49 protein-coding genes and 1 pseudogene (2 of these 50 only partly in view) are annotated in these 57,671 nt (G+C 62.4%); 17 read left to right on the forward strand and 33 right to left on the reverse strand.

All coding sequences use genetic code 11. The annotated features are described in order from the left end of the window. Both VXM67_RS14305 and alkB read left to right on the forward strand, forming a co-directional pair. Positions 1 to 1,055 carry the 3' portion of a curlin-associated protein gene (locus VXM67_RS14305; protein ID WP_023380643.1) on the forward strand. It extends 391 nt beyond the left edge of the window, so only the last 1,055 of its 1,446 coding nucleotides appear in the window; the start codon falls outside the window, past its left edge; it ends in the stop codon at positions 1,053 to 1,055. A gap of 168 nt (positions 1,056 to 1,223) precedes the next feature. After that, complete coding sequence (gene alkB, locus VXM67_RS14310; protein WP_027906924.1) at positions 1,224 to 1,868, forward strand: DNA oxidative demethylase AlkB; 645 nt, start codon at positions 1,224 to 1,226, stop codon at positions 1,866 to 1,868. 161 nt (positions 1,869 to 2,029) lie between these two features. Here the strand turns inward: alkB and VXM67_RS14315 are convergent, their stop codons facing one another. The 19 genes from VXM67_RS14315 to mnxG form a co-directional block, all read right to left on the reverse strand. Then, the gene (locus tag VXM67_RS14315) at positions 2,030 to 2,881 is read right to left on the reverse strand and encodes a CsgG/HfaB family protein (RefSeq protein ID WP_023380645.1); all 852 of its coding nucleotides are present in this window, start codon (positions 2,879 to 2,881) and stop codon (positions 2,030 to 2,032) included. Positions 2,882 to 2,916: 35 nt separating this feature from the next. Beyond that, entirely contained in the window at positions 2,917 to 3,330 is a 414-nt protein-coding gene (locus VXM67_RS14320; RefSeq protein WP_023380646.1) for a curli assembly protein CsgF, read from the reverse strand. After that, the gene (csgE, locus tag VXM67_RS14325) at positions 3,327 to 3,719 is read right to left on the reverse strand and encodes a curli production assembly/transport protein CsgE (RefSeq protein WP_023380647.1); all 393 of its coding nucleotides are present in this window, start codon (positions 3,717 to 3,719) and stop codon (positions 3,327 to 3,329) included. Before csgE ends, VXM67_RS14320 begins: the two co-directional genes overlap by 4 nt. Next, complete coding sequence (locus VXM67_RS14330) at positions 3,716 to 4,243, reverse strand: type II secretion system protein (protein WP_027906923.1); 528 nt, start codon at positions 4,241 to 4,243, stop codon at positions 3,716 to 3,718. The genes csgE and VXM67_RS14330 overlap by 4 nt, the downstream gene beginning before the upstream one ends. Continuing rightward, positions 4,218 to 4,592, reverse strand: a complete 375-nt coding sequence (locus VXM67_RS14335) for a type II secretion system protein (protein WP_023380649.1) — start codon at positions 4,590 to 4,592, stop codon at positions 4,218 to 4,220. Before VXM67_RS14335 ends, VXM67_RS14330 begins: the two co-directional genes overlap by 26 nt. A gap of 5 nt (positions 4,593 to 4,597) precedes the next feature. Beyond that, a complete protein-coding gene (locus VXM67_RS14340) occupies positions 4,598 to 5,071 on the reverse strand; it encodes a type II secretion system protein (RefSeq protein ID WP_023380650.1) in 474 nt (157 codons plus the stop codon). Next, complete coding sequence (locus tag VXM67_RS14345; RefSeq protein WP_023380651.1) at positions 5,068 to 6,942, reverse strand: secretin N-terminal domain-containing protein; 1,875 nt, start codon at positions 6,940 to 6,942, stop codon at positions 5,068 to 5,070. The genes VXM67_RS14340 and VXM67_RS14345 overlap by 4 nt, the downstream gene beginning before the upstream one ends. Further along, on the reverse strand, positions 6,939 to 7,439 hold the full coding sequence (locus tag VXM67_RS14350) for a hypothetical protein (RefSeq protein WP_023380652.1): 501 nt from the start codon (positions 7,437 to 7,439) through the stop codon (positions 6,939 to 6,941). Before VXM67_RS14350 ends, VXM67_RS14345 begins: the two co-directional genes overlap by 4 nt. Then, positions 7,439 to 7,990: a type 4a pilus biogenesis protein PilO gene (pilO, locus tag VXM67_RS14355; protein WP_027906922.1), complete on the reverse strand. Its 552-nt coding sequence runs from the start codon at positions 7,988 to 7,990 to the stop codon at positions 7,439 to 7,441. The genes VXM67_RS14350 and pilO overlap by 1 nt, the downstream gene beginning before the upstream one ends. Beyond that, entirely contained in the window at positions 7,977 to 8,519 is a 543-nt protein-coding gene (locus VXM67_RS14360) for a PilN domain-containing protein (RefSeq protein WP_023380654.1), read from the reverse strand. The genes pilO and VXM67_RS14360 overlap by 14 nt, the downstream gene beginning before the upstream one ends. A gap of 1 nt (position 8,520) precedes the next feature. Next, positions 8,521 to 9,300, reverse strand: a complete 780-nt coding sequence (locus tag VXM67_RS14365; RefSeq protein WP_367237101.1) for a hypothetical protein — start codon at positions 9,298 to 9,300, stop codon at positions 8,521 to 8,523. Further along, entirely contained in the window at positions 9,284 to 11,059 is a 1,776-nt protein-coding gene (locus VXM67_RS14370) for a GspE/PulE family protein (protein ID WP_027906921.1), read from the reverse strand. Before VXM67_RS14370 ends, VXM67_RS14365 begins: the two co-directional genes overlap by 17 nt. 60 nt (positions 11,060 to 11,119) lie before the next feature. After that, positions 11,120 to 11,656 (reverse strand): response regulator, encoded by a 537-nt coding sequence (locus VXM67_RS14375; protein WP_027906920.1) that lies wholly within the window; start codon positions 11,654 to 11,656, stop codon positions 11,120 to 11,122. Between the two features lie 237 nt (positions 11,657 to 11,893). Next, positions 11,894 to 12,535, reverse strand: coding sequence for a SurA N-terminal domain-containing protein (locus VXM67_RS14380; protein ID WP_023380658.1), 642 nt, complete (start codon positions 12,533 to 12,535; stop codon positions 11,894 to 11,896). Positions 12,536 to 12,547: 12 nt separating this feature from the next. Next, entirely contained in the window at positions 12,548 to 14,065 is a 1,518-nt protein-coding gene (locus VXM67_RS14385) for an ABC transporter substrate-binding protein (RefSeq protein WP_186598880.1), read from the reverse strand. A 149-nt stretch (positions 14,066 to 14,214) separates the two neighbouring features. After that, complete coding sequence (locus VXM67_RS14390; RefSeq protein ID WP_023380660.1) at positions 14,215 to 14,880, reverse strand: SCO family protein; 666 nt, start codon at positions 14,878 to 14,880, stop codon at positions 14,215 to 14,217. After that, entirely contained in the window at positions 14,877 to 15,542 is a 666-nt protein-coding gene (locus VXM67_RS14395; RefSeq protein WP_023380661.1) for an SCO family protein, read from the reverse strand. The genes VXM67_RS14390 and VXM67_RS14395 overlap by 4 nt, the downstream gene beginning before the upstream one ends. Continuing rightward, positions 15,539 to 17,515, reverse strand: coding sequence for a cytochrome D1 domain-containing protein (locus VXM67_RS14400; RefSeq protein ID WP_367237102.1), 1,977 nt, complete (start codon positions 17,513 to 17,515; stop codon positions 15,539 to 15,541). Before VXM67_RS14400 ends, VXM67_RS14395 begins: the two co-directional genes overlap by 4 nt. A 16-nt stretch (positions 17,516 to 17,531) precedes the next feature. Continuing rightward, the gene (gene mnxG / locus VXM67_RS14405; protein WP_367237103.1) at positions 17,532 to 23,387 is read right to left on the reverse strand and encodes a manganese-oxidizing multicopper oxidase MnxG; all 5,856 of its coding nucleotides are present in this window, start codon (positions 23,385 to 23,387) and stop codon (positions 17,532 to 17,534) included. 322 nt (positions 23,388 to 23,709) lie between these two features. Here mnxG and VXM67_RS14410 point away from each other — a divergent pair, with 322 nt between their 5' ends. Then, complete coding sequence (locus VXM67_RS14410) at positions 23,710 to 24,573, forward strand: GGDEF domain-containing protein (protein ID WP_104881739.1); 864 nt, start codon at positions 23,710 to 23,712, stop codon at positions 24,571 to 24,573. A 106-nt stretch (positions 24,574 to 24,679) separates the two neighbouring features. Next, on the forward strand, positions 24,680 to 25,015 hold the full coding sequence (locus VXM67_RS14415; protein ID WP_023380665.1) for a hypothetical protein: 336 nt from the start codon (positions 24,680 to 24,682) through the stop codon (positions 25,013 to 25,015). 57 nt (positions 25,016 to 25,072) lie between these two features. Here VXM67_RS14415 and VXM67_RS14420 read toward each other — a convergent pair whose 3' ends face one another. Together VXM67_RS14420 and VXM67_RS14425 are read right to left on the reverse strand one after the other, a co-directional pair. After that, positions 25,073 to 27,880, reverse strand: a complete 2,808-nt coding sequence (locus VXM67_RS14420) for an amino acid adenylation domain-containing protein (RefSeq protein WP_315694025.1) — start codon at positions 27,878 to 27,880, stop codon at positions 25,073 to 25,075. Between the two features lie 198 nt (positions 27,881 to 28,078). Further along, entirely contained in the window at positions 28,079 to 28,270 is a 192-nt protein-coding gene (locus VXM67_RS14425; RefSeq protein WP_023380667.1) for a DUF1289 domain-containing protein, read from the reverse strand. A gap of 443 nt (positions 28,271 to 28,713) precedes the next feature. Between VXM67_RS14425 and VXM67_RS14430 the strand changes: the two are divergent. Then, a pseudogene (locus VXM67_RS14430) lies at positions 28,714 to 29,085 on the forward strand (transposase); the annotation flags it as partial. A 1,008-nt stretch (positions 29,086 to 30,093) separates the two neighbouring features. Here VXM67_RS14430 and VXM67_RS14435 read toward each other — a convergent pair. From VXM67_RS14435 to VXM67_RS14450, 4 genes are all read right to left on the reverse strand, one after another. After that, a complete protein-coding gene (locus tag VXM67_RS14435; protein WP_023380670.1) occupies positions 30,094 to 30,342 on the reverse strand; it encodes a hypothetical protein in 249 nt (82 codons plus the stop codon). Between the two features lie 397 nt (positions 30,343 to 30,739). Beyond that, on the reverse strand, positions 30,740 to 31,168 hold the full coding sequence (locus VXM67_RS14440) for an NTF2 fold immunity protein (protein WP_027907865.1): 429 nt from the start codon (positions 31,166 to 31,168) through the stop codon (positions 30,740 to 30,742). Positions 31,169 to 31,183: 15 nt separating this feature from the next. Further along, positions 31,184 to 35,929, reverse strand: coding sequence for an RHS repeat-associated core domain-containing protein (locus VXM67_RS14445; protein WP_367237104.1), 4,746 nt, complete (start codon positions 35,927 to 35,929; stop codon positions 31,184 to 31,186). Positions 35,930 to 36,158: 229 nt separating this feature from the next. Next, entirely contained in the window at positions 36,159 to 36,665 is a 507-nt protein-coding gene (locus VXM67_RS14450) for an isochorismatase family protein (RefSeq protein WP_081669690.1), read from the reverse strand. Between the two features lie 167 nt (positions 36,666 to 36,832). On the opposite strand from VXM67_RS14450, the gene VXM67_RS14455 reads away from it, so the two are divergent. From VXM67_RS14455 to VXM67_RS14475, 5 genes are all read left to right on the forward strand, one after another. Then, positions 36,833 to 37,222 (forward strand): hypothetical protein, encoded by a 390-nt coding sequence (locus VXM67_RS14455; RefSeq protein ID WP_027907385.1) that lies wholly within the window; start codon positions 36,833 to 36,835, stop codon positions 37,220 to 37,222. A gap of 102 nt (positions 37,223 to 37,324) precedes the next feature. Continuing rightward, entirely contained in the window at positions 37,325 to 37,663 is a 339-nt protein-coding gene (locus tag VXM67_RS14460; protein ID WP_023380674.1) for a hypothetical protein, read from the forward strand. A gap of 200 nt (positions 37,664 to 37,863) precedes the next feature. After that, entirely contained in the window at positions 37,864 to 39,105 is a 1,242-nt protein-coding gene (locus tag VXM67_RS14465) for an MFS transporter (RefSeq protein ID WP_027907384.1), read from the forward strand. Between the two features lie 359 nt (positions 39,106 to 39,464). Further along, positions 39,465 to 40,085 carry a LysE family translocator gene (locus tag VXM67_RS14470; RefSeq protein WP_027907383.1) on the forward strand — a complete coding sequence of 207 codons (621 nt, stop codon included), beginning with the start codon at positions 39,465 to 39,467 and terminating at the stop codon, positions 40,083 to 40,085. A 165-nt stretch (positions 40,086 to 40,250) separates the two neighbouring features. Beyond that, the gene (locus VXM67_RS14475; RefSeq protein ID WP_023380677.1) at positions 40,251 to 40,904 is read left to right on the forward strand and encodes a tetratricopeptide repeat protein; all 654 of its coding nucleotides are present in this window, start codon (positions 40,251 to 40,253) and stop codon (positions 40,902 to 40,904) included. A gap of 3 nt (positions 40,905 to 40,907) precedes the next feature. On the opposite strand, the gene VXM67_RS14480 is transcribed toward VXM67_RS14475, so the two are convergent. Next, a complete protein-coding gene (locus VXM67_RS14480) occupies positions 40,908 to 41,678 on the reverse strand; it encodes an IclR family transcriptional regulator C-terminal domain-containing protein (RefSeq protein ID WP_023380678.1) in 771 nt (256 codons plus the stop codon). 221 nt (positions 41,679 to 41,899) lie between these two features. On the opposite strand from VXM67_RS14480, the gene VXM67_RS14485 reads away from it, so the two are divergent. The 5 genes from VXM67_RS14485 (at position 41,900) to VXM67_RS14505 (ending at position 48,040) form a co-directional block, all read left to right on the forward strand. Then, positions 41,900 to 42,709, forward strand: coding sequence for a shikimate dehydrogenase (locus VXM67_RS14485; protein WP_027907382.1), 810 nt, complete (start codon positions 41,900 to 41,902; stop codon positions 42,707 to 42,709). 4 nt (positions 42,710 to 42,713) lie between these two features. Then, on the forward strand, positions 42,714 to 44,447 hold the full coding sequence (locus VXM67_RS14490; RefSeq protein ID WP_027907381.1) for an FAD-dependent oxidoreductase: 1,734 nt from the start codon (positions 42,714 to 42,716) through the stop codon (positions 44,445 to 44,447). Next, positions 44,432 to 44,752, forward strand: a complete 321-nt coding sequence (locus tag VXM67_RS14495; RefSeq protein ID WP_023380681.1) for an NIPSNAP family protein — start codon at positions 44,432 to 44,434, stop codon at positions 44,750 to 44,752. Before VXM67_RS14490 ends, VXM67_RS14495 begins: the two co-directional genes overlap by 16 nt. Positions 44,753 to 44,871: 119 nt before the next feature. Next, positions 44,872 to 46,584: an FAD-dependent oxidoreductase gene (locus VXM67_RS14500; RefSeq protein WP_367237709.1), complete on the forward strand. Its 1,713-nt coding sequence runs from the start codon at positions 44,872 to 44,874 to the stop codon at positions 46,582 to 46,584. Positions 46,585 to 46,714: 130 nt separating this feature from the next. Continuing rightward, positions 46,715 to 48,040 carry an MFS transporter gene (locus VXM67_RS14505; protein ID WP_277686206.1) on the forward strand — a complete coding sequence of 442 codons (1,326 nt, stop codon included), beginning with the start codon at positions 46,715 to 46,717 and terminating at the stop codon, positions 48,038 to 48,040. A gap of 89 nt (positions 48,041 to 48,129) precedes the next feature. Here the strand turns inward: VXM67_RS14505 and VXM67_RS14510 are convergent, their stop codons facing one another. The 3 genes from VXM67_RS14510 to VXM67_RS14520 all read right to left on the reverse strand — a co-directional run bounded on the left by VXM67_RS14510 (position 48,130) and on the right by VXM67_RS14520 (position 51,002). Continuing rightward, positions 48,130 to 48,945: a sugar phosphate isomerase/epimerase gene (locus VXM67_RS14510; RefSeq protein WP_104883868.1), complete on the reverse strand. Its 816-nt coding sequence runs from the start codon at positions 48,943 to 48,945 to the stop codon at positions 48,130 to 48,132. A gap of 80 nt (positions 48,946 to 49,025) precedes the next feature. After that, on the reverse strand, positions 49,026 to 50,075 hold the full coding sequence (locus tag VXM67_RS14515) for a Gfo/Idh/MocA family protein (RefSeq protein WP_027907377.1): 1,050 nt from the start codon (positions 50,073 to 50,075) through the stop codon (positions 49,026 to 49,028). Positions 50,076 to 50,222: 147 nt separating this feature from the next. Beyond that, the gene (locus VXM67_RS14520) at positions 50,223 to 51,002 is read right to left on the reverse strand and encodes an IclR family transcriptional regulator (RefSeq protein ID WP_023380688.1); all 780 of its coding nucleotides are present in this window, start codon (positions 51,000 to 51,002) and stop codon (positions 50,223 to 50,225) included. 188 nt (positions 51,003 to 51,190) lie between these two features. Here VXM67_RS14520 and VXM67_RS14525 point away from each other — a divergent pair, with 188 nt between their 5' ends. Then, positions 51,191 to 52,903 carry an FAD-dependent oxidoreductase gene (locus tag VXM67_RS14525; protein ID WP_027907376.1) on the forward strand — a complete coding sequence of 571 codons (1,713 nt, stop codon included), beginning with the start codon at positions 51,191 to 51,193 and terminating at the stop codon, positions 52,901 to 52,903. A gap of 33 nt (positions 52,904 to 52,936) precedes the next feature. Here the strand turns inward: VXM67_RS14525 and VXM67_RS14530 are convergent, their stop codons facing one another. From VXM67_RS14530 to VXM67_RS14545, 4 genes are all read right to left on the reverse strand, one after another. Then, positions 52,937 to 53,686 (reverse strand): hypothetical protein, encoded by a 750-nt coding sequence (locus VXM67_RS14530; protein ID WP_049818773.1) that lies wholly within the window; start codon positions 53,684 to 53,686, stop codon positions 52,937 to 52,939. Positions 53,687 to 53,761: 75 nt separating this feature from the next. Beyond that, entirely contained in the window at positions 53,762 to 55,402 is a 1,641-nt protein-coding gene (locus VXM67_RS14535; protein ID WP_027907374.1) for a DUF5666 domain-containing protein, read from the reverse strand. Next, complete coding sequence (locus VXM67_RS14540) at positions 55,399 to 56,241, reverse strand: DUF6502 family protein (RefSeq protein ID WP_027907373.1); 843 nt, start codon at positions 56,239 to 56,241, stop codon at positions 55,399 to 55,401. The genes VXM67_RS14535 and VXM67_RS14540 overlap by 4 nt, the downstream gene beginning before the upstream one ends. A gap of 198 nt (positions 56,242 to 56,439) precedes the next feature. After that, complete coding sequence (locus VXM67_RS14545) at positions 56,440 to 57,105, reverse strand: hypothetical protein (RefSeq protein WP_238346430.1); 666 nt, start codon at positions 57,103 to 57,105, stop codon at positions 56,440 to 56,442. A gap of 287 nt (positions 57,106 to 57,392) precedes the next feature. Between VXM67_RS14545 and VXM67_RS14550 the strand changes: the two genes are divergently transcribed. After that, positions 57,393 to 57,671, forward strand: the 5' portion of a protein-coding gene (locus VXM67_RS14550; RefSeq protein ID WP_023380695.1) for a YMGG-like glycine zipper-containing protein. The gene runs 192 nt beyond the window's last position; the window shows 279 of its 471 coding nt (coding positions 1–279); its start codon is at positions 57,393 to 57,395; its stop codon lies beyond the right edge, outside the window.

Here is a 57,671-nt window from a genome sequence, read left to right on the forward strand (position 1 = left end):
GGCAGGACATGCAGATGGGCAGCCAGGCCATCACCGGACAGACCGGCCAGCGCAACGAAGCGTTCGTCGAGCAAATGTTCGGTGGCACCAACAACAAGAGCGTGATAACCCAGGACGGTGCCGACAACTATGCGGCCGCCGAGCACCTGAACTACCTCGACGGCAACGTCCAGATCTATCAGGAAGGCAAGGAGAACTGGGCCTACGGCGACCAGCGCGACGGCACCGGTGGTGCCATTGGCATCAACCAGTATGGCACTGGCAACTCCGTGGAAGTCTGGCAAGACAACCAGATCGGCAGCCAGGCCAACGTCAGTCAGAGCGGCCAGCTCAACGAAGGCTATATCGACCAGAGTTTCGGCGAGGGCAACGTGGCCAACCTGTATCAGAACGGCAAGGGCAACGCCAGTTGGTCGGATCAGTTCGAGACCACCAACACCGTCGCCACCATTTCCCAGACAGGTAACAACAACCTGCACTTCACCTACCAGGAAGGCGACAGCCACAGCCTGAGCGTGACCACCAACGGTAACGGCAACAAGATCCAGGCGAGCAACTGGAAAGGCGACAAGCTCGGCGGCCAGTTCGGTGCCCGCCAACGCGCCGAGATCAACCAGAACGGCAATGGCAACACCGTCAATCTCACCCAGAACGACTCGGACAACCTGGCCCGCCTGAACCAGAAAGGCACCAACAACTCGATGACGACCGACCAGGCCGACACGTACAACGAGTTGTACTTCGAGCAAAACGGTACTGACAACGTATTGATCGCGTCCCAACGCGGCACCGACAACTATGCCTACGGCGAGACCAAGGGCAACACCAACACCATCACCCTCGACCAGTCGGGTACCGGCAACCAGAGCTACACCTATCAACTGTATGGGAGCGGCAACGAAGCCACCATCAAACAGACCGACACCTACAACGTGGCCTACGTGACCCAGGGTGGTCAGAACAACAAGGCCTTCGTCGACCAGAGTGGCGCTAACCAGAACGCCACCATCAGCCAGTTGGGCAGCGGCAACACGGCTACCGTGAACCAACACTGACCCCTTCCCCCTTTGAACCGCGGTGCTTCCTCTCCCTGGTGCCGCGGTTCCTTTTTTGCAAGCCACCCACACAGCGCCCCCCCAAATGTGGGAGCGCGTTTACCCGCGAATGGTCCAGCCGCACCAGCAGCGTTAGAATGACCACTCCCAACCGCCGATACCAGCGTAATGATCCAGTCCGATCTCGACCTGTTCGGTCCCCAGCCGCAACGCCTGGCCGTCCACACCGTGCTGCTGCCCGGCTTCGCCTTGGCCGAGATGGAGTCTCTGCTCGACGCCTTGCGCCCAGTGCTGCGTGCCGCACCCTTCAGGCACATGCAGACCCCAGGTGGCCAGCACATGGCGGTGGCCCTGACCAATTGCGGGGCGCTGGGTTGGGTCAGTGATGCGAAGGGGTACCGTTATACCCCGACCGATCCGCAAAGTGGCGAACCCTGGCCGGACCTGCCCCAGGTGTTACTAGGCCTCGCCCGGCGCGCAGCCGAGGTCGCGGGGTTCGAAGGTTTCGTACCGGATGCGTGCCTGGTCAACCACTATTTGCCCGGCACCCGGCTGAGCTTGCACCAGGACAAGAATGAACGGGATTTCAGCCAACCGATCGTGTCTATTTCACTGGGATTGCCCGCGGTGTTTCTGTTGGGCGGCTTGCTGCGCTCGGATCGGACCCAACGGGTACCACTGAGCCATGGCGATGTGATGGTCTGGGGTGGGGAGGACCGGCTGCGGTTTCACGGGGTGATGCCGGTCAAGCCCGGGGTTCATCCGCGAATGGGCGAGCGGCGGATCAACTTGACGTTGCGCAAGGCGGGTTGACGCCGCTGGTCGAACCCCGCTTTGGCAGACCTGTGGAAGGATTGGCACTGCTGGATGAAGCGGCACACACCCGGCTCGGTGCCAGGGTCAGCGTCATCCCTGTGGGTGCGGCCTTGGGCCGCTCCACAGCTGCAGTGCACGGCACTCGCCTGCATGCCGGCTCACTGCTGCTGATACTGGCTCAGGTACTTGTCCACCTCAGCCTTGCCATTGCCGGCCTCCCCCGCCACCTGCCACAAGCGCCGCTCGATCCCTTGCGCCAGCAGGTGCCCCACCGCCGCTTCGATCGCCGACAACACGCACAACTGCGCCGGTTCGTTGGTGGTGTACCCCACCTCTGCCTCGAGCAGCTTCTTGAATTCGATGAACTTGAACACTCCAGCATTGCGCCCGACCGAATAGATCGTCTTGCTGGTCATCACATTGGCCAACACTTGCCCGGTACGCACATCCACCGCCCGCAGGTTGACGGTCACCTGGTCGACCCGGTACTCGCGGGAGATGTCGATGCCCAGGTAGCGCGCGCCCTCGCCGCCGCTGCGCACGTTGGTGTCGTAGGCGATGATGCCGCCTTCGAGCATCAGGTTGGCAGCCTGCAGCGGTGGCAGCTCACCCTGGATGTTCTCGGGCACGTCCGCCTTTTTCTGCGAGGCGCGAATGATCTTGCGCTCGGTCAGCAAGTTCTGCAGGCCTTCACGCTCCAGCACCACGAACCAACCACTGGCATTCAGGGCATCCATCAGCATGCTGGCGGCTCCCTGGGTCACGCTGGTGGAGAACGAACTGGCCGGGGTTGGCTTGTACTGGCCCGTCTGGTCACGGAAGCCGTATACCACAGCCATCAGCCGTCCTTTGGGGCGCGGCATGTTGATCAGATCGTAGTAGGTCGAGGCCCTGGGCGTCAGGGTCGGGGTCTCGGAGTCCTGTTCGGCCGGCATCGGCTCGCGCAGGCTGCAACCTTGCAAGCCTTGCAGGGCGGCGAGAATCAGCAGTGTGCTCAGAAATCGTTTCATGATGCGCTCTCCCCAAAATCGAAAACCTGTCCCTCTCAGGGGTTCAGGCCGCTGACCTCGATGATCGACGTCTCTCCCGTGGCGCGGTCGGTGACCTTGATGCTCAGGGCACCCGAGTCGTCGATCACGTCGATCAGGAAGGAATCGGTGGACATGCTCCCGGTCTTGCCGTTGCTGATGTTGTCCAGCAGTTGCGACAACATCCGCGACTCCAACTGGTTGCTGAAGCGTTCCAGGGCCGAGGTACCGCCGAAGGCTTTGCTACGGTCCTTGAGGTCCGGGTCTTCGTAGTCGTTCTGGGCCTGGGCATTGTTCAACAGCCAGGTGCCGTTGAGCGGGTTGCCGCCGAACGCGGGGTTGACCGGGGTGTACACCAGCTCCGTGGCCTGGCTGGCCAAGGCACAGGCCGCCAGGCACATGGCGACGCAACGGGGAACATGGGTGTTCATAGCTCATCCCTCTCCAGATCAGTGGTGTCCTGCAGCAGGCGTTGCAACTTGCGTTGGATGATCTGCTGCTTGACCAGGTCGGCGGCCGCGACGGCCTCTTCTTTGAGTTGGGTGGTATTGGGTGGCAGAAAACGCCGGTACAGCACCTCCCGTTCGTACTCCACCGTGACCAGGCTGCCCCACCGGGCATCCGGGCGTTCGCGCACCACCAGGTTGAAATCCAGGCGGCTGGTAGCGCGCAGCCGGTCGGTGAAGTCGTTGTAGAAGTTGTGGCCGATGTGCGAGATGGTGTTATCGACGATGAACCCCATCATCTCGTCCTCACCACCGGCCTGAGCCAGCGGGCCTGCCAGCAGCAGACTCAGGTACACGGCTGCCAGGCGGGTCATGGCGCTTCTCCCCCACCGGCGTGGGTACGGCTGCCGCCAGCGCTTTCACCGAAGGACTGTTCGGCGACGAACTGCCAGTCGCTGTAATGTTCCAGCCCTTCGAAGGCTGACCATTGGCTGTCGAAGCCCGAGCGCTTGAAGGGGGTCGCATCCGAACGACTGAACACACCGGTGATGCGCCCATCGATCGAGCGCAGCAGGCCCCAGTCGGCGGTGCCGGTCACTGGGTCGGGGTACAGCTTGCGGATGTGCCGCTTGGCTTCGGGGAAGCGGTTGTCCTGCAGCAGGTCGGCCAATTCCTGTGGGTACTGGGCCAGGCCAGGAGACGCCCGGTAGTAGCTGCGCAGGGCCTGGGCGTATTGGCCACCGACCCACAGCAACTGCCGTTCGCGCTCACGCTGGGCGGCGCTGGACCACACCGTGCCGGTAGCGGCCAGGGCCATGCTGCTAACGGCAATCAGCAACAGTACGCCCAGGTAGGTGAAGCCTGCGCAGGCTTTACCATTCGGCATAGAGGCTGCCATCACGCGCCCTCCCTGTGGCACCACTCTTGATATCCGCCACGCCGCCCGCGACGCCCTCCGGAGGGGGCACTAGCTGCCAGGCATCGCTGCGTTCGGTGATCGGGTCGACCGGGGTGTTGCGCAGGTAGCGTTGCTCCACCAGTTGCTCCAGGGATTCTGGGTAGTGCCCTGTATCGCCGTAGTAGTGATCCAGCGCCTCGCGGAGCACCGCCAGGCTCTGGCGCAATGTTGCCTCGCGGGAGCTCTCCAGGCTGTTGAAGTAACGCGGCATGGCGATGGTCATCAACGTGGCGATGATCGCCATCACCACCAGCAGTTCGATCAGGGTGAAGCCGCGGCTGCGTTTCATGGCGTTCACCATTGCCCGTAGGGGATGTCGTTGAGGCCTTTGCCACGGGCCTTGGAGTACACATCGAACACGTCCTCGCCTGGGCGGGGGTTGTCCGGGTCGCTGTCGTAGGCTCGCAGGCCCCAGCCACCTTGGTCCTGATCCTTTGCCGCGAGCATCGGGTCGTGGGGGATGCGACGCAGGAAGTAGAACTTGGCCCCTTTGGCGCTGCGCACATCGCGCACGCCGTCCACCAGCACCTGCAGGCTCGGCGGATAGCCGCTGGCATTCAATCGCTTCTCGATATAGCCGGCATCGAAGGCGCGCTTGTAGGCGTCGATGCCGTCGCGGATCTGGTACAGCGCTTCGCGCAGTTGCTGCTCCTTGCCACGGCGCACCACGGTTTCGGTCAAGGGCGCCGCCATGCTGGCGAGCAGCCCGAGCAGTGCCAGGGTCAGCACCACTTCGATCAGGCTGAAACCTTGCTGATGGCGTTTCATGGCCGTGGGCTCGCCTTGGTTGGCATGCCTGCCATTTGGCTGTCGACCACTGGTGCATCGTCATCCTCGGCCGGGGTCTCGCTCGGCGCTTCGCTGGACGGCAGTGGTTGGCGCATCTGGCGAACCTGCATCGCCGACTCAGTGCCGGTGCCGAATTCCATGTCCGAGGGGCTCTGGTACGGCAGGTTGCGTACGATGCGCGGGGTGATCGCCAGCACCAGCTCGGACTTGCTCATGTCATCTTTGTTGCTGCCGAACAAGCGGCCCAGCCCCGGAATGTCGCCAAGGCCCGGGATCTTGTTACCGCTGGCGTTGTGGTCGTTGCGCACCAGACCGGCCAGCACCTGGGTTTCACCGTCGTGCAGGCGCAAGCTGGTCTGGGCGTTACGGGTATCGACCTGGACCGGAATGGTGCCCTGACGGGTGGCCTCCAACGGCGTGGCGTTGCTGACCTCGAGCGCCACCTTGATCGCCACTTCGTTGTTCAGGTGCACTGTCGGCTGGACTTCGAGCTTCAGGCCCACATCCAGGTAGGTAACGCTTTCGGTGATGACCGGGCCTTGGGTGGACGGCACCGAGGTGGCGCTGATGATCGGTACCCGCTGGCCGATGTGGATACGCGCCTGTTCGCGGTTGCTCACGCGGATCACCGGGCTGGCCAAGGTGTTGATGTCCTTGTCCTGGGCATTGATCTTGGCCTGGGGCGCCGGCGAGATACTGATGCGGCTGGAGTCGATGCCTCGCAACTGGTCCAGCACGCTGACCGACTTGCCGTCATCGGTCAGCACGCCAAACGTGTTCGGCCATTGCAGGCCGAGGTCGAGGATGCGTGACCGGGCCACTTCCATCACCTCCACTTCCAGCACCACCTCTGGGTTGGACTGGTCCTGGGACTGCAGCAGCTTCTCGGCCATGCGGATGGCGTCCGGGGTGTCACGCATGGTCAGGGTGTTCAGGCGCTCGTCGACGAACACGTCGCGGGTCTTGAGCATGGTCTTGACCATGTTCAACGCGGTGTTGGCGTCGATGCTGGTCAGGTAGAAGGTGCGCATGACCAGTTCCTGATAGTCCTTGGTCTTTTGTGGCGAGTCGGGATAGACCAGCAGCGTGTTGTCGTTGACGATCTTCTGGCGCAGCTGGTTCTGCTCCAGCAGCAGGGCCACGGCATCCTCGATGCGCACCTCACGAACGAAAATGGTGGCTTTGATGTCCGGGCGCAGGTCTTTGTCGAAGATGAAGTTGATGCCCGCTACCTGCGACAGCACCTCGAAGATGGTCTTGAGGTTGGCATCGCGAAACTCAAGGGTCACCGGGCGTTCGAGCTTGCTGCGCAGCTGCGGGAACGGCTGGGCGGTGCGGGCCTGGACGTTCTCGATGTCGCTACGCAGCATGATGCCCTTCTGGTTCTGTGGGTCGAGGCGCAGCACTTCACGCATGTAGCGCTCGGCGCCGAACAGATCGCCCTGGCGCAACGCGGCCTGGCCCAGGGCCACGCGGTCATCGAGGGTACGCATCAACTCCAGCTGGCGGATGCCTTCCTGGGCGCGGCGGTTGTTCGGCTCGATGGTGAGCACCCGGCCATACCCCAACCGGGCGCCAGCGAAATCGTGGCGGATGCGGTCGGAATCGGCCTGGCCCAGCAGCGCCTCGACCGCGGCCTGGCGCCCATGGGCCAGGGCGATGTTCAGCTCGGTGTCGCGCGGGTCTTCGCGCAGCGCCTCTTCCAGGCGGGCGATACCCGCCTCGTACTGGCCTTCCTTCATCAGCTCGGCGCTGTCCTTGCGTACCGCACTGGAGCCACACCCTGCGATGGCCACGCACAGGGCCAACAGCAAGAACGGAGCAGGCTTGCACGACTTCGATGGCTTCATGGTGCGCTCCCGACAGACAAGGTCTGCGACTGATGCAAGGGCAGGTAGACCAGGTCCAGCTCGTTGGCCGAGACCCGATCGAGGCGGTAGGTATCGTCAATCACGTCGCCCTGGCGCACGACGTAGAGTTTTTCGCCGCGCTGCAGGAAGATCTGCAGGTCGTCGCGGTCGCCAAGGCGTCCAACGAACTGGAACGGCAGCTCGGGTGCGGTCGGGGCAACGGCCACGACAGGCGCTGCCTGGACAGGCTGTTCGGTGACAATGGCCAGGGCCTGGGGTCGGGTCCATTGCTGGCTGGGGAACAGATCTTTGGAAGCGTGTTCTGGTGTGATCGCCACCCTTTCGGTTGCGACCTGTTTCGTGCCCGTCGTTGGCGCCGGCTTGCCAGCGATGGAGTCTGACGCCTGGTCTTCGCCGAACCAGTGCCCAGGCGCCCAGGCCAGGGCCGCCGACACCCCGAGAAAGCCGATCCACATCACTGCGCGCTGAGTGTTCATCACGACCTCGACAGATAAAGGGTCATGCGCAGGCGGCCATTGAGCTCGCGGTCGCCAATGCGTTTGCGTTGCAATTCAAGGTCTTCCAGCACCAGGGTCGGCAGTTGGTTGAGCAAGCCTTTGAGGAAGCCGCGGATCTGCAGGTAGCTGCCACGTACCGGCAGCACGATCTGGTAGCGTGCCAACTGGGTCTTGGGGTCGATGCCCAGCGCATATTCGCCTCGCGCCAAGCTGATGTGCTCTGCGCTAGCCAGGTGGTACATGCGCTCGATCAATGCGCTGGCCTGGGGCTGCCCTGGCAATTGCTGGCGCAGGCTGTCGAGCGCCTGTTGCTCAGGCTTCACGGCGATTTTCAGTTCGCCACGCTTGACCCGTTCCACCTGCGCACTGGCATCGGCCTCGTCGGCGCGCAGCTCGCGCACGGTTTGCCATTGCGGCAACAGAGCGCCAATCGCCATCGCCAGGGCCAGTGTGCCAAGGGTCATCGCAGCAAGTCCCACAGGACCGAATCGGCGCAGCTGTTCGTGAAGTATCAGACTAGGGACGCGCATGGCCGGTCTCCCAGGTGGCGGTCAGGGTGAAACGCACGGGGTGCTCCGGCTGGCCGGATACCACTTCGTGGTTGAGCAGCGACACGTCGCTGAGCTCGGCGCTGGCTTCCAGGCGCTGGTGGTACTGCAGCATCGCCTCCAGGTTGCGTGCCTCGGCGGCGATGCGCACCTGGCCTTTGCGGGCGTCGGGGGTCAGGGTCAGCAGCGCCACGTCTTCCTGCGGCTGCGCTTCGAGCATGCTGAATAGCTGCTGCCAGGGGCGCTGCAGTTGCTGTGAGACGCTGCGCATCTGCGCCAGGCGTTCAGCCTGCTCGCGGCTGGCGGCGCTGTTCTGCGGGGCGGCGGTGGCCGGACGGCGGCCCAACTGCAGCTCCAGGTTGTGCACCTGGGCCTCCAGGGCGATCTGCTCGGCCTGAAGCTGTTGCAAAACCAGCAGCAGTGCGCTCAGCAGCACACCGCCCACGGCCAGTAGCGACCACGCCAAGGGCCCGCTGCGCCGGGGCTGGAACTCCAGGTCGAGGCGGCGCATGTCAGGCCACCGCCCGCCACATGGCGCACAGCGGGTCGGCCTCGCTGGCCGGCTGGCACAGCTGGACCGCCTCCAGTTGCGGCACGTCGCCCCGCCCCGGCGCGTGCAGGTAGACACGTGGCGGATGCTCGCCGTACAGCTCGCAAGTGCGCTCGATCAGCGCTTGCAAGGCCTGGTCAGTGTCGGCGCAGCCTTGCGCGAGCACCTGCTGCCAGGCGCCACCTGCGGCCAACAGCAGCACGCTGCGGCGCGGTTCGGCCAGCACGAACAGAAAGTCCCCCTGTTCCAGCCGCGCCGAGCAGCGGTTGTAGGCGGCCATCAAGTAAGGTTGTACCGAGCGCAGGTTCAGGCGGCTTTCCCGACCGAGGGCCTGCAGTCCTTGCAGCAAGGCCTCCGGCAGCGCGGTGGCGATACGGGCGCTGCCGGCTGGCTCTGGCGACAGCACAATGCGCCAATCCTCTAGCGACTGCCCGTAGAGGTTCTCGAAGCACGCCCGGGCGTAGGCATCGAGCTCACGCGGATGGTGGATGGCATCGCTCCAGGGCACCAAGCAGAAACGGCTGTAGCGGGCCGACAGCAGTACCCGTAACGGTGCTCCACGCACCGCATGCTCGGCCACCAGCCCGGCCAGCGCCTCCAGGGCAGGCACCCAGTTCGGTTGGGCGGCGTCGCAGCTAAACTCGCGGCTGCCGAGCCATTGGTGGTGGTTGGCGTGCAAGCGACCCAGGCCGACACCTTCGGCGCCAAGCACGGCGCAGAAACGATCAGATGAATGTGACACGGTTGATCTCCTCAAGGGTGGTACGGCCCTCGCGGACCAGGTCCAGGGCCGACGCCCGCAGCAGGCGCAGGCCGCGCTGGCAGGCCAGCGACTTGATCTGCGACACGGGGCGGCGTTCGACGATCATCTGCCGCAGGTCGTCGTCCAGGTGCAGTAACTCGGCGATGGCGCTACGCCCGCGATAGCCACTTCCACGGCACTGGCCGCAGCCCTGGGCGCGCACGAACGACCAACCGACGACCGCTTCCCTGGTCAACCCCGAGGCGGCCAGTGTTTCGTCATCTGGTTGATGGGCCGTGGCGCAGTGGGGACAGGCCAGGCGGATCAGGCGCTGCGCGAGCACGGCATTGAGTGCCGAAACGAAGCTGTACGGGTCGACCTGCATCTGGCTGAAGCGGCCGATCACATCGAAGACGTTGTTGGCGTGGATGGTGGTGAACACCAGGTGACCGGTAAGCGCCGATTGCACGGCGATCTGTGCGGTATCCGGGTCGCGAATCTCTCCGACGAGGATCTTGTCCGGGTCATGACGCAGGATCGAACGCAGCCCGCGGGCGAAGGTCAGGCCCTTTTTCTCGTTGACCGGTATTTGCAGCACACCCGGCAGCTGGTACTCGACCGGGTCCTCGATGGTGATGATCTTGTCCACCCCGTGGTTGATCTCGCTGATCATTGCGTACAGGGTGGTGGTCTTGCCGCTGCCGGTGGGGCCGGTGACCAGAATCATGCCGTAGGGTTCGGCGGCCAGCCGGCGCAGGGCGCGCAGGGTTTCGTCGGCAAAACCCAGGGCCTGCAACTGCACGCCGCTGACGTGGTCGGACAAGTCTTGCTTGTCGAGTACCCGCAGCACCGCGTCTTCGCCAAAGATGCTGGGCATGATCGAGACCCGGAAGTCGATCTGCCGCTCGCCCACGGCGACCTTGAAGCGGCCGTCCTGAGGGACGCGCTTCTCGCCGATATCCAGCTCGGCCATGACCTTGATCCGTGAGATGACCTGGTCGGCGAACGCACTGCCGCTGGCTTTGCCGGCGCCATTTAGCACGCCGTCGATGCGGTACTTGATCGTCAGGCCCTGACCGGTCATGCCCAGGTGGATGTCACTGGCATGCTGCTTGAGGGCATCGTACAGCGTCGAGTTGACCAGCTTGACCACGCGACTCTGGTCTTCGCTGATGCTGGCCAGCGACAGGCGTTGCAGCGGGTCGCTCTCGTTGCTGGCCTCGTTTTCGTGGCCCAGGGCATCGACCGCGTGGAAGCTTTCTTCATGGCGGGCCAGGAAAGTGGCCAGGTCGGCAGCGTGGGTCAGGTACAGTGGCGCACCTTGCAGAATGTCGTCGATCCAGGCCAGCCGGGCCGGTTCGAAGGGGTCGGCGAACACACCCAGGCGCTCCCCGCCCTGCTCAATCAGTACGAACTCGCGTTTCAGGCACTGGGCCAGGCTGACCGTGTCGAAGCAGGCGGTGCTGGCCAGCAGCGCCTGGCTGCCCAGCACTGGGTAATGCAGGGTGGCGCCAAGGCGACGGGTGAAGGTATCGGGGGCATCGTTGGCCAGGCGTTCGAGGCAGGTAAGCAGGCGTTCACCGCAAGCTTGCTGGCGGGCCTGGGCCAGGAGCTCACGGGGGTATGCAACCCATGCCGAGGTGTCCGCCGATTCGGCGCCGTCTCGGCGTGCAAAGCCGTCCTGTGGGAGGGGGTTTACCCGCGAAAGGGCCGGTGCAGGCTCAGAGGCTTCCTTGGCTGTATCGACGACATCGGTCATGGCCTGCGACTCCGCTCAGGGGCGCGTCGCTGGCTGCTTCAGTCAGGGCCGCGGGCGCCGCTATTCCCCGGTGAGCAGTTGATCGTCGTCAGGTTCTGGAGGCTTGGCGCCATGACGGCGGCGATCGGCCAGTACCCAGCTGCCATCGTACAACTGCAAGGGGAACGATTCGTTCCTGTTCTGGCGTCGTTCGACGAACCCTTCGGCTGGGTGGTCCGTAGCCCTGCGCTGGCGTTGCATGCCCATCAGGTCGAAGATCACGCGGGCCAGTTCCGCCAATGGGAACGGCTTGAACAGGACATGGGTCACTCCCAGTTCGGCGGCTCGCTCACGGACCTCAACGGTCGGGTGGGCGGTGATCAGCACGAAGTGGCATTGCCTGTTCTTCTCACGCGCGCTCTGCAGAACCTGAAAACCCTCCATATCGGGCAAGCGGTAATCCAGCACGATCACATCCGGCGCCAGGCTCTCAGCCAGGCCAATACCGCTGGCACCGTCGTGGGCAACATGGACTTCCAGGCCTTGCGCCTGCAAATACGACTGCAGGTTCTGCGCAAGGGTCTGTTCGTCATCGACTACCAATACTCTGTTCACCAAGGTCGACTCCCAAGAACTACCCGGTTACCCAGTCTGCGAAGTGCGGCCTCGATAAGGCTTGAGCAGGCTTCGTGCCAGGCGTGAAGGGTCATGTTGCACCACTGTAAGTCATTGATTTGGCAGGCGTGTTCCGAACGCTTCACGCCAAGGATGTGCTCGGTTCCCCACTTCCGGGGGAGGTGATAGCACATTGCCAAGCCGGGTTTCCCCAGCATTGGGGAAACGCTACTGCCGGGCTCAGTCGGCGACCTCCACTGTAGCGGAATCTCGCAAACGTTGGCGCACGGCTTGCCGCGCCTGAGCTTGCAATTGCTCGATGAGCGCGGCCCTGGCCAGTTCCAGCCCTTGTTCCGGTATGACAGAAGGGTTATCACTTTGGTTCTGCGTTCCTTGCAGTCTTTGTCGATTGGCTCGGTAGAACGCCTCTACTTCGGGCTTGCCAGGCTCATCGACGACGCTTAGCTGGGCATAGACCTGCTGCGCGGCCAGTTCGTGACGCACGTAATCAGCGTAATTTGCCCTATCGAACCCCGCCTCTGCCAGCTTTCGTTCGAACACCGCCGGGCTGCCGAACGCCGCTTCCAGCTGGCTGACCTGAGCCGATACCTCCTCGTCGCTGATGACGATGCCGCGTCGTTGGGCTTCCTGCCAGAGCAGTTCCTTGTCGATCAATTCATCCAGCGCCTGGTCGCGAAGGCGCTTGTACAGGCCCGGATTGCGGATACTGGTCACAGCCCTGCCCTGGGCATCGAGGTATTCGCTGAAGTAGCGCTCCAAGCGCATTACACCGATTTCCACACCATTGACCCGCGCCGCTGGTTGCTCTGCCCAACCGGTGCTGGAAAGCAACCATAACAGCGCCAGCATCAGCATACGCATGGCCACCTCCACTCAAGGCATTTCCGGCAACGGCCGGTACGGGGCGACGGCGGTGAAGCGCGGCCCAGGCAATGACACGGCCACCACATGAGCGCCCGCCATGCCTTGGCGACGACCGGGGCCGAAGTTGAGGGCCGGAGTGAGGCCCGTGTTGACGTCATGCAAACCTTCCAGCGCCACCACCAGTCGTTCGCGACTAGCGTCGCGACCGATTTGCTTCAAGGCGTCGGTCAACAGGCGCAAGGCGCACAAGGTGTTGACCTGCAGCGAAGCCTGGCGCGGGTCCAGTCCCTGGCGGCGTTGTACGCCGGCCAAGGTCGCCAGGCCGTTCTCGGTCCAGTCATCGGGCACGAACGGATAGGCCAGGAATACACGCTGCGACCATTGCGATGGCAACTGCGCCACAGCGCCCGCCACCTGACTGGAGGCCGCCAGCAAATAAGGATCGCGACCGGCTGCCTGCAGTGCACTGGCCAGTTCGGTGAAGGCCTGCGCACGACCGACGAACACAATGCCCTGCGCCTCCAGCGCCTGGCCGGCGAACAACTGCGCAGGCCTGGTAGCCCAGCCCTGCTTGTGCAAGCGTTCACGTACCTGCTCGGCCAACGATGCCTGTTCGGCGCCGGCGTAGACCACCTGCAAGCCATCGGCAGGCACACCCAGGGCCGTCCGTGCGTGCTCGGCCAGGCTCAATAACTGCGCGGGCAACCCTGGTAGAGGGTCGAATATCTGCGCGCTGCCGCCGCTGCGTGGTGTGCTGCCCACCAACGGCACACCACGCTGCTCGAGCGCAGCCACCAGCTGTTCATCGAGCATCGGTGCCAAGGGTGAAATCAACGCGAACACCTGCTGCTCGTCCAGCAGGCGTTCGAGTGCCTGGCTGGCGCTGGAGGGATCATTGCCTGGGTCCCGCACCACCAGCTCCAGACGCCGGCCGTGGATGCCACCCTGCTGGTTGAGCTGTGCCAGGCCATCCTCAATGACGGCGCGCACCACATGGCCAGCGTCGGCCAACGGCCCGCTGCCGGGCAACAGCGTGCCCAAACGCAGCACGTCCTCCTCGACACCAGGGTCGCGATCGTCGCTCAGCCGCTTTAGGTAGGCGGTCAGGTTGCGCTGGTCGGCCAAGGTCAGTTCGAAGCGTGGCATTGCCGCGTCCAGGCGGTTGCCAGCAGGGTCGATACCCTGCTGGATCGCGCGCGCCAGGGTGCTGTCGGTGTAGGCAGGGTAGCTACGGCCATTGGTTTGGCGCTCGCCTTGGCCAAGCCCCAGACGCGACCAGTCCAGGCTTGGTGGACGAACTCCGCCTTCGGCGCGGCCACGCCCATCGGCACCGTGGCAACTGGCGCAGGGCAGCACGTGGGCCGGCACGGTCAGGCCACTGGCACCGACCCGCGCCAACAGCTGGGCTTCGCTGCTGGAAATGCCTTCGCGGTAAAGGCGCTTGCCGGCCTGCTCGTGCTCGGTCAGATCCAGGGCCTGGGCGCAGAAACTCGATAGCAGGCTCAGGCACAGAACGCCTCCTCGCATCGCGCTGAGCGCGGATGTGGGAGTCAGTCGGAACGAGAGCGCGCACTGCGGCCCCTTCGCGGCACAACGCCGCTCCCATAGGGAATGCGCAGGCGTGGCGACCATGAACAGTCGGCGCATGGCCAAGAACACGGGGCCGCACATGGTGTTCACCGACCTGCAAGGGGTTGGGCCAACAGCTGCATACGCTGGGCGATGGCCTCTGGCGGTGCGTCCGGACGGATCTTGCTCCAGCGTTTGCCTGCCACATCCCCGGCAATCAACTGGGTCGAATGCTGTTCGGGGCTAGGCAGGAACTGGCCGATACGCCCCAGCACCAGGTCGACACTGGCCTTGTCACCGGTCAGGAACAGCCAGTTGGGGCCATCGACACCTTGCTTACGGGCATAGGCCTTTAGCGCAGCAGGCGTGTCGTTTAGCGGGTCGCTGCTGATGGAGATGAAAGTCACCTGGTTGGCCAGTTCCGGCCCCATGGCGGTTCGTACCTCCTGCAACTTGCGAGTGATCAGCGGACAGGCGTCGTTACAGTGGGTGAAGATTACGTTCAGCATCACCACCTTGTCCTTGAGCACATCACTGTAGAAGCGCAGCGCGCGACCGTTCTGGTCCACCAGCAGGGTGTCGGTGAACCAGGTGTGGGCGTCGCGGGTGCCGCCGCCACTGCTGTACGCGTGCGGTGCCGGTTGTGGCGCCGGGGCATCCGGCGCATGGCCGTCGTGAGCCAACGCCACCGAGGTGAGGATCCACAGGCAACCGACAAGCATCAGCCAGTCGAAACTACGCATGCCGCAACGGCGAGAGGTCAGGCTGCTCATGGTTGCACCTCGGACTGCTCAGGGTTGGCGGCGATCGCCGTGCTCTTGGCGTGCACCCGGCGGGCGCTGAGGCGGTTGATTTCCTCGATCAGCACGGCCGGGTCGGTAAAGCCGTAATAGCGCGTCCAGTGGCCGCTGCGACCGTCGCCTACCAGAATCAGGGGCGGATGCTGGCGCAGGTCGGCGCTGAAGCTCCCCAGGCCCTTGAGGGTCTCGCTGATGGCATAGGGCGAGCCGGTCAGCCAGCTCCAGCCAGGCCCATGCTGGAAGGCCTTGGCATAGTCGCGCAGGCGCTTGGCGTCATCGCGCTGGGGGTCGACGCTGATCGACACCAGTTGGATCTCCTCACCTACGCGGCCGCCCAGTTGCTGCTGCACCTTGCCCATGATCGAAGACACCACGGGGCACACCGTGGTGCAACGGGTGTAGATGAAGCCCATGACCACCAGACGCTCGCCCACCAGGTCTGTCTCCAGGCGCACCGGCATGCCGTTCTGGTCCAGCAGTGCCACATCGGCAAAACGAACGCTGGCCTTCTCCTGACGCGCAGCCGGAGGTTGCTCGGCGGCACCGCTGTGGTCGTGGCCGGCGTGGGCCTGCGCCAGGTTGCTGGCCAGGACCAGGCTCAGGGCAAGCACTTTGCAAGCATGCAGGCTGTTCATCGCACACTCCTAGTTTCAGCTTCAGGGGCTTTTGACACGGTGGCCGGCAGGACACGCAGGCTGGTGTAGTTTTCCTCGGCGAACTTGCGACCCAGCGAAGGCGACTGGACATGCAGGTACCAGGCGCCCGCCTCGGGCAGGTTCAGCGCAGCCTGGTAGACCCCCTCGCCCACTTCCTTCAACGCCTCGGTGCGCGGCATTGAAGAAGGTGCCAGGAAGTAGCGCAGGCTCAGGTCGCTCAACCCTTCGCGTGGCTTGCCGTCATCGCCGAGAATGCGTACCCGAGCGGTGAACGCGCCCTGTTGCGCCAGAGGTTGGTCGGTGCCGATGAATTCGGCATGGGCACCCTTGCGTCTGAGCGCATTGGGAGCGCTCGTCACATCGGTACTGAAGCAGTGGATGATCTGCGGTTGGTTGAGCAGGAAGGCGACATCGAACTTGCCGGCCGCCGGCAGTTTCACCGTCGAACCATACACACCCGGCGCCAGTTCGCGCAGGCTGCGGTCGATGACGATGGCGGCGCGGGCCTGGTGGCCCCGGTTGTTGTAGCCGGACATAGGGGCATTCATGCCCTCGGCATAGAAGTAGGTGGTGTTGTCTACCGGGTTGACCACGAACACCGAGTTGTCATCGCGTGACACCGACAGGCCTTGTGCGAGCGGCAAGTCACCCGCCTGGCGCGGCGCGGCGGGGCCGGCTTCGAACCCCTGGGTGATTGGCTCACGTCCCTCGCCCAGGCTGCTGAGGTTGATCATGCTGACTTTGGGCGAGGCCAGGCCGCGCACATAGGCATAACCTTTGGTGAAGGTCAGCTGGTACGGTTCGGCTGCGACTGGGATGCGGTGGATCAAAACGTCGGTACTGGCATCGATGACCAGGGCCTGGCTCTCCAGCGTGTTCAGCACGATGCCGTAGCGACCGTCGCTGCTAAAGCGCATCGGTCCCAGGCCCTGCTCTGCCTTGATGATGTGGCGCAATTGATGACTGCGGGCATCGAACACCCGCACCGAGCCCTCCTTGCCATCGACCACATAGATCGCCTGGGACAGCTGCGAATAGGCCACCGAAAGCGGGTGCGGGCCTACCTGCAGGGTCTTGAGCAGGCGCATTTCGGGGATATCGATGATGCTGAGCGTGCCGCCATCGCGGTTGGTGATGAAGGCGTAGCGCGAGTCGCCGCTAAACGCGATTTCGTGGTGGCCGGAACCGGTGGCGAACGATTTCAGCGTCGTGCGTGCGGGTATGTCGATCACGGTCACCCCGCCCTTGGCCGGGTCGTCGCTGTTGTTGCCGACCCATAGCCGATGCTGGTCTGGCTGCAGCGCAACGCGCACAGGCTGATCGCCGGCGTCGAGCGTTGCCACGCGGGTGAAGGTTTCAGTGTCGATCACCGCCACCTTGCCGCGCTCTGGGATCGACACGAACACCTGTTTGTCGTCACCCGTGGCAGTCCAGTCCATCGGCCGCCCTGGCAGTTCGATGCGCGCCAAGGTACTGGTCACGCCGCCGACCGATACGGTAGGGTCGATCACGGTCAGGCTGGCGTCCTTGTTCAGCACGAGGAGGAAGTAGCTGTTGAGGTCGAGCAAGGGCCTGGCACCGATGCTGCTTTTGAGGAACAGCGCCACCCTCGCCTTGCAGCTGTTGTCACGCTCGCCGCTGGGTGCCGACTGGGCCGGGTCGATCCAGGCACCCGGCGCCATGCCCGACAGCGGCTGACCGCTGGTCTGGTCGCTCACCTTGAAGCGGATGTTGGCGAAATCGCCCTCGCGCAACTCGCCACCGGCCAGTGGCCGCGCCTCGAACTCCACGGTCACGCCGTCCCGGCTCATCCGGTGCAGGGCCTGCTCGTTGGCAGCCTCTTGCAACAACTCGCGAGGGTCGCACCAGAGCTTCTCATACGCAACGCCCAGGCCGATCAGCGCAACCCCCAGCATTACCCCCATCAAAGCAGGGCGAGTCTTCTTGTTCATGCTCGCGTTCCCCTCGTCACTGCGCTGGCGCCGTCGTCGGCGGTGCTTCGTTGGTTACCCGCAGGATGCCCCACAGCCCGGAAAGGTTGCCGTAAGCGGCATAGTCGCGGAACAGGTAGTCGCCTGGTATGGCATTGGCGCCCCCGGCACTTGGCAGCATGAAGCTGAAGTGCGCGGCTGGCAGCACACTCTCCTGGGCACCTATGTACATCGACATCGGGTTGTAGCCGAAGCGGACCGATCCGATCCCCGGCAAGCTGCTCGGGTAGCCATCGACATCGTTCTTCTCTGCCTGGTACGCGTGCAGTGGCCACAGATGCCCGTCCAGCTGGTAGGTCATGCCTCGGCTGCCCCCACTGGGCATGACGATGTGGTTGCGCACCGCCTGGCCAGGCTTGGCATACAGCACCGGGGTCAGCGGGTCGCCACCGACCAGGGCGTTGCTGTAGGCCATGTGGGCATTGGGCACGTCACCAAAGCCCAGGCCATCGGCGCGGCCGAACGGTGAGTCCGGGGCCATGCCGAAGCGCAGCCACAGCGGTTCGGTCTTGTAGTTGACGGCCATGTTGCCGTTGTCCTGGGGATCGCCCGCCGCCCCATTGCCCTCGGTGTTGATGCCTTCCACTGGACGGCCATCAGCCCAACGCATGTTCAGCGCTCGTTGCCAGACCGTGACGAAGTCGCGGTAGTCCGGCTGGCCAGAGACCTTCACCGTGGCCTGGGCGCGGCTGGCAGTGTCCTCGGTCCAGGTCGCGGTTTGCGGCAGGATGCTCATGGCGCCCACCAGGCCTTTCTGCGGCTGTTTGATGACGTCCGAAGGGGTCAGGTTGAGGCCACCGAACTCGATGGGGGTGGTGTTGATGTTGTCCACCGTGCGCCCCAGTTGCAGCGCCGGCTTGCCCTCCCGTTCCAGATGCCCGGCGTAGTACTGGTACACCTTGGTCGGGTAGGCACCACTGGTACCAGTGCGTGGTGGAACGGTCTGCACCGGGTTCAGGCCCACGTTCACGCCATCGGACTTGGTGATGTCATAGGCCAGCAGTTGCGCGTGCAGGCCCACATGGCTGGACGGACGCATCAGGTTGTTGGCGAAGGCTGTGGAACCTTCGCTGTCGAAGCGGTCGCGCTTGACCACGTTGTGCATCACGGCGGTACTTGGCAGGTCTGGCATCACCAAGGGCAGACGGTTTTCCAGGGTGATGCTGATGCAATCGCCTGCGTTGGCGCGCAGAATCAGCGGCTCCACCGGCACCCCCGCCTTGAGCTTACCGGTGGTGGCGTCCAGGTCGGCCTTGCGCACGTACAGCACGGCGGTGGGGTCATGCAGCGGTGCGCTGTGGCCACCGATGGTGAAGGTCCCACCGTCCTCCGGATCGACACCCGAGACTTGCGCGATGCTGGTCCTGCGGCTGTTGAACACCAGCGTGCCGCCATTGGCCTTGAGCGGTCCGCCGACATGCTGGCCAATACCGGCAGGGTCGTTGATGCTGACCCCGTTGCGGTTTTCCAGAATGTCGTTGGCCAGCGCCGCAACGATCTCGTAGTTGCGCTTGACCGTCGTACGGGTGCCGATGCCATTGGGGTTGGCGGTGGTTTTCGGGCAGATACCGTCAAAGTTCACCGTGTTACGCATCGCCACCGGCTGTGGGTTGTTAGGCAGCGGGTAGAGGTCGGCGCGTTGGGCGGTATAGTTGCGCATGATGCCCCAGATGCCGTTCCAGTAGCCCTCGAGTGCCGCATCGAGGGAGTACAGATAATCGCCATTGGTCGCGGCAGAACTGGAGATCATCGACACCGGCGCCATGAAGCCCAGCTGCTCGGAAATACCGATCATCTGCGAGGACTTCCAACCCGAGTTGGAGCTGTTGCCGAAGCCGCTGCCGTTCTGCAGCCACTTGACACCGTGCAGAGTGACGTTGTGCTCCTCTTCATGCCCACCAGCGTGCATGCGCAGGCGGACGTTGTCGCCCGAGTAGGTGCGCAGCATTGGGGTGAACGGGTCGCCTGGCTCGCTGCCAGCCTTGTTGATGTGCGGCGGGAACAGCGTGGTGCCACCGGTAGGCCCGACTGCCGAGGTGATCGCCGAAGGCGCCAGGTTCATTGCCGGAATCGCGCGGTCGGTCCGGCTTTGCAGGGCATAGCTCAGGTCGCCGCCGAGGCCGTCGGCCTGCATGCCACGCTTGCCGTCCGGACCGACCTTGTTCGGGTCGAACACACGCAGGGCAAGCGGCTCGTTGCGATAGTTGACGACGAACATGCCGGGGTCGTCCACGGAGATCGCCTGCGGGCATGGGCGGGTCGGGCAGCCAGGGTTGATGCCGCCGCGTTCTTCGACGATCGCTTCCAGCAGGTTCGACGCCTTACCCCGCACTGGCGGGTTGATGGCGTAGCGGAAACTATCGCCGGTAGCCGGATAGGCCTGACCATTGGGGATGCCGTCGGGACCGGCACCTACATACACGCCGGCTTCATAGGCATGCTGGAAGTCGCTGTACTCCAGGAAGAACTCGCGATAGCTGTCGTTCTTGCCGTCCCCATCGTTATCCCCCGTCTGGATTACTGCCTGCCACGAGGTTGGGCCGCCGTCCTGGCGCAGGGCCGGGTTGTACAATTGCTCGCCGGTTTCGGCGTGGTACCAGGTGGACCCTGCGGGTTCAGCCAGCACGGTGGCGTACAAGCCCAGTTGCTGGTGGGTCGATGGGCCGAGGTGGTCGTGGGTGAAGATGGTGCCCAAGCCACGGTCGACGTTGTACACGTTGACCAGTGGGTCGGCGAACCAACGCTGCATTGCCGAGCGCGCGCCGAGCCAGTCGGCCCTGCCGAAGCGACCGAAATACGGATGTTGCTTGGCTTTCGGGCAGGCAGCGGTGCCGTCCCGCGCGTCGCCTTCACTGCAGTTGTTGAAGGAACGGATGGCAGCTATGCGCTCGACGACGCTGCCAGGCGAGAGAATGCCGTCTTCATAGTTCCAGCCGTTGGCCGAACCATCGGCCGCCGTGAGATCCCATTTCGGTAAGTGAATGTGCTGCCCGATCACATCGGTCGGGGTACGTACCTGGTAGTCGTCCATTTCATAGAACGACGGGATCAGGTTGGTGTGCGTGTACATCGTGCAGTCGAAGGTGTTCATGCGCATCACCAGCGGCTCGGGTGGACGCTGCTTGGTGATGACCGGCCAGGCGTCCTCCCAGAGTGAGAGAATACGCGCCTGCGGGAAGTGGTAGCCGACCTTGTTGTACACCGCGTCGAACTGGATGTTGGCAGCTTTGTAGATACGTGGACGGTCGGCGGTGAAGGTGGACGAGCCGCGGAAGCTCATGCCCATCAGGCTTTCACCACTGAAGAAATCACCGGGGCCCGAGGTTTGGGTCAGGCGTTTGCCTCGGTCATCCATGCACGGCTCATAGAAGGGTGCACCCGCGGTTGGCAGTGCACCGTTGGTGCGAAACGCCTTGGCAACCGGCTGGCTACCGGGGATGAGCGCATAGCTTGGGTGTTCGGCCTTGGCGTGGAACTGCATGGCCGCCTGCTCGACGTCGGTACCTTCTTCCGGCAAGTAGATGGGCTTGGCCTTTTCAACCACCTTGGAGAAGTCCAGCTTGGTCATGGTGGTGACAGCCTCGCCACCTGCGGATACGCCGTCGAGTGCATGGCGGCCCAGCCCCCCGTCCCAGCCATCGACCTGGTTCGGGTCGAGGTTGGCCCACAGGGCCTTGCCGCTGTCCCTCAGTTGTCGGGCCAACGCCGGGTCGAGCATGTCCAGCGGTGGGGTCGGTGGCCGTTGGCCCACACTGCTTTCCATGCCGCCGATCCAGAACGGATAGCCGGGATTCTTCAGTGTGCCATCGGCGTTGCGGTTGGCCTCGGTACGGTCCACCAGTGCCAGTGAGCCCACCGCCTTGGCTACTGCAGGCTCATGACCATGATCGTCGTCACCCTCCTCTTGACCCTCGTTTTCTTCCTGCCCAGCCACCAGGGACTCGGACAGCTTTGGCACCACCACGACCTTGCCTGGCATCGGCGCCATGGCCTTGCCCGGGAGCGGCACGATGGCCGGAATTGGCGTACCGGCGACAATCTCGCCGTCAGGCAAAGCACGGGCGCCCGCAGCGGGTTTGCCGCTGCGCAAGGCGAATGGCGTGCTGTGGTAGCCGCTCTCGCCCTGCCCGCTGACCTCCAGGCGCGTGCCTTCCTCGAACACATCGTGCACCCGCCACATTGCCCACATGCCTTGCGCGAAGTGTGGGTAGAAATGGCAGTGGTAGATGGCATCGCCTGCCACACGGTTACGGTTGCCCGAGCCACCGTTGGCGATTTCGTAGGTGTAGCCGATACCCGGCCCGATACCTTGGGCATCGATGTAGTCGGAGTTGTCGTCATTGGGGTTGAACAGCCACTGGTGCCCGTGCAAGTGGAAAATGTGCTGTTCATGACCGTTATGAGTGTTGCGGAATTTGGTGAAATCACCGATGTAGCTGTGGTGCACGTTGGCCGGCTCCGCCGGGTACAGCGCCATGCTGGCCTTGACGCCGATGGCACTGGCCGGTGGTACTTCGCCTGGGCGGATGTGCTCCAGGCCAACGTTGGCCGGGACATCCACCAGGGTACCGATGTCTCCTACGGTATGGGCGCTCAGGAAGAACTCTTCATACGCGCACGACAGGCAGTCGTGCATCGGCCCAACGCCCAGGCGATTGGCCACCACCTCCGCGCCCATGCCGCCAGAGCCATAGTTGATCATGAACGAGTCGCGGGCCGGCTCCAGCACATGCCCCATCACCGGGTCGGCCCAATAGCCAGGAAACGCCTGGGTGCCTGCGACTTCATCGGCAAACTGCGAGGCGAAGTCGCGGAAGGCTTCCAGCCGGTTTGGCAATGCCGGGTTGCGTTTATTGATGCTTTCCAGCGGGTAGGTCGAGCGCGGGAAACTGCCGTCCGGGTTGGGCCCCATGACGATCGCATCGGTGTCGCTGCTGAGAATCTCGTTGCCGTCGACCATGGCGATGATCGGCTTGCCGGCCTTGCCTTCGGCGATCCAGGGTTCGACCTGCGGGTATCGCGCTTCGTAGTCGATTACCGGCTGGCCGGTGGCAGTACGCCCCGTCGTGGCCAGGCGCATTTCCTCTTCAGTCAACGTGTTTCGGTAAGTACGACCCAGTTTGGGTACCACCACCACCTGCCCGAACAAGCCGTTGGCAACATTGCCAGCGGCACCTTCGCCGCCAAAGGTCGCGGCCTTGCTGGTGGCTGCAAATGCGCCTTCACGCTCGGCATACAGGGTGTAACTGCGAGTACTGCCGGGCGCAACCAGGAAATTGCCGTTACGACCGGTGTTGGCAGAGATGTCGGCAATGCTGTTGACCGCCTGCATGCCATTGACCTGGAAGCCGACCAGTCGCTCGGCGACCTGCTCATCGGCAACGAAACCTTCGCCGCCTTCATTCTCGACCTGGTTCTCGACTTCCGCCTCCCCCTCGCCTTCAGGTGCTTCCACATCGAAGCCATGTTTGTTGGGGTTGGCCTTGTAATCGAGCAGGTTGGTCAGGTTGACGGTCAGGCAATCACCGGCAGCCACCCGCAGCACGATCGGCCGCGGGCGCTTGTCCGGGCGCAGGGTGACCTTACCCGGTACGGCCCCACCGCCATTGCTGAGCGGTACGAGGTTTTCATCCACCACATCCTGGCGGAGTGCGAACATCATGCCGTTGGCGTTTTGTGCGCCGAGGCGGTTGAACATCAGGGGCTGGTCCAATGCCACCACGTTGGCGACCAAGGTGCGCTGGCACTGCACCGCCGCTTCGCTGGTAGCCTGCCAACCGAAGACGGCCAGCACGAGTGAGGTCAGGACAGAGCCTTTGATCGGGGTCGACATGCTGCACCTCCGGGACACAGGTAAACTGCGAGGAGACGGAGCAAGGTGTATGCCATTTGGTAAAATGGCAGTATTTTCAATTACTTGAACAATCTACCGAACGGTATTGGGGAGGATTCCCCACCCCTGTTCCCCCAATTGGGGGGAACCGCTGGCAAGCGCCAGTTGGACTCAAGGTGCTTTCGCTTCCCATTCAGTACATATCGCCGCTGGCAAATCTTGCGTCGGCCCTTGCGCAAGCCCCCCGGAAATCTGCAGGATTACACGCCGCCCTTCTTCAAGAACGGGCAATGATCAAGTGCCGCACAGGACACCGTTGCCGATGCCCGTCGACCTGCAAACACTCTACCCAAGACTGATCCACCTGATGCTGGACACTGTGTTCGTAGTCGACCGGGACAACCAGATCGTTTTCGTCAGCGATGCGTGCGAGGCCCTGCTGGGTTACCGCGCTGAAGAGCTGATGGGCACCCTGATCACCGACTACATGCATCCAGATGACCTGTCGGCGACCCGTGCGTCGATCATCAGGGTGATGAACGGTCAACCCCATTTCGATTTTCGTAACCGCTACCTGCGCAAGGATGGCGAAGTCGTGCACATCCTGTGGTCGGCCTTCTGGTCCGAAGAGATCGGTGCTCGCATCGGCGTCGCGCGGAACGTGTCGGCTCTGACCAAGGCTGAGGAGGATCTGCGCTTTCTCGCCCACCACGACCCATTGACCAAGCTGACCAACCGCTCGATTTTCAACGACCGGCTCGAATCGGCACTGCGGGCTGCTCAACGTCACGGTCGCAGTCTGGCGTTGCTGTTCCTGGACATAAATGATTTCAAGCACATCAACGATGTCCATGGGCATGCGATGGGCGACCGCGTGCTGTGCATGATCGCCAGGCGTCTGGAAGGCTGCGTGCGCGAGACCGATACGGTGGCGCGCATCGGTGGGGATGAATTCACGGTGCTGATGACCGATGTCCAATCGCAGACCGCCGTGTCAGAGAAGGTCGCGCAGATACTGGCGGTGATGTCCGAGCCGTTGGGGACCGAATTCAATGGGCTGAACATGCCGTCCTGCAGCGTTGGCGTGGCCTACTACCCCGAAGATGGGGAAGACGCCGATACCCTGCTCAGCCGTGCCGATGGCGATATGTACCGGGTCAAACGACAACGCTCCACCACGGGCTGAATTTTTTAGGCAAAATGCCACTACTCTGACTTTCAATCCCTGAACCCTGCCGCTAGAGTGTCGCCGCCGGGAATTGGATCCCGGTCCTCGTGTCATGGAGAAGTCAGTGAAGTACCTCAGCAAATGTGCAGCAGCAACCGTTCTTGGCTTGGTTCTGGCCGGTTGCACCGGAGCACCGATCCAATCTCGGCACTATGACAGCAACGAATACACCGTGCTCGGCCACAGCCAGGCAAGCGCCACGGGTATCATGCTGTTCGGCATCATTCCGATCCGCCAGAACAACCGCTTCGTTCGCGCACAGAACGCGGCCATCAAGGCCAAGGGTGGCGATGCCATGATCAATACACAAGTGCAGGAAAACTGGTTCTGGGCTTGGGTCCTCAGTGGCTACACCACCACCATCTCCGGTGATGTGATCAAGCTCAACAACGTGCAGTAACCCTTTCGCGCCACCTGTCGAGCCAGCTCGGCCGGTGGCGCAGGCCTGATCGCTGCGTCAGGCCACCGGTTCCGCGGTGTCCACACGGCGTTTCTGCCCGGAGCCATTCCAACGCATCACGACCACACGTACCGCCCAGTTCCAGCAATACCCCACCAGCACCCCGCCGACAATGGCCAGCACCACGGCAAACGCCTGGTGATCGAAAAGACGCCGCGCCACGGACTGGAATTGGAAGTGCGTCAGGTAGATGTACAGGGTCGACGAAGCAATCGCCGCCGCCGCTCGAGCGATGATCGCCGGCACTGCGACCGGCCGCAGCCAGATCAACGCGAGAATCGCTGGCAGTGCAATGTCGATAAACCCAAGTTTCGCGACCTCCTCCCCACCATGGCCCGCCAGTGCGACCAAGTCCAGCTCACCGATCACCAAGACCGCCACCGCGCTGACGACCCATTTGCGTACCGTCGAATCGGCAAAGTGCACGGCCATGCCCAACACCATGATCGCGAGGAAATGCTGTGGTACTCGGTTCAATAGCACCGTGGCGTCGAAGACGAAGGACCTCAGCAGCACATCGAGCACCACCAGCGCACAGGATGCCAGCACCAGGTTGCGGAACGGGTTGGCCATGACTCGCCTACGAATCCGGTCGACCGACAGCAGCAGTCCGATGATCACGATCATCTGCAGCAGCACCTCGATGTACCAGGAGTTGAACACGCCGACCTCGGACGTCGGGAACCAGTTGTTGATCAACAACAGCGATTGCCAATGGAAGGTATCGAACACCAGCTGAGTCAGTACGTTGTAGCCGATAGTCGGCACCGCGATGGTAGCAACGGACTTCACCAGGGTTCGGGCGTCGCCACGTTCATCGATGGCCCGGAGTTGAAACCTGGCCAGGCTAAGGCCAGAGATGAGGAACAGAACCGAGGTCTCTCCCACCAGGCGCCAGTTCTCGAACACATGGAAATGGCCGATGACGATGAGCAGGATGCACAGCACCCGGAGCAACACCGGTATTTCCATGGCCCGGGTTGCCAGCCCGGATGCCTTGGCCTGCCCGGCCATTTCCGCGAGCTCGCGCACCGCAGTGGTCTCCCACCGATCCGGTAGATGGCCAAGCAGTGACTCCAGCGCCATGGAGGCCTGGACGAAGGACAGCGAATCGCCGCCCAACTCGACGAAGGTCAGGTTGGCATCGACGTTCGGCACCTGGAGGATCCGCGCCCAGGCCTCGCTGAGCTGGACCGCCAGCGGGGATAGCTCATGGCTACCGAGCGCTGCCGTAGGTGCCTTGTCGAAGGCCGGGGGCAAGGCCCGCTTGTCTATCTTGCCGTTGGGCGTCAGGGGGATGGCATCGAGAAACACGAACAGCGCAGGCACCATATAGTCTGGCAATTCACCGCCCAAAGCATCACGCAGTGCAGCGGCCGTTACGGGCTGCGCAGGGACACAATAGGCCACCAGCCTGACCATCGGACCGTCGTGATTGGCCAGTACGACGCACTGTTTGACCTTCGGGTGGCGGGCGATGGCGTTTTCGATCTCTGCCAACTCGATACGATGCCCGCGAATCTTCACTTGACTGTCAGCACGCCCGAGGAAACTGACGCTGCCGTCTGGCAGATAGGTCCCCAGGTCGCCGGTGCGGTAACAGATGTCGTTCGCGGCCCCTGTGAAGGGGTTCACCACGAACTTGTCAGCGGTCAACTCGGCATCGTGCCAGTAGCCCAGCGACAGGTACGGGCTGCGGATGTAGATCTCCCCCGTTTCACCCTCGCTGACCTGTTGCCGGGCCTCGTTCACCAACAGCAACTGCGCGCCATCGATCCCCTTGCCAAGCGGGATCTTGCCGCTTTCGGTTCTAGGATCGACCTGGTGGAACGCCATGGCCTGTGGTGTTTCGGTGGTCCCGTAGAAGTTGACACTGACCGTGAGCGGAGCGATGGCCCGGATCTGCTGGTACAACGCCGGACTCAAGGCGTCGCCGCCCCAGAACAAGTAGCGCAACCGCTCGAACACCAGTCCGTTCATTCTGGCGCCGGTTTCGATCAGCTTGCCCAAGGGCGGCGTCAGGTGCATGACCGAGATACCCTGTTGCTCGATCCAGGCGGCCAGCGCCGCCGGGTTGGTCAAGGTAGCCTGGGCTGGGCAAATGACTTTCGCCCCGATCGACAAGGGCGTGAAGACGTCCCGATATACCGGGTCGTGGCCCAGGCCCGACAGCATCGAAAAGCAGTCGTCGCGGCTGAAACCATGATGACGGACATGCCAGTCGATGAAATGCACCAGCGGTGCGTGGTGGGTCACGACTCCCTTGGGTACCCCGGTGCTGCCGGAGGTGAAGGTGATGTACGCTGGCTGGCCAGGGTCGACCTCGGGTAACGGCAGGTAGTGGCCGGCGAATCGCCGCAGGGCCTCGCCGGGCGCCTCGGGCACTTCGATCAGGCCTGGCTGCGGGCCTGAGGGGTCGAGGTCGAGCTGGGCATCACCGCACAGCAGGACCTGCACAGGTTCAAGGGTGCGGATGATCTGGTTCACTCGCGCCGTCGGATAGGCAGCGTCGGCAATGGTGAACGTCAACCCCGCCCGCAGGGCGCCGAGCATGGCGTAGACCATGCCGGCACAACGGCTGGCGACGATCACCACCCGATCGCTGCCCTGGGCACCTTTGGCCAGCAACAAGACCGCCATGGCTTGGCTGATCGCTTCAAGTTCGTGGTAACTACAGTGGGTATCGTGGGCGATGATCGCGGTGGCATCGGGCGTTTGCCTGGCCTGATGCAGGAAGTCCAGGAAGATCGGCCGCTCGGCACGGTATTCCAGGAACAGTGTCGGGTCCGGACGCGAGTCCTGCATGGTGGGTGTCTGCTCCGAGAGATCGGGACGTGCCTTGCGTGAAAACCGCAGGACGATGACAGAACGTTAGTGCACGCTGGCCGTTATCGCCAATGGACGGCGCAACGACACATCACTGGCTGATGCTGCAAGCCACTATGGAAGTGGGCTTACCCGCGAACAGGGGCAAAGCCCGACTTTCCGCATGCCTGTGGTCTTTCACTTGGACTTGGCATTTTTCTTGTTGATGGCCTTCATACGGGTGGCGGCCCGCTGCACGGTGGCCATCTTCTCCGGTCGTTTCATGCCGCGCCACTTGCGGATCTCTTCGCGCGTGCGGCCACAACTCACGCACAATTCGCTGTTGAGCTGGCAGAGCGAGACGCAAGGGTTGTCGATGTCTTTGGCCATGGGTTGCTCCGTAATCGGGCGGAAATCATACAGCAGATACCCGTGACAGTTTGCATGGCGAGCCATGCGTTCGGGTGCAGGGTGTCGAGTTGCCACTGACTCTTCCACTTGCACCCACACTCCTTCACATCACCCCCGCGGTATGTAATGTGGCGCTTGGTGCGTTGCCTGGCGTTCCAGCCCGCGCTGGATTCGTGTCCTTTCCTATTCGTTCATGTGGCATTTTGCGTAGTCAGGGTATCTATCAAGAACGTCATTCCAAACATTTATTGATGCCTCTTCGAAAGCGGCCCCATCACACTCTGCCTTCTCTTCGCTGCCGCGTAACGCAATAAAATCTTCCGCTGTGTTAATCATAATAACCACTGCACGCAAGAGATTTAAAATCAAGGGCGGCGGCAAAAACTGAGTGCAACACCGGACCAACCCGGTACAGTGTGCCTATGTCCTATCAAGAACTCAGCATCGAAGAGCGCATCACGATTCAATTTGGCCAACTCCAAGGCATGAGCCAGAGGGCTATTGCCAGGCTGCTTGATCGCAGCCCCTCGACCATTAGCCCAGTGCTTCGTCGCAACGCCCCTGAGGCGGGCCGGTACTCGGCGAGTCAGGCTCATCAGCACATGCGACACTGGCGCCTTGCTTGCCGCCCCAAGCGTAAGCTGCTGCCCGGAAGCCAACTGTTTGACCTGGTGCTTTATCTGCCGCGTAAATGCTTTTCTCCCCAGCAAATTGCCGGCAAGCTTAACGCCATGGAATTTCCGAATATTGAAGATGCATACGTCTGTCGCGAGACGATCTACATGATCGTATTCTTCTTTGTTTTTACTGTTACGTAACCTGACAAACTCTTCTGCAGACTTAATCATTACAATCCTCCATACTTCCGAAGCGTTGAATAAAATCCAAGCAGATACACCTCACCGCCTTCATGCTGGTGCTTGCGCTTACACACCACCAAGGTTCAATCCTAGCCTGCCACACTGCTCAAGCAAAGTCTTTCTCGCGCCACGCATGAACTTAATATATTTCGACCTACTTACCTCCAATACCATCAATCTCCCACTCCAAGGCCTTACTACCAGCTTTTCAATGCCATCAATGTTTACGCATACCGCAAAGTCCCCATCAAAGCTCTCAACTCCAATAGGTAGATAAGAGTTCCTTACATCCTGTTCAATTTCGACCATACAACTCTGCAGCTGATTGGCTGTCAAGAATTTCAACTCCACCCCTTCGATCCTCTTAAACAAATCTATAAAGGCACCGTTTAAGGCGCCCGCTAACATGAGTTCATCATAGTCACCGACTGCACCCCCCCCCAAAAACCAGGCAACACCTCGAAAAATATGTACCATCATTGGTTTTGAATGTGTCAATCCGAGCGTTTAATTCAATCAATCTTCTTAACCCCGCACATGCAGTCTTTCTTCATGCCCGAAAATCTCCTCCCAACCTCAGGAGGAACTCTAATACCTCGACTCTGAACCGAATCCCCGTTCCAGTGGGCCTTTCCATCATTACTGTTACCAAAACGGTGGACAACCCCAACATCATCCATAGCATACCAATGAAGACCATCTTTATCAGGGATCGACTTCTTAAATAACTCTTCAGCATCGCTAGGGATTATAGATGTTTTACTTCCTCCTCCACGAAATTTTCCAGAAGTCGGATTATGGTGCCCTGGATCCTCATACTTCGGTTTCGGCCCATGGTACCGCCCTTCTCTGGGTTGGCGAGCCAATCCAATAGGATCAATCCACTCTATAGTATTTGGTGCATAGACGAAGAGATTTAGTCCACCGTCATAGCCGACTGGATCATGAGTTATGAAACGTCCTGCAGGCACCCGCTTCCGGCCTATCCCAGTAATGTGCGACCGAGTTCTTGTACAGACGTCGACCCAAGGCGTCGTAGGCGAAGTCGACCTTGAGCTTGTCGTCGCTGTAGCTGGCCAACCGGTCGAACAGGTCCCAGGTGAAGTGGGCGTGCGCGCCGTTTTGTAAGCGGTGCACCAAGTTGCCGCGTTCCTGGTCCAACAGGTTGCCGGCGGGGTCGTGTTTGTCCAAGCAATTGAGCAGTTGTTTAGCTGCCTGGCATATTAAAAACATTACCCCCCAGGTGCAACAAGTGCACCCGAGATATCAATGCAATAACAACTTGCAACTAAATTACTTACTACATTTTTGCTGATCGCGCGCGATCAAAACCCAGAGCTCCGTCCTGATTAATCGCACAGATCAAAGCAAAGTCATCATCGCAATCAACCGGCAGCCCCTTATCCAATGGCTACTGACCTTACTGAACAGCTCAAACTCTGCCCGATAGCATATTACTTCAAACATCCATCACTCCGGACTAATAACCACAACGATTCGTTTTTCTATATATCGCAGAGTTAAAGCATCCGATTTCAGTGAGCGATACCAGATCAATCGAGGCTGATGCCGCCCAGAACTAAAACCTCTAGATTGACTCTCGGGAGCTCCACTTGGCCACTTCATTAGCTCGCCCATGAAGTGCATCTATTTTAAAATTTTCGTCCTCGACTATAACTGTGTATCGCCGAAACGGAGCTAGCGCCTTAGCGTTAATTGTTTCTATAAACAATTCCCCCCCTGACTCCGTACAGGAATCAGGGATTATGACCTGAGCAAATTCTGGCGGCCGCCCTGTATTTAGAAGATCCAAGCGACTGGAAGCAAGACTTTTATTTGCTTTCCGGCTAAGGCATGAATCGAATATTTCGCGCAGTTTCGCCTTAGCCTCGAAGTCAGCTTTTAGACGTTCATCGTTGTTCGACTTGTACTCGTCCGAACGACGACGCTTATGAAACTCTGTCTCCCATGCAAGCATCTGTTCTAAGAATTGCTCTAAAAACTCACGCGCATCCATTTCTAAAACCTCTACTTAACAATCGCATGAACAGGGATTATTGAATACTTGACTATGAGTAACACCGTTAACTCGCGCCTGATAGAGGATAGACGTTGGCCTAGTTCCTCCTGCATCGTAGTTAGGCACCACTCTAACAATTACATTATCTCCATTTTTAACTGCAGCTGCGATGTCGCCTTCAAACATCCTGAAAGCACCTCGATTAGTAGTGGGGGCTTGAGGGAATACGTTATCTTTACCGCCGCTACCGCCGAGTAATTTACTAATTGCATGACCTGCATCATCACCTGCACACCCCATTCCTCTCGCGTGTCCACGCGAACTGGCGTTTGTGGCCGAACCAGTCCCGATATCTGAGGGCCGGATCTTTGCAGTCACACTCTTCAAGCTGCCGTTTACATTGTATCGATATTTGTTTCGAGGATCCTCACCCCACAACCCTAATGGGTCAACCCAGCCGGTAGGGTTCGTCACGTAGCTGAAAAAATTGAGCCCACCCTCTAAGCGAACTGGGTCCTGTGACACATAACGGGCTGTTTTTGGATCATAGTATCTATATCTATTGTAATGCAGACTTGTTTCGTGATCTTGGTAGTGTCCTTGGAAGCGAATCGGATTGCTCAAGCCATGCCGCTTGGCCAACTCCGATCGTCGGACTTCGCCCCAAGCCTTGTACTGCCCTGCCCACGCAATATTACCCTGCTCGTCGGTGAGTTCCATTGGCGTGCCGAGATGATCGCAGTGGTACCAGGCAATCGCATCGAACGCCTGCGGCGGCATCGTCGTTTGCCACAACGGATCCTGTTCGAAGTCGTACTCCCGCTGACGCCAATCCGGCTGCCTGTGGAGCACGATCGGGCGCTTGCGCAGGGCCTGGGCCACCGGCACGAAGCTGCCCGGTTCATACAGATAATGCACGGTACGCCCGGTATCGCCATCGTCCCTTGGCGGTGAGCTTTCCCAGGCCAGGGTGTCGCCGTCCCAGCCGAACAGGGTGAATCCGCAACCCAGTTCACGTTGGCGCTTGGCTCGCTGCATCTGGTTCCAGCCGGTACCCGCTTCCGGCCTATCCCAGTAATGTGCGACCGAGTTCTTGTACAGACGTCGACCCAAGGCGTCGTAGGCGAAGTCGACCTTGAGCTTGTCGTCGCTGTAGCTGGCCAACCGGTCGAACAGGTCCCAGGTGAAGTGGGCGTGCGCGCCGTTTTGTAAGCGGTGCACCAAGTTGCCGCGTTCGTCGTACTTGTAGTGGGTGCCGGCGTACTCGCGCAGCAGGTTGTCCATCAGCTTGTTGCGACGTGGGTCCGCTTCCAGCGGGCGGTTCAGCTCTTGGGTTTTCTGATCCAGCAGGTTGCCAGCCGGGTCGAAGGCGAAGGTCTCGACGCCCAGGCGGCTGGTGGCCTGGAGCAGGCGGCCAACCGGATCGTATTGATACTCCAACTGGCCACGACGAGTGTCGTGGATGTTGGTCAATTGGCCCGCAGCGTCGTAACGGTACTGACGCTTGAGCAGCGTGGATGGGCCATCGTGGCTGCCCAACCACTGCTCTTGCAGGCGCCCGGCCGGGTCCCAGGCCTGGGTTTGCATGAGCTTGTTGCCCTGGTGCCGTACGACTTCACGGTGCAGGTCGTCGCGCTCGTAGGCGAGCATTTCGTGGTGGTCGAGGGTCATGCCCAGCAGGTGGCCGCTGCCGTAGGTGAGCCAGCTGACTTTGTGGCCGTCCGGGCGGAGGGTCGAGATGCGCTGGTTGAGGGCGTCGTAGGTGTGCTGCCAGACCGCAACCATCGGCGCACCCGTCATCAGGTAGTGCTGGTGCTCGCGGGTCAGGTTGCCGGCTTCGTCATGGAACCACTGCAGTTTGCTGACGGCGTTGATCGCCTGGATCAGCTTGCCGTTGCCGTCGTAGGCGAAGGTCTCGGTCTGGCTCTGATCGCCCAGGCGTGCGGTGCGTTCGACCAGCCGGTTCATGCGGTCGAAGCGCAGGTCGATGTGGCGTTGGCCGACCTGGGTGGAGGCCAGGCGACCGGAATACGGGTCGTACTGGTAGCGCGTCACCAGACCATCGAATCCAGTTTCCTGGAGCAAACGACCTACTGGATCGTAGAAGAACGTCGCCTTGCTTTCGTTCTCGTTCTCCAGGCCGATCAGGCGTCCGAGCTTGTCCCAGCGGTAGCGCAGGGTGTGCTCGTTGGCGTCGATGCGCTCAGCCAGCAGGCCGGCGGCGGTGTAGGACCAGGTGGTGCAACGATCAAGGCCATCGGAGTGAGCCAGCAAGCGACCTTCGGCGTCGTAGTCGAAACGCTCTTCGGTGTTGTCAGGGTGGGAGACCTTGGCCAACTGACCGGTCTTGTACTCATAGGCGGTTTTGTTGCCTAGTGCATCGGCGAACTCGATCAACTGGCCGAAGGCGTTGTAGGCCCAAACACTGGTCTTGCCTGAGCAGTCGGTGTACGCCAGCAATTGCCCTGCGTCGTTGTAGGCGAGTGTCTTTTCGTTGCCGTTGGCGTCCTTGATCGCCTTGACCAAGCCCGCCGGGGTATAGGCAAACTCGGTCTTGTTGCCCAGCGGATCGGTGGTCTCGACCAGATTGCCGCGCGCGTCGTAATCGCGCAGCCACAGCCCGCCCTCGGCATCGCGAATCTTGATCAGTTGGTCGTGGTCGTCGTAGGCATAGTGCTCGACGCTGTGATCGGGGCGGATGTGCTGCAGCAGATTGCTGCGCTCATCGTAGGCGTAACGGTCCTGGCTGCCGTCGGCATGGACGTGGCGGATGACGTTCTTGCGTGCGTCGCGGAACAGCCATTCTGAACGCCCGTCAGGATGTTCAATGCGGTAGGTGTAGCCGAGGGCGTCATGGTAGTGGCGGGTCTGTTGGTTGCAGACGTCGGTCACGGTGGTCAGGCGAATGTGTGGATCCCACGCCAGCCGCAGGTCAAAGCTGCCGTCGTCGGCCCATTCGCGAATGACCTTGGCCTTGGCGCCAGAGCCATCCCACTGCAGGTTCATCCCGCGACCCGTACGATCGGTGTAACGGGTGATCAGGTGATGGCGGTAGCGGTAGTGCCAGGCGGCGCCGTTTTCATCCTGGGCGCCGATCAGGTCGCCCTGGCCATCGTAGTGATACCCGCACAGCTGACGCAGCGGCTTGCCGTCGACCACCTGCCACAAGCCTTGAATGTGGCCGTGATCGTCGAGCAGGGTGCCCAGTTGCAGGTGGACCTTGTTCGGGTCGTTGTCGAAATAGGTGTTGATGTCCGACAGCACCGGCTGGTCGTGGTGACGATGCTCGTAATGCAGCATCGCCCCCGCGCCACTGCGCAGCTGGATATGGGTCAGGTAGAAGCGGTCACCGTGACGGGCATAGGTTTCCCGGCGGCCCAGGCCGCGCAGCAGCACCAGTTGCTGTTCGCCGGTGCGCACCCAGGTGAAGTACTCGACTGCGTCGTACTGCGGCTTGCCCTTTTTCGGCAGCGCGAAGGCATGGCTGCGCCCGTCCATGTCGTGGAACAGCAGGCCTTTGTCGACCACGTCGATGCAGGTGGTGAACTCGGTGATCCAGCGGGCGCCGAGGATGCCGTTGTCCAGCTTGTCGAGGCGCGAGTTGTAGGTGCGAGTCCACGTGACCGGGAACGGGCCGGACAGGCTGAAGTCGGTGTGCGACAGCAGCTCGTTACCCAGTGCATAGCCAATGCTGTGCGCCGTGCACGGGCATGGGCCGTTCTTGCGGGGATTGGGCGCCTGGCGCACCGGGGCCTGCCGGGACAGCGACTCGTTGTGCCCCTCGCTGAGCACGTGACGGGCCTGCCGGGTGGTGTCGGCCTTGACCGGCGCCGCCATCCCTCGCTGGGGCGGGTGGGCGCGCACGGTCTGCAGCAGGCGTTGCAGCAACCAGGCGATGCTCTGTTCGCGCTCGGCCTGGCCCAGCGTGTCGAGGAAGCGCGGAACACGGGCGGCCAGGCGCTCAAGGGTATCGATCAGGGGCTGCAGCAGTTTCGGCAAGGCTTCGTCGAACTGTCGCGCAACGCCGTTGTAGGCGCTCTTGAGCAGGCCTTCTCCAGCATTGGCGAGGGCCGCGGCGGCCAGGGTCCAGGCGTCGACTTCGAACAGGGAGTCGTACAGCTCCACCTGGGCCAGTTGCTGGCGGGCCCGGGCATGATTGACCTCGGCGTCGAGGTTGCCGCTAGCGGCGTCCTTGAGCAGCCCGGCCAGCCCACCGAACAGTTGGCTGGCGGTCTGGCCGGCGGCTTCGAGCATGGCAGGCAATTGCTCGAGGGCGCCGTCGACGTAGTGCTCCAGTTCGCCGCGAAGGTTGGCGTGCAGGTGGCCTTCGAGGATTTCCAGGAACACCGCGCCCAAGTTGGCCCGGGGGTTGCGCCGCAGCTTCTGCCGGGTCAGGTGCAGCACCGGCCGCAGCACCATGCGCGCCCGCGCCAGGCCGAGCGGAACCGGCACCACGCCAATCAGGTTGATGCCCAGGCTGACCCATTGCAGCGGATCGTTGCTGGGATTTCGTACCAGCTCGGCGATATCGAGCAGCGCATCCACCAGGGCGAAGGCGTTGGCCACAACCGGCACCGAGGCTTCGAGGTGATAACGCACCGATTGCAGGTCGAGCAGACCGCAGCTGATGTCCTGCAGCCACTGGTCGACGGCGGCGGCAGCGGCACCGAGGTCTTCGCGCAGCAGGGTTTCCAGCGGGGCGATGGCGATCTGGACCTCGCGCTCGGACAGCGCGGATCCGGGGGAACCTTGGGGCATTTGGCAGGCCTTCCTAGCCGGGGGATTACCCCGGGAAATCCGAGAAGGCCAAAGGGTATGAGTGGGGTTACCTGACTAGATGCCAGGCAAATTCGATCCGCACTGTAGGAAAGTTCGACACGCCCCCATCAAAGCATGTCTATCAATCTTTGTTGGATCGTCGTTCTCCCAGCATCCATGCCGTGTTGGCCCCCTGCGGCCAACGTTTCCGCCCCGCCAACCTATCAAGTCAGTCCAGCAAGGCATCCACCTCCGCCCGCGTGGTGACCTGGCCGAAATGATGCTTCCACAATTCGATGCCCAGTTGCCCTGACCGGTCCAGGGACGAGCCGACGGTGAGGTCGGTGACCAAGGTCGGCGTCAACCCTGCGTCGAACAACGCAAAGCCGGCCGCGAGCACGCAGGTTTCGGTCTGCATGCCACACACCAGCACCCGTTCGACGCCCAGTTGCCTGATGTATTCGACGGTTTCGACCGGTAGCCCGTAACCATGCTTGACGAACACGGTGTCGGCTTCGACCAAATGCTCGTCCTGCGCCGCAGGGTGCCAGCCAAGCTGGCGTTGAAACGGTGTGACCTGCTCGTCATGAGTCACCACCATGGCAATGGTGAAGATCTTCGCCGAAAACGCTCGCAACCGGTCGACCAGCCATTCCGGGGGGTTGAACGTCGACTGCACATCGACAATAAGCAAGACCTGCTGCATGAAACGCTCCTGAAGACCGACGGCGGCCATTGCCATCAGTTTGAGCGTGGAGTGTGCCAAGCGCCGGAGTCGTTGGCTATTTGTGCGCTGTGCACTTAGAACTTTTCTTTATTTGTCGGTCTATGTGAATGGCCCAACTGGAAGGTTGCCAGCCGCCAAATGCCTACACGTCCCAACATCAGAGGTTGTCTTCGATCATGAAATTCCACGTCCCACGGATGGTGCTGTTTGGCCTGTTCGCCTTCGCGGCAGTGGGCTCGGCATCTGCAACAACCATGAAGACCACGCCCCCTGTTGCCACGTCCCAGGTCGAGGTCCTTCAGGCGCCCACCCAGGGTGGTGGTAACCCCTGGCCGAGCCTGGCCGATCAGCGATCAGGGACGCTGCTGGCCCACGACGACCGTTACTACCACGATCACCGTGACCATTACCGCCGCGATGACTGGCGCCGGGAACAGTGGCGTCGCGACCAATGGCGCAGGGAGCAAGCCCGCCGCGAAGCAGAGCGCCGCCGCTACTGGGAGCGCCACCATGATCGGGCGATGCACCACCGCTACGACGACGATCACCGCTACTATCGTCGCTGATACCGCCAAGACCGCGACCCCAGGGAACAGGAACGACTGATCCGGCGTCGCGGTCAACATCCTCGAAGGTGACCAAAATCGGTTACAGCACGAGGATTGGCCATGAGTACCCTGACGATCGAAGGCTGGTGCAAACGCGATCCCACGCAGAAGTCCACGCCACTGGGCGAAATACACTTCGACATCCAAGGCGCTAACCACAGGCGATTGGAGCAGGCCGAAGAATACCTGCAACAGAGCCATGAAACCGAAACCATGGTCGATGTCGACCTGGCGAGCATGAACCTTGTATTGCCGCCAGGGTGCGGCCCCCTGGCTGACTGCCGTCTGCGTGTCTACTTGAGTGAAGAGCAGCGCGGGCAGTTTCATCTCGTTGGCCATCGTGCCAGTGATGGCAGCCTTATCTACAGCAATGCAGTGTTGATTGCTCAACTGAGTTGAGCCTGGTGAACGAACCTGCAGGGGCCGGTGATCGCCGGCAAGCCGGCTCCTACATGCTGCGGATCCATCGAATGCGTTGATGATTACTATCGAGACACCCGCCTGTCGGGTCGGCAAAACCGCCCCCTATAATCGCCCCTCTGTTTCTCCCCGCTCCTCTCGCCTGCTACAGGCGACGTCCGTTCCTGGAATTTAATACCATGCCGACACCCAACCCGTCCGCGCACGTCCCCGAACACACCCAATACAGCGTCAAGCAGCAGTGGCTTGCAATTCTCTCGGTCGCCGTCGGTGCCTTCTCCCTGGTCACCAGCGAGTTTCTGCCGGTGGGCGTTCTCAACGATGTCGCCAGCGACCTGGGCATCAGTGCTGGCCAGGCCGGCCTGATGGTCACCCTGCCCGGCATCATGGCTGCCCTCGCCGCGCCTTTGCTGTCTGTGGGCATCGGCGCCCTTGACCGGCGCTATCTACTGATCGGCCTGACGCTGATCATGATCATCGCCAACGCGGTGGTGGCTTATGCGAGCGACTTCAGCCTGCTGCTGTTCGGCCGCGTACTCCTGGGTATCAGCATCGGCGGTTTCTGGGCGACAGCCATCGCCCTTAGCGGACGCCTCGCGCCCAAGGGGGTGGGCGTAGCGCAGGCCACTTCGATCATCATGGTCGGTGTCACCTTGGCGACCGTCCTGGGTGTTCCGGTTGGTACCTGGCTCAGCGGCCTGATGGGCTGGCGCATGACCTTCCTGATAACCGCGCTGGTGGGCGTGCCGGTACTTCTGGCGCAGGTGTTGCTGCTTCCGCGACTGGCGCCGGACAAGGCCATTCGCATCAGCGACCTGCCGGCCTTGTTCATCAATCCACAGGCTCGGGTCGGATTGATCGCAGTATTGTTGATTGGCCTTGCGCACTTTGCCGCATACACCTATGTCGCGCCTTTCTTCAAACAAAGGGCTGGCTTCGATGGACCTACCATTGGCTCGCTGCTTCTGCTTTATGGCGTGGCCGGGGTGCTGGGCAACATCTTCGCCGGTTTCGCCGCCAACCGAAGCGTGCGTCACACCCTGTTGCTGGTTGCGCTGATGATCGGTACCAGCACTGCGCTGTTCCCTTACTTCGCCACCGGCATGACCGGCGCCGCGATGCTCATCGCCCTCTGGGGCTTCGCCTTTGGTGCGTTCCCGGCCTGCGCCAGCATCTGGATGTTTGTCGTGGCGCCCAAGGACGTCGAGCGCGGCATGCCTTTGTTCGTGGCCATGTTCCAGGTGATCATCGCGCTGGGCTCGTTCTTCGGTGGGCGGATCGTCGACCAACTGGGCAGTTCGGTGCTGCTGAGCCTGGCCACGGCGCTGGTGGGTTGCGGTTTGGCGACGGTGCTGGTGCTGGGGCGTAGCGTCAGTAATCGCATGGTGGCTCAGCCGGAGGGTGTTGTGGATGCGTCGTAAGTGGTGAGAAGTGCAGCGCGTTTGAGATCGAGCGCCGCCCGCGCGGCGCATCGCGAGCAAGGCTCGCTCCTACATCTGTCTCGGGCCAATTACGCCTGTGGGATTTGCGCGCGAACGCTTTGGCGCATGGCGCACTATCGAGTCGTACACACCAGGCGTTCGCGCGCGTCTGTCACTGGCGTTACTGGCCCGAAACAGACGTAGGAGCGAGCCTTGCTCGCGATGCGCCGCGCGGGCGGCGCTCGATCTCAAGACCGCTGCATGCCCCTCGCCATACCACGACTTGCCGCCGCGCAATGACCACCCCGAGCACGCCCATGCTAACCTGCGCTCACCTCCTCCCGCAGGCGCCGAAGCTAATGTCCATTGCAGACAACCTGATTGCCTTCACCCTCGCCGCCACGCTGCTGACCGTGACACCAGGCCTGGACACTGCGCTCATCCTCAGGACAGCAACCGTCGAGGGCCGTCGGCAAGGGCTGCGTGCGGCGCTGGGCATCAACGTCGGTTGCTTGCTATGGGGCGCGGCGGTTGCGTTCGGCCTGGGCGCGCTATTGGCCGTGTCCGAACTCGCCTACAGCATTCTGAAGTATTGCGGCGCGGCGTACCTGGCCTGGCTTGGGGTGAACATGCTGATGCGGCCACGGCATTCACTGGCGCCGATCGCAACGCAGCCGCGGACGCAGTCCAACTGGTTCCTCAGGGGCATGATGGGTAACCTGCTGAACCCTAAGGTCGGTATTTTCTACGTCTCGTTCCTGCCGCAATTCATCCCCCACGGCCAGCCGCTGATAGCCTGGACCTTCATTCTGGTCGGCATCCACGTGGCACTCGGCCTGCTCTGGGCGATGGTACTGGTCAGCGCGACGCATTCGCTGGCGGGGGTGTTGCGCCGCGAAAAGGTCATCGCTGCGCTCGACCGCGCTACCGGGCTACTGTTCGTGATTTTCGCGGTGCGTCTGGCCTTGAGCAGGCGTTGATTGATCCGATCTCGAAAAAGGTGAGTCGGATGCCATCGCCAACCCTCAAAGGTTGCGCAGCCTGGGAACTTCATTGCACGGACTGGGTCGATAGCATCCCCTTGCATCCACGGGCGAGGGCCATGTCCCTTTCCGCCAGACCAGACACTGTCGAGTCAGTACCCGATGCCCAGCCAACGCATGCTGCCGGCCGTTCTCCTGTTGTTCAGCGCCGTCGCAGCCTGTGGCGCGTTCGCAGGCGACCGCTCGATGCCAGCCCATAGCAACAATGCCTCCACCATGCTGATCGAAAGCGCCTCGCAGCAGTACGCCGCCGGCCATCTGGACCAAGCGGCGGCAACACTGGAACGAGCACTGCAGATTCAGCCGAACAACCCTGCAACCTTGCATTACCTTGGCGTGCTGCGCCTGCAACAAGGCCAGTACCAACAGGCCGAAACCCTCGCCGTGCGCTCGAATATGCGGGTCGGCAGCAACAACGCGCTGCGCAACCGCAATTTCCAGTTGATCCAGGCGGCTCGCAATGGCCAGGTTTACGGCGCACTGCCAGCGGCCGACCAGCCCCCTGCCTCCGCTCAAGCGGTGAACCTAACGCCCACCGATCCCTTCACGCCGCCACCGCAGCCTGCGGCACCACAGCGCTTGAGCAACCCGGTAACACAGGCCGAGGACATGGACATACCCCAGGGTCACCGGCCACCCCCGGGCAAGTGCCGAATCTGGTTCCCAGGTGTTCCGCCCGGGCACCAGCCCGCGCCGGTCAAGTGCAAGAAGCTCAAAGGGCGTATTCCGCAAGGCGCCTACCTGATCCGTCACTGACCGTCAGTCCAGCACCGGCTTCAACAGGGCCTGCGCCTCGTACAACGCAGGCAGGTAGCGCAGGCGAATCTCATCGACGCTCAGCCGCGACGCATGGGTAGTGATGGTCAGTGTCGCCTTCAGTTGCCCAGCACGATCCACCAGCGGCACGCCAAGCACGCGCATACCGATTTCGTACTCCTGATCGACGATACAAAAACCCTGCGCTCTCACCTGCTGCAGCACCGCCTCCAGGCGCGCCCTGTCAGTTTGCGTGTAGGGCGTGAGCGGGCGAAGCGGGTTTCGCGAGAAGTAGTCGTCCCGCGCCGTTGCATCCAGCGACGCCAGCCAGATCCGCCCGCCAGCGGTGCAGTACATCGGTACCCGCGAGCCGGGGCGAATCGACAGCGAGGCGACGTGGCTATACCGGCTGCGCACCAGGTGGATGATTTCGTCACCGTCGCGGGTGCCCACCGACACATGCTCCTGGGTCTGGCGCGCGACCTGCTCGACGATAGGCCTCAACATGCGCGGCAACTGCGCCGAATCCACATAGGCCTGGCCAATACGCAGCACTTTGGGTGTCAGCCAGTAATGGCGGTTGTCGGTGTCGGCAAAGCCTTCGTGCACCAACGTCAACAGAAAACGTCGAGTGGCACTGGGCGTCAGCCCTGAGAGTCTGGCCGCGTGTGGCACGCTCAAGCGTGGCTGGTCGGCGCTGAACAGTTGCATCAATGCCAAGCCTTTCTGCAGACCGGCGATGAGGTCGCGGGGATGAGTTTCGTGTTTGTCCATGTGTTCGGCTCGTGGGGTGGGCTGGACGGTTGTCGGGCGGCTCTGGGGCCAATCGCCGGCAAGCCCGCTCCTAAGGGTGTTCACCCACTCATACACCAATTCAATGCGAATACCGATACATGACTGCGATTATCGCACTAATGGATCGCTAAGCGCATTGCCGTACCCCCACGCCGCGCGCCACGCTTGCCTCCACAACAACGCCAAAAACGGAGGTCAGCATGATTCGGGGTTCGACAGAACTGGTCGCCATCGTCGGTTCACCCATCGCCCAGGTGAAATCGCCCGACAACTTCAACACCTGGTTCGCCAACAACGACCGTAACCTGGCGATGCTGCCCATCGATATGCAGGAAGCATCGCTTCAAGCATTCGTCGGTAGCCTCAAGGGCTGGCGCAACCTGCGCGGTTGCGTGGTCACCGTTCCCTACAAACAGGTGTTGGCCGCGCATCTGGATGGACTCAGCGATCGTGCCACCGCGCTGGGTTCGGTCAACGTGATTCGCCGTGAACCCGATGGCCGCCTGCTGGGTGACAACGTCGACGGCGCAGGCTTTCTCGGTGCTGCGCGCAAGCATGGATTCCAACCAGCCGGCAAACGTGTGCTGGTGATCGGTTGCGGCGGGGTCGGCAGCGCCATTGCCTATGCATTGGGTGAGGCAGGCGTCGCCCAGGTGACCCTCAGCGACCCCAGCACTCCGCGCGCCGCCGCACTTTGCGAACTGCTCGGCAATACCTTCGCCAACCTTGAGGTCGCCACACACTACGAATCGCTGGAGCGCTTCGACCTGCTAGTCAACGCCTCACCCGTCGGCATGGGCGATACCGGCGAGCTACCGCTGCCGGCGAGTCTGCTGGAAACCCTGCAACCCCGGACCCTGGTGGCCGACGTCGTCACCTCCCCGGAAATCACCCCGTTGCTGGCTCTTGCGCGCCAGCGCGGCTGCGCGATCCAGACCGGAGCGCAGATGGCATTCGCACAGCTTGGCCACCTCGGCGCCTTCATGGGCGTCACGCCGCTGGAGATCTGAGGCCATGTCCGCTATCGAACAATCGCAACAAGTGTTTGACCTGGTCGTCCTTGGCAGCGGTGCCGGGGGATTCGCCACCGCCGCCACCGCTGCCCGCCTTGGCCTGAAGGTATTGATCGTGGAAAAGGCCGACACCTTTGGCGGCACCTCAGCCATTTCCGGTGGCGCGGTGTGGATCCATGGCAGTGATCAAGCGAGCGCCGCCGGCGCCGAGGATTCGCCCGAAGCCATCCGCACTTACCTCAAGGCGATCATCGGCGCCGGTTATAAATCTGAGCTCGTGGACGCCTTCGTCGAACGCGGCCACCAAGCGTTGCGTTGGCTGGAGGCCAACACCGAGCTGCGGTACAGCCTGCGCCTGCACTCACCGGACTACTACCCGGATGCACCCGGCGCCACCGAGTTTGGACGCGCACTGGAAATGGTCGAGTACGACGGGCGCCACCTCGGCCCGCGCTTCAAGGACCTGAAGATGCCCCCGCCCGGCATGCTGCTGTTCGGCGGGATGATGGTCAACCGCGTGGACATCCAGCACTTCCTGAGCATGCGCCGCTCGGCTGCATCGCTCTGGCACTGCATAAAGCTGATGGCTCGCTACGGGGTGGATCGGCTGCGCCACCACCGTGGCACCCGGCTGACGACCGGCAACGCGCTGATCGCCCGGCTGGCTTGCAGCGCTTTGGCCGACGGTGCTCAATTGTGGCTGCGCAGCGAGGCGCAGGCGCTGATCGTCGAGCAGGGGGTGGTCCGTGGTGTGGTGGTACTGCGCGAGGGCCGTCGCGAACGGGTTCTCGCCCACGGCGGCGTTGTCTGCGCCATGGGCGGTTTCGCAGCAGGCGCGCTAGCCGCCGCTAACCGGCCCGACGCAAGCGCACCGCACCTGACCATGTCTCCTCCCACCAATGACGGGGCCGCCCTGCGCCTGGGCGAAGCCGTGCAGGCAGCCAAGGGCGAGGACCTGGCCGCCAACTTCTTCTGGGCTCCGGTGTCCGAGCTGCGCCATTCCAATGGCGAGCGCGAACGCTTCCCGCACCTGGTCACCGACCGCGCCAAACCGGGTGTGATTGCAGTCGATCCGACCGGTCGGCGTTTCGTCAACGAGTCCAACTCCTATCATCATTTTGTGCAGACCATGTTCGCCCAGGGCATCAGCAGCTGCTGGTTGATCTGCGATGCTGATGCCATGAACCGCTATGGCCTCGGGCTGGCGCGACCAAGGCCGGTAGACAACAACGCGCTGATCGAGGCCGGCTACCTGCATCGGGCCGACACCCCGCATGCCCTCGCCCAAGCCATCGGCATCGACCCGCAAACACTTGCGCAAACACTTGAGCACTTCAACGCCGATGCTCGTATCGGCATCGACCGTGCATTCGGGAAGGGAGCCAACAGCTACAACCGCTACATGGGCGACCCACAGCACCAACCCAACCCGTGCCTGGCGCCCTTGGCCAAGGCGCCGTTCTATGCGATCCGAATCCACACCGGCGACCTCGGCTCGGCACGCGGCCTGGCGACCGACGCCAACGCCAACGTACTGAGCGAAGCCGGCGCGCCGATCACCGGACTGTACGCCGTTGGCAACGACATGAACTCGATCATGGAGGGCACCTACCCAGGCCCAGGCATCACCCTTGGCCCCGCCCTCACCTTCGGCTGGATCGCTGCCAGCCATATCGCCGAACGCCTGCGGGCGCCGGCCACTCACGCGGAGAAAAACCCATGTACTACGAACTGAGAACCTACACCCTCGACCCACTGAAACTCGCTGACTGGCTGGCCCTGTACCAAAGCCATGCGCTGGAGGTGCAAACCGAACACCTGGGCAAGCTGATCGGCTTTTTCACCACCGAGTTCGGCGAGGCCAACCAGGTGGTGCACCTGTGGGGCTACACCAGCCTTGACGAGCGGATGGAGCGACGCAAAGCAATGGCCGCCGACCCACGCTGGGCGGAATTCTCGCGGCGCAACCGCGAGTTGGGTGCGGTGCTCAAGCTGCAATCGCGTGTGCTGCGGCCAACGGGCTTCTCGCCGTTGCAGTGAGGGAGTTAGATCCGCTCACCGGGCCTCTCCCCTCTAGGAAGGGGCCGCAAAGCACCGAAGGTGCCGAGGTGATGGGCCTTGGCAATTGACAACCTGACTGGAATCCCTCGATGTCAACCCTGCCCACTCTGGAATGCGATGTCCTTGTCATCGGCTCAGGTGCCTCTGGCCTTGCCGCCGCAGTCACTGCCGCGCATCACGGCTTGAACGTGATCGTCGCGGAAAAGGCCAGCCAACTGGGCGGCACCAGCGCCTGGTCGGGTGGCTGGTTGTGGATACCCCGTAACCCCCTGGCCGTCGCAGAGGGTTTCATCGAGGCCGACGACGGGCCTGAACGGTACTTGCGCGCACAAACCCAGGTAACCGAACTGGACTCCCGCCAGCGCGCCTTCTTGCGCCATGGTCCGGACATGGTGGCGTTCTTCCAGCAACATACCGCCGTGCAGTTCTTCTGCGGCTCGACAATGCCCGACATGCACGAAGGGGAAGGCAGCGCACGGGGCGGACGGTCACTGTGTGCGCTACCGTTCGATGGACGCCAACTCGGGCCATGGATACACAAGCTGCGGCCACCACTGGACATCGTCAGCCTGGCAGGCATGGGCATCGCCGGTGGCGCGGACATGGCCGCGTTCTTCAATGCCACAAGCTCGGCAAAAGCCGCCATGCACGTCAGCAAGCGCCTCCTGCGCCATGGACGCGACCTTCTGTTGCATCGACGCGGCCTGCAACTGGTCAACGGCAATGCCCTGGTAGCGCGCCTGCTGCGCAGCGCTCTGGACCTTGACGTGTGTTTGCTCACCGACCTTGCCGCGACAGGCTTGCTGGGCGACGACGACCGAATCACCGGGGCACGGTTCGCCAACGGCCAACGGGTGCGGGCCCGGCGTGGCGTGATACTGGCTTGCGGTGGTTTTCCCCATGACCGCCAGCGCATCGCCCAGTTGGTCGGCCATGCACCCGACGGTAATGCTCATCATAGCGCCGCGCCAAAGGAAAACAGCGGCGACGGCCTGCGCCTGGGCGAACAGGCCGGCGGCCAGGTCAGCCCTACGCTGGCCCATGCCGGCGCGTGGGCCCCGGTCTCCCTGGTGCCGCGAGGGGATGGCAGCCTGGGGCATTTTCCTCACCTGATCGACCGCGCCAAGCCTGGCTTCATCGTGGTACGCCGCGACGGCCGGCGCTTCGTCAACGAGGCCGACAACTACCACGACTTCATGAATGCACTGTTCGCCGCAACGCCTGAAGGTGAGCCCCATGAAGCCTGGCTGATCTGCGATCACCCCGCCCAACGTCGATATGGCATCGGCTGGGCCAAGCCCTTCCCCTTCCCCACAGGCTTCTACGAGCGGCGCGGCTATTTGTTCAGCGGCCAGACGCTGGACGCGTTGGCCGAGCACTGCGGGATCGATGCCCGTCAACTGAAAACGACAGTGGACGCTTTCAATCATCACGCAGCCCAAGGCGAGGACCCTGAGTTTCAGCGCGGCGCCACCGTCTACAACCGGGCGCAAGGCGACCCACTGCAATCGCCCAACCCATCACTGCGACCGTTGCGGCAAGGACCGTTCCACGCCGTCAGGCTGTTGCCGGGCAGCCTTGGGACCTTTGCAGGGCTGCGTACGGACGCCTGTGCGCGGGTAGTGGACAGCCATGGACGAGCGATCCCCGGCTTGTTTGCGGTCGGCAATGACATGCAGAGCATAATGGGTGGGCATTATCCAAGCGGTGGCATCACCCTTGGTCCGGGCATGACGTTCGGCTACCTGGCCGGCCTGGCGCTGAGCCAGACTCAGGCAACCTCTCGCTATTGTTCGGTTACCGAACAATAGCCCCTCCCATGAATTGACGCCTCTCCATTCACTACTCACCATTGCCTGGCCTTGCGTGTGCCCCCTGCCTGGGAAACAGCCACGACCGAGACGTACCGCAGTCATTACAATTTCAAGAAATAGCCTCGACATGACCCAATCCAAGTTCGACACCGCCTTGCCACGGCTTGGCCACGGCTCCATCGGCGACAAGCTCCGCGGCGCCTTCGCCGTCGGCAAAACCCGCTGGGGCATGCTTGCTCTGGTGTTCTTCGCCACCACCCTGAACTACATAGACCGAGCGGCGCTCGGCATCATGCAGCCGGTCTTGTCCAAGGAAATGGGCTGGACGGCGATGGATTACGCCAACATCAACTTCTGGTTCCAGGTTGGCTACGCCATCGGTTTTTTGCTGCAAGGCAGGCTGATCGACAACATTGGCGTCAAGCGTGCGTTCTTCTGCGCGGTGCTGCTCTGGAGCCTGGCCACCGGCGCCCACGGACTGGCCACTTCGGCAGCCGGCTTCATGGTGTGCCGGTTCATTCTCGGCCTGACCGAGGCGGCCAACTACCCGGCCTGCGTGAAAACCACGCGCCTGTGGTTCCCCGCAGGCGAACGTGCCATCGCCACAGGGCTGTTCAACGCCGGCACCAACGTTGGCGCCATGGTCACCCCGGCCCTGCTGCCGGTGGTTCTGGCCGTGTGGGGCTGGCAGGCTGCATTCATCGCCATGGGTTGCCTGGGCCTGGTCTGGGTAGTGTTCTGGGGCCTCAAATACTTCAATCCTGAAGATCATCCACGCCTGCGCCAGAGCGAGCTGGAATACATCCAGCAGGACGCAGAGCCTGACGTGCCACGCCTGCCGTTCAGCCGTATCCTGCGCTTGCGTGGTACCTGGGCCTTTGCCGTAGCGTACTCGATCACAGCACCGGTGTTCTGGTTCTACCTGTACTGGCTGCCACCGTTTCTCAACCAGCAATATTCCCTGGGCATCAGCGTGACCCAGATGGGCATCCCGCTAATGCTGATCTGGCTGACTGCGGACTTCGGCAGTATTGGCGGCGGCATCCTTTCATCCTGGCTGATAGGCCGTGGAGTGCGCGCCACCCGCGCCCGATTGATTTCGATGCTGGTCTTCGCCTGCACCATCATCAGCGTCGTCTTCGCCGCCAATGCCAGCGGTCTGTGGATCGCGGTCCTGGCCATTGCCGTGGCGGTGGGTGCCCACCAGGCCTGGACGGCGAACATCTGGAGCCTGGTGATGGACTACACGCCCAAGCACCTGGTGAGCACCGTGTTCGGCTTCGGCAGCATGTGCGCAGCGATCGGCGGCATGTTCATGACCCAGATCGTCGGCAGCGTCCTGACTGCCACCCACAACAACTACGCGGTGTTGTTCACCATGATCCCGGCGATGTACTTCATTGCGCTGGTCTGGATGTACTTCATGGCACCGCGCACGATCGAATCGGCCTAAGCGCGAATCCCTTTCCTCTACGGGGCCCTTCGGGGCCTCTTTTTTGGCCAAGCCGTAGGAGCCGGCTTACCGGCTCCTACAGGCAACGATCAAACTTGCGCCAATACCCCGCGTGCTTTTTCCAAGGCCATCCGCGCCCGTTGCTCGGCACTCACACCCTGCTCCATCAAGTGCCGTGTCGGAATTTCCAGGCTCAGCGGCACCGTGGCCGGCAAGGTACGTAGCAAGCCGACCAGGTCAGCGTCGCCCTCACCGGGGAAGCGCCGCTCGTTGCGGGCCTGGCGCAGGATCTCGTCCATATCGTCCGGCACCGGCCCGGCAACGTCGCAAAGCTGCGCATAATGCATGCGCTCGGGCGCCAGACTCGCGAGCGCCTGGAGGGAAGATCCGGAACGGTTGAAATGGAAGGCGTCAACCAGTACGCAGCCGTTGACTCGGTCAGCCGCTGCAACGATGTCCACCGCCTGGCTTAGGTTGCGCACGTCAGTCCAGGGCATGAATTCAAGGTGCGGGCGAATGCCATAGCTCACCGCCAGATCGCACAACGCGGCAAAGCGTTCGGTCAATCGCCCATGGTCAGGGTCGTTCCCCGCCACCAGCAGCTCGCTCCCCCCCAACTCAGCCCCCACCGCCAGGATAGGCTCGAAATCGGCGACACAGGTCTGCGGTTGCAACCGCAGGATTTCCAGGTCCAGCACCTTGATGCCCGTATCACGCAGTCGCGCTTGCGTTTGTCGGCGCAGCTCGGTATCCGCCACCAGCGGGAAATGTCGCTCTTCCCTGGTAGCGGGCACCAGACGCAGGCCCACGTGGCTGTAACCGGCGCGAGCGGCGACTTCCACCATCTGCGGTGGGGGAAGTTCAAGCACCGTCAGGGCGGCAAGGGAAAAGATTCGATCGGTCATGTGTTTCACCAAAAGCATGAAAAAGAAAGGTCTCGCCGCTGACCTGCCACAGTGGCAATCCCAGCGGCGAGGTGTAGACGTCAGATGGGGGCTGGAGCGCAGGCTCGACCGCTTTCGGCTGCCTGGCGGATGGCTTCGATCAGCGCCAGGGTGCGGCCACCATCGGCGGCATCGATCAGTGGTGCTTCCTGACCACGGGCAACGCGGATGAAGTGCTGCAACTGCAAGGTCAACGCCTCACCAGGGGGAGTGGCTTCTTCGCTTTGCAGCAGCGGTGTGTGCCAGCCCGAACCCGTCTCGGCGTAGTGCCAACGCTTGAGCTGCGGAATGCTCAGCGCACCTTCGGTCCCGGCCAGCAAGTAGCAAGGCTGGTCGGCCTGGCGTGGGTAGACTGGGCTTTCGCCGGAGCCCAGCTCCCAGCTCCAGGGCGCGGCCACCGCGTCGGATCCGGTCAGGCTGCCCAGTGCGCCGTTGGCGAACTGCAACAGCACAGCAGCGCTGTCCTCGTTGGCGAAGCCCCGCACGTCATTGCGGGTGAACGCCTGCACCTGGACCACCTCGCCACAGAGGTAGCGCAACAGGTCAAGGTCGTGAATCAGGTTGGTCAGCAGAAAACCTGCGCCCGGCTCTCGGCGCCAAGGCGTCTCGAAGTAGCTGTCGGGCTTCTGCAACTGCCACAGCGCGGTGACGTTGATCAGCCGGCCCAGTCGCCCGTCCTGAATCACTTGGCGGGCACGGGCGATCAAGGGGTTATGCCGCCGGTGATGGCCGACCAGGACCGGTACACCATGGCGTTGCGACGCCGCTACCAGTGCGCGGACCTCGTCCAGGTGTACGCCCACTGGCTTTTCTACCAGTACCGGCACCCCGGCCTCGACACAAGCCAGGGCCGTAGCGACATGCTGGTTGTTCGGGTTGGCGATGATCACCGCTTCAGGCTTGATCTGCTCCAGCATCTGGCGGTGATCAGCGAACCAAGCCACGCCACACTCGGTGGCGAAAGCCTCGGCCTGCGGGCCTGGGTCGGCCACCGCGCACAACTGCGCTTGAGGAACATTGCGCAGGTGCTGGTAATGCTGGCGGCCCATGATCCCGGCACCGATGAGTGCGATACGAAGGGGTGCGTTCAACAGTCTGTCCTCTTGTCATTATTGTCATGGCAATTCCAGAACCAGGTTCCAGAATCAACCAACAATAATTTAGAACCAAGTTCCAGATACCAGAAGCGCCCTCGACACAGACTGTGCGGTAATCGACCGCAAAATGCCCGGATACCTTTACGACGCGAACAATTCGCTGGCCTGACTGGCCGCCGACAGCTCCTCCACCGCCGCCAGCAACTGTGGCGCCAAGTCTGGCAAGCGCGCCTGGGCCATACGAGCGCTGGGGCCGGCGATGCTCAGCACGCCGATGACCTCATCACTTTGCGGACGACGCACCACGGCAGCCAGCGCCGAGGTGCCGACCGCGGAGGTTTCCTCGACCCAGGCGTAACCACGTTCGCGGGCGCGGTGCAGGTAACCGAGCAGTTCCTCCGTGGAACGCGGTGCATTCGGGCCGAACTGCGCAGGGTCGGCAATGCCTTGACGCAAGACCATCTGCAGCGCCGCTTCATCGCTCAAGCTGGCCAGCCAGGCATGCCCGGAGGCGGTGTAGAACAGCGGCGCATCCCGGCCCATGTCGGGGTCGTAGCGCAGCCCGGACCGAGCCCCCTGGGACTTGGCGATCCATGTCTGGCGGCTGCCGTCGATTACACCGAGGCGAACCAGTTCGCCGCTGTCCTGGGCCAGACGGTCGAGAATCGGCTGAATGATGTCGGCGCCGCTGTTGGAAAGGTAGCGAAAGCCCAGCGCCACCAGCTTGGCTGACAGTTGGTAGCGGCTGTTGTCGCGATTCTGACGCACGTAGCCCAGGCGAACCAGCTCGGCGAGCATGCGGTGGGTGGCACTTTTGGGGATGTCCAGGCGCTCGGCCAGGGTTTGCAATGCCAACCCGTGCGGTTCGCCGGTAAGGCATTCAACAAGACTGAAGGCGCGTTCGATCTGACTACCAGCCATGACTACGAGATCCCTTAAAAATTGGGCGAATTCTAGAAGAAAATGCCGCATCCACAGACGTCTTGACAGCCAAGTGTCCGGTTATCGACCACTAATTGCCTCTAGCCTGCGCGAATCGCTTGCATCACGCCCGGCCTGCCAAGAACATTGTGGAACCGAGTTCCAATAATAATGCAGGAGACCCCCCGATGCCCACCGATACCTTCCAAGCCGACTGTGACGTTCTGGTCATCGGCTCCGGCGCAGCCGGGCTGGCTGCTGCCGTCACGGCCGCCTGGCACGGGCAGAGCGTCATCTTGGTCGAGAAGGAGCCGGTGTTCGGCGGTGCCACGGCCTGGTCCGGCGGCTGGGCTTGGGTGCCGCGCAATCCATTGGCCCAGCGTGCGGGTATCGAGGAAAGCATCGAACAGCCACGCACCTACTTGCGCAATGAACTTGGCGAGCACTTCGACGCCGAGCGTGTCGATGCTTTCCTCGAAGCCTGCCCGCACATGGTGGCGTTTTTCGAGAAGCACACCGCGCTGCAGTTCGCCGACGGCAATGGTATCCCGGACATGCACGGCGATACCCCTGGGGCGGCCACCGGCGGCCACCAAGTGATCGCGGCGCCATACGATGCCCGCGAAGTCGGCGCCCTGCTGCCGCGCCTGCGCAAGACCCTGCGCGAAACCTCGTTCATGGGCATGCCGATCATGGCCGGTACCGACCTTGGCGCGTTCCTCAACATGACCCGCTCACCGCGGGCCTTCCTTCACGTGTGCAAGCGCTTTGGCCGTCACCTCTACCACCTTGCCCGATACGGACGTGCCATGCACCTGGTCAATGGCGTGGCGCTGGTGGCGCGGCTGGCGAAATCGGCGCAGGACCTGGGTGTGCGTCTGCTGGAGTCCGCACCGGCCAGGCACTTGCTAATGGAAGATGGCCAGGTGAAAGGGGCAGTCGTCACGACGCCCCAGGGTGAGATGCGCATTCGGGCCAAGGCAGTGGTGCTGGCCGCCGGAGGCTTTCCCAATGACACCAAACGGCGTCAGCAACTGTTCCCGCGCGACGCCACTGGCCAAGACAACCTTGCCCTGCCCCCGCTCTCCTGTTCGGGTGATGGGCTGCGCTTGGGCGAGTCGGCGGGCGGCGTGGTCGCGACCGACCTGAAGTCACCAGTGGCCTGGGCGCCGGTGTCGAAGGTGCCGCACCGTGACGGCAGCATGGGCCACTTTCCGCACATCATCGAGCGTGGCAAGCCAGGGATCATTGGCGTGCTGGCCAGCGGCGAGCGTTTCGTCAACGAAGCGCACGGCTACTACGACTACGTTTCGGCCATGGTCGATGCGGTACCACCAGGAAAAGAAGTCTGCTCATGGCTGATCTGCGATCACCGCTTCCTGCGCCGCTATGGCCTTGGTCACGCGCGTCCGGCACCGCTACCGGTATGGCCCCACCTTCGCAGCGGCTACCTCAAGCGCGGCGCGACACTGGAACAGTTGGCGCTTGCCTGTGGTATCGACGCTGCTGGATTGATCAACACCGTCGTCGATTTCAACCGCCATGCACGAACCGGCCAGGACCCCGCATTCGGACGCGGCTCCACGCCATTCAACCGAAAGCAAGGCGACCCTCTGCACAAAGGCCCTAACCCCTGCGTGGCGCCCATCGAGCAGGGCCCGTTCTACGCCGTTAAGGTTCAACCCGGTTGCTTCGGCACCTTCGCCGGCCTTCGCACCGACGGCCATGCACGAGTGCTGGACGAAGCGGGCCAGCCGATAGCCGGCTTGTACGCTGTCGGTACCGACATGGCCAGTGTGTTTGGCGGTTGGTACCCCTCTGGCGGAATCAACCTGGGTCCGGCACTGACTTTCGGCTATGTGGCTGGGAGGCACATTGCCGGGGCGACCGCCTACGAATGAACCGCTGGCACTGCTGGCGCCAGGGGCACATCATCAGAACGCATGAAATAGCATCAGGCCGCCTTCCGCATCGGGACTGGCGTCGGAGAAACCTTTGACCGCGTACAACTGAACCTTCCATTGCGCGCTCAGCTTATGGGTGACGAACAGGGTGAGTTCCTTGATTTGCGACCCAGTGGACACGACTTTCTGCCGCCAGTCATAGGAAGCACCTGCCGTGGTACCCCTCGCCACTGGCAGGGCGAACCCCAGGCTGGCGAATACCGGGTCATCGAAATCGCTGCCTGGCGGGTCGCCGTACTTCTTCCAGCCCAGAGTGGCGAAGCCGGTCACCGGGCCAAATGCCTTGGCGATGTCGACCTGACCGGTGTAGTCGTACTCACCGGTACCCAGGCACTGGTCTTCATCGGCAGTAGGGAATTTGACCTTGCCGATCAGGTCGAGCAAGACGCCACCTGCACTGCCGTCAAGCAAGGCGTAAGCCGCGCTGGTGACCGTGTCGCCCAGACCGCTTTCCACATCCCTGCAACCGCCGGGCAGCGGGTCGCCATCGGGGCCCACCTCAGGGTTGGTGATGCGTAACCAGGGTACGGTGACCTTGTACGTCATCGGGCCGGTCTCGTATTTCGCCACCACAGGGACGTACCAGATCTCCGATGTGGTGCCGGTGCCGTAGTCGCCACTGGAATAGTCCAGGCCTGAGGCCAGGGTGAACGTGTCAGCCATCGCCGATGCGCTGATGCTCGCCAGCAAGCTGGTGAACAGAGGGAGCATGGGTCTCATCCGCACCTCAACTTCCCGTTGGAACGTGTGATCCGTTTCTCCCAGCCTAGTTGTTCCATGCCGAACTGCTTACCTCTAATGCCCGGAACGTTCGGGGCGCTCGACCTTCTCGGTTTTTTCTACTTTCTCGACCTTCTCCACTTTTTCGATTTTTTCTACCTTCTCGACTTTCTCAATCTTTTCAACCCGCTCTACTTTTTCGACTTTGTCCACCTTGTCGATCTTTTCTACCTTTTCGACTTTCTCGACCTTTTCGACTTTCTCGACCTTATCGGGCTTTTCGACCTTCTCGCCTTTCTCGATCTTCTCCACTTTCTCGGCCTTCTCTACTGCCTCGGCCCTCTCTACCCTTTCGGGCCGTCCACTGTTGCCGTGGCTCTCCTGCTTTTGCGCCGCCTCGACCCGCTCTGATCCAGCGTGGTCAACCGACTCGGTCGCTCCGTGGTCATCTGCCCCGACCTCGACTCGTACGCTTTTCCCGCTGTGGTCGTCGTTGAAAGCGCGGGTATCGCCCCCGCCATGCCCACTGTTGCGCGAGCCTGTCGTACTGTTCGAGTTCTGGTCGGTGCTGCGCTCCCGATTCCCCTTGCCCGAATGGTCGAGGCGTTCGCCAGGGCTTTCGACACGTGCTGCCCGTAGCTCACGATGGCCAGTGAACACCCCACTGACCCGAACGCGCTGATCCACTGCCAGGGTCTGCGCCTGCTCGCCTACGATCACCGTGTCACGCCCCAAGGTAACCTGAATGCCGCCAACGACCAGTCGTTGGTTCTGCCGACGCTGCACAAGCCCCTCGATCACAGCCGTCTGCACCCGACCGGCGAACGGCAGGCTTGGGTCGGGCCTGCTCTGTACGACTTCCAGCTGGCGCCCGGTCCATTGTCCCCGCACCAGCACTTCCTGCGCGGGCGCCATGCGGGTCCCGAGCTTCAGCCCCTGGAGGGAGCCAGCACGGTCTATCGTGCCAATCGCGCTGGACGCCTTCAGGCCCGGCGCACGCTCGATACGGCTGGCCACCACTGCGCCATTGGCATCGCGCAGGCCGCTGACTTTGACCGGCTCGCCAGGGCGTAACCCCTCTGCCACCCTCGCCCCTGCGGCCAGCCGCACTGGCTGGCCCATTACCCGCAGTGGCCCAGCAGCATTGGGCAGCGCGGTCAACGGGCCTTCGTAGACATTGAGAATCGAGATGCGCCCAGCATTCAGACCACGCTGGGTGACGAAGGCTTCTATGGCAACGACCTGGCCGATGGCAAGGTGGGCACTACTGGCGGGCATGCCGTTCTCGCTGACTGGCACGTCTTTGCCAAAGTGAACTTCAAGGCCATTGACGCAAATCGACGCAAACCCGGTTATGGTGCCGACGATGCCTGTGCCACCGGTTCCTCCAGGGCGCAGCACCGGAGCCCCCGTTCCGCCAACACCACCGTTATCGCGATCGAACAGAATGCCGTCCACGCCGTCTGCCACTGCCCCGGTACCGCCCGTGCCACCTGGACGCTGCTGCGCAGGTGCACCCGTGCCGCCTACACCACCGCTTGCGCTCCGTACACCAGTACCACCCATGCCCCCCGGAGACTGCAGGCCCGCAGCGCCCGCCATGCCCACTTCGTCACGGCTAACACACACGGGGGCGGCTTGCACGCCGGCACAGGTCGCCAGCCCCAGACCCAAGGCCAGCATGACCACACTGAGGCAGCGCGAGAAGGCATTCATGTGTCAGGCGTCTTGTGCGAATCGGGTTGGGTAGGCTCAGTGTAGAAATAAAGCCCGATGGTGATGCGCTGACGTTGTTCAGGACTGGGCGAGTCGGCGCTTTCAAGGTCGGCGGCCATCCGACTGAAGCCTAGCAGTGTTTGCATGCCGTCCTTGGCCACCAACTCACGCAGACTTTCCACGCTGGCCAGGCTAAGGGCATCGTAGTGCACACTTCGCTCGAAAAAGGGCAGACCCTGGCCGCTCAAGTTGTGCACCGCCGCGCTGGCGTGGTCATGCAGGTTATGACCAAAGTACGCGGCTTTTTCGTCGAACCCCTTCTGCGGCACGAATGCCTCGGCTTCCAGGTGCACACGGTCTTGCTCGTCCAATCGGACGATGCCCAGTCGCAACCACTCATCGAGCACCACCCGGGCACGGATGTCGGTGCTGACCTTCGCCACCAGAGCATCGAACGAGCACGCCCCTCCGACGCTGGCCAGCCGCGGCAACGGCAGCGCCTGCCCAACATTGGCGCAGAACGGCGGGCTGTTGGTCCAGAGATTGACCAGTTGCGCACCAAGCGTGATGTTTTCCGGCAGCGCTTGCGACGCTTCACTCTCGCCGCGTAGGCGCCTGACGTCCTTGCGATGCACCCCCGTCAACAGACTGATGCGGCTATCGCTGGGCGCCTTTTCGTCCAGTCGAAACTCCCGATGGGCAACATCGACGAACACCTGCTTGAGCAGGTCGGCGAACACCGTATAGGTGACCCCCTTGCGCAGCATCAACCGCACCAGCGGGTACATCACCCGGCGCAAGGCATTGAGCATGGAGGGCGGTAATGTCGGCGATTGCATTGAGCGCATTTCCTTGACAGGTGGAAGCCGTATACGACGCGGGAAATAATCCCATACGTCCCGTAACCATTTCCTTCCCGAAACACCAAATTAACTGTCAGCGCTCATTGCACATGCGTTGAGAGGGGCAGTCGTGGACTGGGCAAGCCCAGGCAAAACCCGCCCCCCAAGGTTTTGCTCATGGCCTGTCAGCGTGGCTCAGCTCCTGCTGTTGTCATCCCCCGCTTCGCCGCCAGCGTGAGTGCCGCGGTCATCACCCGGTTCGCCACCCACAGGGTTGCCGCGATCATCGCCAGGCTCGCCACCGACGTGATTGCCATGGTCATCGCCAGGCTCACCGCCAACATGATTGCCATGATCGTCACCCGGCTCGCCGCCAACATGGTTACCGTGATCGTCGCCGGGTTCGCCGCCGACATGATTGCCATGATCATCGCCTGCTTCGGCGTGGTTGCCGCTGCGCCCGGCATTGGAGTTGCCGTCGTGACCACGGCCTGCATCGCCATGACCGCTGCCGCTGTGGCCGCCGCTGTGGCCTCCATGACCGCCACCGTCGCCGCCATGACCACCACTACCGCCGTGGCCACCACCATGACCACCGCCACCGCCATGGCCACCGCCGCCACCACCGTGGCCACCACCACCGCCATGGCCTCCGCCACCACCGTGGCCACCACCACCGCCATGGCCTCCGCCGCCACCGTGGCCACCGCCGCCACCTCCATGACCGCCCCCCCCACCCTCCTTGGCGTACGCGCTGGCGCTTTGGGAAATCGTGTCCGGAACCAAAACGATGGACGCTGACAGCACGGCGCCTATGGCCGCCGCCAGTAATGCCCTCTTGAACAACCTCTGGATTTGCATTTTCCGTCTCCTGGTCATCACCGCGAGAAACGCCAAATCAAGTCGGGAATCGTTGGAAGCTTTTACTTTTCTTAGCGTGGGAATTTTTCCCACACATATTAATTAGTCCCTTTCGCCGCGCGGTTCAAGCCGCGTCGGGAAAAGCCGACCGGTGGTGAGTGATGGCAAGTGGAGACAATCGCGACGAGGGGCGGCTTGGCGGGCTCAGAACACAGACCAGCGGGCATCAGCGCCCCGCGCTTGGAACTATTCTCTTCGATGGGGTTAGCTTCCAGTGGAGAAGAGCCATGCGTACATTCCCATGGGGATACTTGCTGGTACTGCTGCTTACCGCCTCCACAGCCCAAGCGCAGTCAGTCGTGCCGCTCAAGGGCCAAAGCAGCCAGCAGATGCAACTGGATATCAATGATTGCAACACGGTCGCCAACAATGCGACCAGCACTGCAACCCACTCCGAGCCTCACGTCGGCGGCAGGGTTCGCGGCGCGGCCGCCGGGGCCGCGGCAGGTGCGGTAGGGGCCCAGGTACGGGGCAACCAGCACGAAGAGATCTATGACCGGGCCAGC

It is taken from the genome of Pseudomonas sp. Rh2 (assembly GCF_040762985.1).
GTDB classification, from domain to species: Bacteria; Pseudomonadota; Gammaproteobacteria; order Pseudomonadales; family Pseudomonadaceae; genus Aquipseudomonas; species Aquipseudomonas taiwanensis.

Coding starts and splice junctions, on each gene's coding strand:
- alkB (WP_027906924.1), top strand. CDS start 1,224: ATGATCCAGTCCGATCTCGACCTGTTCGGTCCCCAGCCGCAACGCCTG.
- VXM67_RS14315 (WP_023380645.1), bottom strand. CDS start 2,881: ATGAAACGATTTCTGAGCACACTGCTGATTCTCGCCGCCCTGCAAGGC.
- VXM67_RS14320 (WP_023380646.1), bottom strand. CDS start 3,330: ATGAACACCCATGTTCCCCGTTGCGTCGCCATGTGCCTGGCGGCCTGT.
- csgE (WP_023380647.1), bottom strand. CDS start 3,719: ATGACCCGCCTGGCAGCCGTGTACCTGAGTCTGCTGCTGGCAGGCCCG.
- VXM67_RS14330 (WP_027906923.1), bottom strand. CDS start 4,243: ATGGCAGCCTCTATGCCGAATGGTAAAGCCTGCGCAGGCTTCACCTAC.
- VXM67_RS14335 (WP_023380649.1), bottom strand. CDS start 4,592: ATGAAACGCAGCCGCGGCTTCACCCTGATCGAACTGCTGGTGGTGATG.
- VXM67_RS14340 (WP_023380650.1), bottom strand. CDS start 5,071: ATGAAACGCCATCAGCAAGGTTTCAGCCTGATCGAAGTGGTGCTGACC.
- VXM67_RS14345 (WP_023380651.1), bottom strand. CDS start 6,942: ATGAAGCCATCGAAGTCGTGCAAGCCTGCTCCGTTCTTGCTGTTGGCC.
- VXM67_RS14350 (WP_023380652.1), bottom strand. CDS start 7,439: ATGAACACTCAGCGCGCAGTGATGTGGATCGGCTTTCTCGGGGTGTCG.
- pilO (WP_027906922.1), bottom strand. CDS start 7,990: ATGCGCGTCCCTAGTCTGATACTTCACGAACAGCTGCGCCGATTCGGT.
- VXM67_RS14360 (WP_023380654.1), bottom strand. CDS start 8,519: ATGCGCCGCCTCGACCTGGAGTTCCAGCCCCGGCGCAGCGGGCCCTTG.
- VXM67_RS14370 (WP_027906921.1), bottom strand. CDS start 11,059: ATGACCGATGTCGTCGATACAGCCAAGGAAGCCTCTGAGCCTGCACCG.
- VXM67_RS14380 (WP_023380658.1), bottom strand. CDS start 12,535: ATGCGTATGCTGATGCTGGCGCTGTTATGGTTGCTTTCCAGCACCGGT.
- VXM67_RS14385 (WP_186598880.1), bottom strand. CDS start 14,065: ATGCGAGGAGGCGTTCTGTGCCTGAGCCTGCTATCGAGTTTCTGCGCC.
- VXM67_RS14390 (WP_023380660.1), bottom strand. CDS start 14,880: ATGAGCAGCCTGACCTCTCGCCGTTGCGGCATGCGTAGTTTCGACTGG.
- VXM67_RS14395 (WP_023380661.1), bottom strand. CDS start 15,542: ATGAACAGCCTGCATGCTTGCAAAGTGCTTGCCCTGAGCCTGGTCCTG.
- VXM67_RS14400 (WP_367237102.1), bottom strand. CDS start 17,515: ATGAACAAGAAGACTCGCCCTGCTTTGATGGGGGTAATGCTGGGGGTT.
- mnxG (WP_367237103.1), bottom strand. CDS start 23,387: ATGTCGACCCCGATCAAAGGCTCTGTCCTGACCTCACTCGTGCTGGCC.
- VXM67_RS14410 (WP_104881739.1), top strand. CDS start 23,710: ATGCCCGTCGACCTGCAAACACTCTACCCAAGACTGATCCACCTGATG.
- VXM67_RS14420 (WP_315694025.1), bottom strand. CDS start 27,880: ATGCAGGACTCGCGTCCGGACCCGACACTGTTCCTGGAATACCGTGCC.
- VXM67_RS14425 (WP_023380667.1), bottom strand. CDS start 28,270: ATGGCCAAAGACATCGACAACCCTTGCGTCTCGCTCTGCCAGCTCAAC.
- VXM67_RS14440 (WP_027907865.1), bottom strand. CDS start 31,168: ATGGATGCGCGTGAGTTTTTAGAGCAATTCTTAGAACAGATGCTTGCA.
- VXM67_RS14445 (WP_367237104.1), bottom strand. CDS start 35,929: ATGCCCCAAGGTTCCCCCGGATCCGCGCTGTCCGAGCGCGAGGTCCAG.
- VXM67_RS14450 (WP_081669690.1), bottom strand. CDS start 36,665: ATGGCCGCCGTCGGTCTTCAGGAGCGTTTCATGCAGCAGGTCTTGCTT.
- VXM67_RS14455 (WP_027907385.1), top strand. CDS start 36,833: ATGAAATTCCACGTCCCACGGATGGTGCTGTTTGGCCTGTTCGCCTTC.
- VXM67_RS14460 (WP_023380674.1), top strand. CDS start 37,325: ATGAGTACCCTGACGATCGAAGGCTGGTGCAAACGCGATCCCACGCAG.
- VXM67_RS14465 (WP_027907384.1), top strand. CDS start 37,864: ATGCCGACACCCAACCCGTCCGCGCACGTCCCCGAACACACCCAATAC.
- VXM67_RS14470 (WP_027907383.1), top strand. CDS start 39,465: ATGTCCATTGCAGACAACCTGATTGCCTTCACCCTCGCCGCCACGCTG.
- VXM67_RS14475 (WP_023380677.1), top strand. CDS start 40,251: ATGCCCAGCCAACGCATGCTGCCGGCCGTTCTCCTGTTGTTCAGCGCC.
- VXM67_RS14480 (WP_023380678.1), bottom strand. CDS start 41,678: ATGGACAAACACGAAACTCATCCCCGCGACCTCATCGCCGGTCTGCAG.
- VXM67_RS14485 (WP_027907382.1), top strand. CDS start 41,900: ATGATTCGGGGTTCGACAGAACTGGTCGCCATCGTCGGTTCACCCATC.
- VXM67_RS14490 (WP_027907381.1), top strand. CDS start 42,714: ATGTCCGCTATCGAACAATCGCAACAAGTGTTTGACCTGGTCGTCCTT.
- VXM67_RS14495 (WP_023380681.1), top strand. CDS start 44,432: ATGTACTACGAACTGAGAACCTACACCCTCGACCCACTGAAACTCGCT.
- VXM67_RS14505 (WP_277686206.1), top strand. CDS start 46,715: ATGACCCAATCCAAGTTCGACACCGCCTTGCCACGGCTTGGCCACGGC.
- VXM67_RS14510 (WP_104883868.1), bottom strand. CDS start 48,945: ATGACCGATCGAATCTTTTCCCTTGCCGCCCTGACGGTGCTTGAACTT.
- VXM67_RS14520 (WP_023380688.1), bottom strand. CDS start 51,002: ATGGCTGGTAGTCAGATCGAACGCGCCTTCAGTCTTGTTGAATGCCTT.
- VXM67_RS14525 (WP_027907376.1), top strand. CDS start 51,191: ATGCCCACCGATACCTTCCAAGCCGACTGTGACGTTCTGGTCATCGGC.
- VXM67_RS14530 (WP_049818773.1), bottom strand. CDS start 53,686: ATGAGACCCATGCTCCCTCTGTTCACCAGCTTGCTGGCGAGCATCAGC.
- VXM67_RS14535 (WP_027907374.1), bottom strand. CDS start 55,402: ATGAATGCCTTCTCGCGCTGCCTCAGTGTGGTCATGCTGGCCTTGGGT.
- VXM67_RS14540 (WP_027907373.1), bottom strand. CDS start 56,241: ATGCAATCGCCGACATTACCGCCCTCCATGCTCAATGCCTTGCGCCGG.
- VXM67_RS14545 (WP_238346430.1), bottom strand. CDS start 57,105: ATGCAAATCCAGAGGTTGTTCAAGAGGGCATTACTGGCGGCGGCCATA.